Annotated in this window: 63 protein-coding genes, 1 tRNA gene, 24 pseudogenes and 3 riboswitches (2 of these 91 running past the window's edge); of the genes and pseudogenes, 52 read left to right on the top strand and 36 right to left on the bottom strand. The window is 73.6% G+C overall.

Annotated elements, in window-relative coordinates:
- Positions 1-330: the end of an adenosylcobinamide-GDP ribazoletransferase gene (locus G5V59_RS00815; RefSeq protein ID WP_278259548.1), read on the top strand. It extends 369 nt beyond the left edge of the window; the window shows 330 of its 699 coding nt (coding positions 370-699); the start codon falls outside the window, past its left edge; the stop codon is at positions 328-330.
- On the opposite strand, the gene cobU is transcribed toward G5V59_RS00815, so the two are convergent.
- The 4 genes from cobU to G5V59_RS00795 all read right to left on the bottom strand — a co-directional run bounded on the left by cobU (position 327) and on the right by G5V59_RS00795 (position 2,282).
- On the bottom strand, positions 327-848 hold the full coding sequence (gene cobU / locus G5V59_RS00810; protein ID WP_278255275.1) for a bifunctional adenosylcobinamide kinase/adenosylcobinamide-phosphate guanylyltransferase: 522 nt from the start codon (positions 846-848) through the stop codon (positions 327-329). The genes G5V59_RS00815 and cobU overlap by 4 nt on opposite strands.
- Positions 845-976 carry a hypothetical protein gene (locus tag G5V59_RS00805; protein ID WP_278259547.1) on the bottom strand — a complete coding sequence of 44 codons (132 nt, stop codon included), beginning with the start codon at positions 974-976 and terminating at the stop codon, positions 845-847. Before G5V59_RS00805 ends, cobU begins: the two co-directional genes overlap by 4 nt.
- Positions 977-1,150: 174 nt before the next feature.
- Entirely contained in the window at positions 1,151-2,077 is a 927-nt protein-coding gene (locus G5V59_RS00800) for an RNB domain-containing ribonuclease (RefSeq protein ID WP_278255274.1), read from the bottom strand.
- A complete protein-coding gene (locus G5V59_RS00795; protein WP_278255273.1) occupies positions 2,037-2,282 on the bottom strand; it encodes a hypothetical protein in 246 nt (81 codons plus the stop codon). The genes G5V59_RS00800 and G5V59_RS00795 overlap by 41 nt, the downstream gene beginning before the upstream one ends.
- A 23-nt stretch (positions 2,283-2,305) precedes the next feature.
- On the opposite strand from G5V59_RS00795, the gene yaaA reads away from it, so the two are divergent.
- Positions 2,306-3,139, top strand: coding sequence for a peroxide stress protein YaaA (gene yaaA, locus G5V59_RS00790; protein WP_278255272.1), 834 nt, complete (start codon positions 2,306-2,308; stop codon positions 3,137-3,139).
- On the opposite strand, the gene G5V59_RS00785 is transcribed toward yaaA, so the two are convergent.
- The 6 genes from G5V59_RS00785 to G5V59_RS00760 all read right to left on the bottom strand — a co-directional run bounded on the left by G5V59_RS00785 (position 3,087) and on the right by G5V59_RS00760 (position 6,123).
- Complete coding sequence (locus tag G5V59_RS00785) at positions 3,087-3,515, bottom strand: histidine phosphatase family protein (RefSeq protein ID WP_278255271.1); 429 nt, start codon at positions 3,513-3,515, stop codon at positions 3,087-3,089. The two genes, yaaA and G5V59_RS00785, sit on opposite strands and share 53 nt — an antisense overlap.
- Entirely contained in the window at positions 3,512-3,739 is a 228-nt protein-coding gene (locus G5V59_RS00780) for a histidine phosphatase family protein (protein ID WP_278259546.1), read from the bottom strand. The genes G5V59_RS00785 and G5V59_RS00780 overlap by 4 nt, the downstream gene beginning before the upstream one ends.
- Before the next feature lie 79 nt (positions 3,740-3,818).
- Positions 3,819-4,256 (bottom strand): reverse transcriptase-like protein, encoded by a 438-nt coding sequence (locus G5V59_RS00775; protein ID WP_278255270.1) that lies wholly within the window; start codon positions 4,254-4,256, stop codon positions 3,819-3,821.
- On the bottom strand, positions 4,253-4,555 hold the full coding sequence (locus G5V59_RS00770; RefSeq protein WP_278255269.1) for a hypothetical protein: 303 nt from the start codon (positions 4,553-4,555) through the stop codon (positions 4,253-4,255). Before G5V59_RS00770 ends, G5V59_RS00775 begins: the two co-directional genes overlap by 4 nt.
- A gap of 81 nt (positions 4,556-4,636) precedes the next feature.
- Positions 4,637-5,005, bottom strand: a complete 369-nt coding sequence (locus G5V59_RS00765; protein ID WP_278255268.1) for a hypothetical protein — start codon at positions 5,003-5,005, stop codon at positions 4,637-4,639.
- Positions 5,002-6,123, bottom strand: coding sequence for a Nif3-like dinuclear metal center hexameric protein (locus tag G5V59_RS00760; RefSeq protein ID WP_278255267.1), 1,122 nt, complete (start codon positions 6,121-6,123; stop codon positions 5,002-5,004). Before G5V59_RS00760 ends, G5V59_RS00765 begins: the two co-directional genes overlap by 4 nt.
- A 23-nt stretch (positions 6,124-6,146) precedes the next feature.
- Positions 6,147-6,331, top strand: a riboswitch (cobalamin riboswitch).
- Between the two features lie 54 nt (positions 6,332-6,385).
- On the opposite strand from G5V59_RS00760, the gene G5V59_RS00755 reads away from it, so the two are divergent.
- From G5V59_RS00755 to cobC, 17 genes and pseudogenes are all read left to right on the top strand, one after another.
- Entirely contained in the window at positions 6,386-7,234 is an 849-nt protein-coding gene (locus tag G5V59_RS00755; protein ID WP_278255266.1) for a nitrite reductase, read from the top strand.
- Positions 7,231-7,896, top strand: coding sequence for a precorrin-8X methylmutase (locus G5V59_RS00750; protein ID WP_278255265.1), 666 nt, complete (start codon positions 7,231-7,233; stop codon positions 7,894-7,896). The genes G5V59_RS00755 and G5V59_RS00750 overlap by 4 nt, the downstream gene beginning before the upstream one ends.
- Positions 7,893-8,030 (top strand): annotated as a pseudogene (locus tag G5V59_RS00745) (SAM-dependent methyltransferase); the annotation flags it as partial. The gene G5V59_RS00750 and the pseudogene G5V59_RS00745, both read left to right, overlap by 4 nt.
- Before the next feature lie 43 nt (positions 8,031-8,073).
- On the top strand, positions 8,074-9,417 hold the full coding sequence (gene cobJ / locus G5V59_RS00740; protein ID WP_341351110.1) for a precorrin-3B C(17)-methyltransferase: 1,344 nt from the start codon (positions 8,074-8,076) through the stop codon (positions 9,415-9,417).
- Complete coding sequence (cbiE, locus tag G5V59_RS00735) at positions 9,405-10,292, top strand: precorrin-6y C5,15-methyltransferase (decarboxylating) subunit CbiE (protein WP_278255264.1); 888 nt, start codon at positions 9,405-9,407, stop codon at positions 10,290-10,292. The genes cobJ and cbiE overlap by 13 nt, the downstream gene beginning before the upstream one ends.
- Positions 10,289-10,492 carry a hypothetical protein gene (locus tag G5V59_RS00730; RefSeq protein ID WP_278255263.1) on the top strand — a complete coding sequence of 68 codons (204 nt, stop codon included), beginning with the start codon at positions 10,289-10,291 and terminating at the stop codon, positions 10,490-10,492. The genes cbiE and G5V59_RS00730 overlap by 4 nt, the downstream gene beginning before the upstream one ends.
- A gap of 100 nt (positions 10,493-10,592) precedes the next feature.
- Positions 10,593-10,721: pseudogene (locus G5V59_RS00725) on the top strand (SAM-dependent methyltransferase); the annotation flags it as partial.
- Positions 10,669-10,839, top strand: a pseudogene (locus G5V59_RS35410) (hypothetical protein); the annotation flags it as partial. The pseudogenes G5V59_RS00725 and G5V59_RS35410, both read left to right, overlap by 53 nt.
- A gap of 70 nt (positions 10,840-10,909) precedes the next feature.
- Positions 10,910-11,365, top strand: coding sequence for a hypothetical protein (locus G5V59_RS00715; RefSeq protein ID WP_278255262.1), 456 nt, complete (start codon positions 10,910-10,912; stop codon positions 11,363-11,365).
- A 135-nt stretch (positions 11,366-11,500) separates the two neighbouring features.
- Positions 11,501-11,887 (top strand): annotated as a pseudogene (locus G5V59_RS00710) (hypothetical protein); the annotation flags it as partial.
- A 160-nt stretch (positions 11,888-12,047) separates the two neighbouring features.
- Positions 12,048-12,464, top strand: coding sequence for a hypothetical protein (locus G5V59_RS00705; protein ID WP_278255261.1), 417 nt, complete (start codon positions 12,048-12,050; stop codon positions 12,462-12,464).
- A gap of 196 nt (positions 12,465-12,660) precedes the next feature.
- Positions 12,661-13,440, top strand: coding sequence for a VWA domain-containing protein (locus G5V59_RS00700; protein ID WP_278255260.1), 780 nt, complete (start codon positions 12,661-12,663; stop codon positions 13,438-13,440).
- Entirely contained in the window at positions 13,437-14,081 is a 645-nt protein-coding gene (gene bluB / locus G5V59_RS00695; RefSeq protein ID WP_278255259.1) for a 5,6-dimethylbenzimidazole synthase, read from the top strand. The genes G5V59_RS00700 and bluB overlap by 4 nt, the downstream gene beginning before the upstream one ends.
- A pseudogene (cobO, locus tag G5V59_RS00690) lies at positions 14,074-14,671 on the top strand (cob(I)yrinic acid a,c-diamide adenosyltransferase). Before bluB ends, cobO begins: the two are co-directional and overlap by 8 nt.
- Positions 14,617-15,399: pseudogene (locus G5V59_RS00685) on the top strand (cobyrinate a,c-diamide synthase); the annotation flags it as partial. The pseudogenes cobO and G5V59_RS00685, both read left to right, overlap by 55 nt.
- 61 nt (positions 15,400-15,460) lie before the next feature.
- Positions 15,461-15,904: pseudogene (locus tag G5V59_RS00680) on the top strand (cobyrinic acid a,c-diamide synthase); the annotation flags it as partial.
- Positions 15,905-16,002: 98 nt separating this feature from the next.
- A complete protein-coding gene (cobC, locus tag G5V59_RS00675) occupies positions 16,003-17,040 on the top strand; it encodes an Rv2231c family pyridoxal phosphate-dependent protein CobC (RefSeq protein ID WP_278259544.1) in 1,038 nt (345 codons plus the stop codon).
- Here cobC and G5V59_RS00670 read toward each other — a convergent pair.
- Positions 16,988-17,332, bottom strand: a complete 345-nt coding sequence (locus G5V59_RS00670) for a GPP34 family phosphoprotein (RefSeq protein ID WP_278255258.1) — start codon at positions 17,330-17,332, stop codon at positions 16,988-16,990. The genes cobC and G5V59_RS00670 overlap by 53 nt on opposite strands.
- Positions 17,256-17,654 carry a GPP34 family phosphoprotein gene (locus G5V59_RS00665; protein WP_278255257.1) on the bottom strand — a complete coding sequence of 133 codons (399 nt, stop codon included), beginning with the start codon at positions 17,652-17,654 and terminating at the stop codon, positions 17,256-17,258. The genes G5V59_RS00670 and G5V59_RS00665 overlap by 77 nt, the downstream gene beginning before the upstream one ends.
- Before the next feature lie 86 nt (positions 17,655-17,740).
- A riboswitch (cobalamin riboswitch) is annotated at positions 17,741-17,807 on the top strand.
- Between the two features lie 57 nt (positions 17,808-17,864).
- Here G5V59_RS00665 and G5V59_RS35405 point away from each other — a divergent pair.
- From G5V59_RS35405 to G5V59_RS00650, 3 genes and pseudogenes are all read left to right on the top strand, one after another.
- On the top strand, positions 17,865-18,206 hold the full coding sequence (locus G5V59_RS35405) for a hypothetical protein (protein ID WP_341350805.1): 342 nt from the start codon (positions 17,865-17,867) through the stop codon (positions 18,204-18,206).
- Positions 18,091-19,185: pseudogene (locus tag G5V59_RS00655) on the top strand (CbtA family protein); the annotation flags it as partial. The gene G5V59_RS35405 and the pseudogene G5V59_RS00655, both read left to right, overlap by 116 nt.
- Before the next feature lie 109 nt (positions 19,186-19,294).
- On the top strand, positions 19,295-19,810 hold the full coding sequence (locus G5V59_RS00650) for a cobalamin biosynthesis protein (protein ID WP_278259543.1): 516 nt from the start codon (positions 19,295-19,297) through the stop codon (positions 19,808-19,810).
- 8 nt (positions 19,811-19,818) lie between these two features.
- Here the strand turns inward: G5V59_RS00650 and G5V59_RS00645 are convergent, their stop codons facing one another.
- A complete protein-coding gene (locus tag G5V59_RS00645; RefSeq protein ID WP_278255255.1) occupies positions 19,819-19,959 on the bottom strand; it encodes a hypothetical protein in 141 nt (46 codons plus the stop codon).
- Positions 19,960-19,976: 17 nt separating this feature from the next.
- Here G5V59_RS00645 and G5V59_RS00640 point away from each other — a divergent pair, with 17 nt between their 5' ends.
- Positions 19,977-20,720 (top strand): SDR family NAD(P)-dependent oxidoreductase, encoded by a 744-nt coding sequence (locus G5V59_RS00640; protein ID WP_278255254.1) that lies wholly within the window; start codon positions 19,977-19,979, stop codon positions 20,718-20,720.
- A 275-nt stretch (positions 20,721-20,995) separates the two neighbouring features.
- Positions 20,996-21,427 (top strand): annotated as a pseudogene (locus tag G5V59_RS35400) (hypothetical protein); the annotation flags it as partial.
- Positions 21,428-21,548: 121 nt separating this feature from the next.
- On the opposite strand, the gene G5V59_RS35395 reads toward G5V59_RS35400, so the two are convergent.
- On the bottom strand, positions 21,549-22,631 hold the full coding sequence (locus G5V59_RS35395; RefSeq protein WP_341350804.1) for a helix-turn-helix domain-containing protein: 1,083 nt from the start codon (positions 22,629-22,631) through the stop codon (positions 21,549-21,551).
- Between the two features lie 282 nt (positions 22,632-22,913).
- Between G5V59_RS35395 and G5V59_RS00625 the strand changes: the two genes are divergently transcribed.
- Positions 22,914-24,152, top strand: a complete 1,239-nt coding sequence (locus G5V59_RS00625) for an NAD(P)H-binding protein (protein WP_278255253.1) — start codon at positions 22,914-22,916, stop codon at positions 24,150-24,152.
- A gap of 151 nt (positions 24,153-24,303) precedes the next feature.
- On the opposite strand, the gene G5V59_RS00620 is transcribed toward G5V59_RS00625, so the two are convergent.
- From G5V59_RS00620 to G5V59_RS00555, 12 genes and pseudogenes are all read right to left on the bottom strand, one after another.
- Positions 24,304-24,732, bottom strand: a complete 429-nt coding sequence (locus G5V59_RS00620; RefSeq protein ID WP_278259542.1) for a precorrin-6A/cobalt-precorrin-6A reductase — start codon at positions 24,730-24,732, stop codon at positions 24,304-24,306.
- Positions 24,693-25,064, bottom strand: a pseudogene (locus tag G5V59_RS00615) (precorrin-6A/cobalt-precorrin-6A reductase); the annotation flags it as partial. The gene G5V59_RS00620 and the pseudogene G5V59_RS00615, both read right to left, overlap by 40 nt.
- 12 nt (positions 25,065-25,076) lie before the next feature.
- Positions 25,077-26,450 (bottom strand): annotated as a pseudogene (locus tag G5V59_RS00610) (cobyric acid synthase); the annotation flags it as partial.
- A gap of 109 nt (positions 26,451-26,559) precedes the next feature.
- Complete coding sequence (locus tag G5V59_RS00605; RefSeq protein WP_278255252.1) at positions 26,560-26,922, bottom strand: hypothetical protein; 363 nt, start codon at positions 26,920-26,922, stop codon at positions 26,560-26,562.
- Positions 26,909-27,328: an SAM-dependent methyltransferase gene (locus G5V59_RS00600; RefSeq protein ID WP_278259541.1), complete on the bottom strand. Its 420-nt coding sequence runs from the start codon at positions 27,326-27,328 to the stop codon at positions 26,909-26,911. Before G5V59_RS00600 ends, G5V59_RS00605 begins: the two co-directional genes overlap by 14 nt.
- A 318-nt stretch (positions 27,329-27,646) precedes the next feature.
- Positions 27,647-28,891 (bottom strand): cobaltochelatase subunit CobN, encoded by a 1,245-nt coding sequence (locus tag G5V59_RS00595; RefSeq protein ID WP_278255251.1) that lies wholly within the window; start codon positions 28,889-28,891, stop codon positions 27,647-27,649.
- 284 nt (positions 28,892-29,175) lie between these two features.
- A pseudogene (locus tag G5V59_RS00590) lies at positions 29,176-29,304 on the bottom strand (cobaltochelatase subunit CobN); the annotation flags it as partial.
- A gap of 161 nt (positions 29,305-29,465) precedes the next feature.
- A pseudogene (locus G5V59_RS00585) lies at positions 29,466-30,020 on the bottom strand (cobaltochelatase subunit CobN); the annotation flags it as partial.
- Positions 29,996-31,028 (bottom strand): annotated as a pseudogene (locus G5V59_RS35390) (cobaltochelatase subunit CobN). The pseudogenes G5V59_RS35390 and G5V59_RS00585, both read right to left, overlap by 25 nt.
- A gap of 257 nt (positions 31,029-31,285) precedes the next feature.
- Positions 31,286-31,363, bottom strand: a riboswitch (cobalamin riboswitch).
- Positions 31,348-33,141 carry an AMP-binding protein gene (locus G5V59_RS00565; protein WP_278255248.1) on the bottom strand — a complete coding sequence of 598 codons (1,794 nt, stop codon included), beginning with the start codon at positions 33,139-33,141 and terminating at the stop codon, positions 31,348-31,350. (Overlaps the previous riboswitch by 16 nt.)
- A gap of 40 nt (positions 33,142-33,181) precedes the next feature.
- A pseudogene (locus tag G5V59_RS00560) lies at positions 33,182-33,274 on the bottom strand (hypothetical protein); the annotation flags it as partial.
- A 168-nt stretch (positions 33,275-33,442) separates the two neighbouring features.
- Positions 33,443-34,252 (bottom strand): TetR/AcrR family transcriptional regulator, encoded by an 810-nt coding sequence (locus tag G5V59_RS00555; protein ID WP_278255247.1) that lies wholly within the window; start codon positions 34,250-34,252, stop codon positions 33,443-33,445.
- Between the two features lie 609 nt (positions 34,253-34,861).
- Between G5V59_RS00555 and G5V59_RS00550 the strand changes: the two genes are divergently transcribed.
- The 15 genes and pseudogenes from G5V59_RS00550 to G5V59_RS35370 all read left to right on the top strand — a co-directional run.
- Positions 34,862-35,845 (top strand): hypothetical protein, encoded by a 984-nt coding sequence (locus G5V59_RS00550; RefSeq protein ID WP_278255246.1) that lies wholly within the window; start codon positions 34,862-34,864, stop codon positions 35,843-35,845.
- A complete protein-coding gene (locus G5V59_RS00545; protein ID WP_341350803.1) occupies positions 35,755-36,018 on the top strand; it encodes an SRPBCC family protein in 264 nt (87 codons plus the stop codon). The genes G5V59_RS00550 and G5V59_RS00545 overlap by 91 nt, the downstream gene beginning before the upstream one ends.
- Positions 36,018-36,308, top strand: coding sequence for a hypothetical protein (locus G5V59_RS00540; RefSeq protein WP_278255244.1), 291 nt, complete (start codon positions 36,018-36,020; stop codon positions 36,306-36,308). Before G5V59_RS00545 ends, G5V59_RS00540 begins: the two co-directional genes overlap by 1 nt.
- On the top strand, positions 36,199-36,891 hold the full coding sequence (locus G5V59_RS00535; RefSeq protein WP_341351109.1) for a MaoC/PaaZ C-terminal domain-containing protein: 693 nt from the start codon (positions 36,199-36,201) through the stop codon (positions 36,889-36,891). Before G5V59_RS00540 ends, G5V59_RS00535 begins: the two co-directional genes overlap by 110 nt.
- Before the next feature lie 31 nt (positions 36,892-36,922).
- Positions 36,923-37,183: pseudogene (locus G5V59_RS00530) on the top strand (SDR family NAD(P)-dependent oxidoreductase); the annotation flags it as partial.
- 22 nt (positions 37,184-37,205) lie between these two features.
- A pseudogene (locus G5V59_RS00525) lies at positions 37,206-37,433 on the top strand (SDR family NAD(P)-dependent oxidoreductase); the annotation flags it as partial.
- Positions 37,434-37,563: 130 nt separating this feature from the next.
- Positions 37,564-37,971: a hypothetical protein gene (locus G5V59_RS00520; RefSeq protein WP_278255243.1), complete on the top strand. Its 408-nt coding sequence runs from the start codon at positions 37,564-37,566 to the stop codon at positions 37,969-37,971.
- A gap of 170 nt (positions 37,972-38,141) precedes the next feature.
- On the top strand, positions 38,142-38,657 hold the full coding sequence (locus G5V59_RS00515) for an acyl-CoA dehydrogenase family protein (RefSeq protein ID WP_278255242.1): 516 nt from the start codon (positions 38,142-38,144) through the stop codon (positions 38,655-38,657).
- Positions 38,570-39,109, top strand: coding sequence for an acyl-CoA dehydrogenase family protein (locus G5V59_RS00510; RefSeq protein WP_278255241.1), 540 nt, complete (start codon positions 38,570-38,572; stop codon positions 39,107-39,109). The genes G5V59_RS00515 and G5V59_RS00510 overlap by 88 nt, the downstream gene beginning before the upstream one ends.
- 1 nt (position 39,110) lies before the next feature.
- Positions 39,111-39,398 (top strand): annotated as a pseudogene (locus tag G5V59_RS00505) (acyl-CoA dehydrogenase family protein); the annotation flags it as partial.
- A gap of 124 nt (positions 39,399-39,522) precedes the next feature.
- Positions 39,523-39,885: pseudogene (locus G5V59_RS35385) on the top strand (acyl-CoA dehydrogenase); the annotation flags it as partial.
- A 73-nt stretch (positions 39,886-39,958) separates the two neighbouring features.
- Positions 39,959-40,138: pseudogene (locus G5V59_RS00495) on the top strand (acyl-CoA dehydrogenase family protein); the annotation flags it as partial.
- 313 nt (positions 40,139-40,451) lie between these two features.
- Complete coding sequence (locus tag G5V59_RS35380; protein ID WP_341351108.1) at positions 40,452-41,357, top strand: acyl-CoA dehydrogenase family protein; 906 nt, start codon at positions 40,452-40,454, stop codon at positions 41,355-41,357.
- A pseudogene (locus G5V59_RS35375) lies at positions 41,357-42,106 on the top strand (CaiB/BaiF CoA-transferase family protein); the annotation flags it as partial. The gene G5V59_RS35380 and the pseudogene G5V59_RS35375, both read left to right, overlap by 1 nt.
- 118 nt (positions 42,107-42,224) lie before the next feature.
- Positions 42,225-42,344: pseudogene (locus G5V59_RS35370) on the top strand (CoA transferase); the annotation flags it as partial.
- Positions 42,345-42,601: 257 nt separating this feature from the next.
- Here G5V59_RS35370 and G5V59_RS00480 read toward each other — a convergent pair.
- Positions 42,602-42,958 carry a hypothetical protein gene (locus G5V59_RS00480; protein WP_278255240.1) on the bottom strand — a complete coding sequence of 119 codons (357 nt, stop codon included), beginning with the start codon at positions 42,956-42,958 and terminating at the stop codon, positions 42,602-42,604.
- 31 nt (positions 42,959-42,989) lie between these two features.
- Here G5V59_RS00480 and G5V59_RS00475 point away from each other — a divergent pair, with 31 nt between their 5' ends.
- The gene (locus G5V59_RS00475) at positions 42,990-43,244 is read left to right on the top strand and encodes a hypothetical protein (protein WP_278255239.1); all 255 of its coding nucleotides are present in this window, start codon (positions 42,990-42,992) and stop codon (positions 43,242-43,244) included.
- A 58-nt stretch (positions 43,245-43,302) separates the two neighbouring features.
- Here G5V59_RS00475 and G5V59_RS00470 read toward each other — a convergent pair.
- From G5V59_RS00470 to G5V59_RS00440, 8 genes and pseudogenes are all read right to left on the bottom strand, one after another.
- Positions 43,303-43,375 (bottom strand) — tRNA-Val (locus tag G5V59_RS00470).
- A gap of 342 nt (positions 43,376-43,717) precedes the next feature.
- A complete protein-coding gene (locus tag G5V59_RS00465) occupies positions 43,718-44,209 on the bottom strand; it encodes a peroxiredoxin (protein WP_278255238.1) in 492 nt (163 codons plus the stop codon).
- A complete protein-coding gene (locus G5V59_RS35365) occupies positions 44,154-44,597 on the bottom strand; it encodes a hypothetical protein (RefSeq protein WP_341351107.1) in 444 nt (147 codons plus the stop codon). The genes G5V59_RS00465 and G5V59_RS35365 overlap by 56 nt, the downstream gene beginning before the upstream one ends.
- A gap of 96 nt (positions 44,598-44,693) precedes the next feature.
- A pseudogene (locus G5V59_RS35360) lies at positions 44,694-45,071 on the bottom strand (AMP-binding protein); the annotation flags it as partial.
- 82 nt (positions 45,072-45,153) lie between these two features.
- Positions 45,154-45,447 (bottom strand): annotated as a pseudogene (locus G5V59_RS00455) (acyl-CoA synthetase); the annotation flags it as partial.
- Complete coding sequence (locus G5V59_RS00450) at positions 45,444-45,854, bottom strand: AMP-binding protein (RefSeq protein ID WP_278255237.1); 411 nt, start codon at positions 45,852-45,854, stop codon at positions 45,444-45,446. The pseudogene G5V59_RS00455 and the gene G5V59_RS00450, both read right to left, overlap by 4 nt.
- Positions 45,855-45,877: 23 nt before the next feature.
- Positions 45,878-46,255: a DUF3052 domain-containing protein gene (locus G5V59_RS00445; RefSeq protein ID WP_278259537.1), complete on the bottom strand. Its 378-nt coding sequence runs from the start codon at positions 46,253-46,255 to the stop codon at positions 45,878-45,880.
- Positions 46,256-46,595: 340 nt separating this feature from the next.
- Positions 46,596-46,739 (bottom strand): hypothetical protein, encoded by a 144-nt coding sequence (locus tag G5V59_RS00440; protein WP_278255236.1) that lies wholly within the window; start codon positions 46,737-46,739, stop codon positions 46,596-46,598.
- Positions 46,740-46,863: 124 nt separating this feature from the next.
- Here G5V59_RS00440 and G5V59_RS00435 point away from each other — a divergent pair, with 124 nt between their 5' ends.
- Positions 46,864-47,274 carry a hypothetical protein gene (locus G5V59_RS00435; protein WP_278255235.1) on the top strand — a complete coding sequence of 137 codons (411 nt, stop codon included), beginning with the start codon at positions 46,864-46,866 and terminating at the stop codon, positions 47,272-47,274.
- Here the strand turns inward: G5V59_RS00435 and G5V59_RS00430 are convergent.
- On the bottom strand, positions 47,257-47,718 hold the full coding sequence (locus tag G5V59_RS00430) for a hypothetical protein (RefSeq protein WP_278255234.1): 462 nt from the start codon (positions 47,716-47,718) through the stop codon (positions 47,257-47,259). The genes G5V59_RS00435 and G5V59_RS00430 overlap by 18 nt on opposite strands.
- Positions 47,719-47,875: 157 nt before the next feature.
- On the opposite strand from G5V59_RS00430, the gene G5V59_RS00425 reads away from it, so the two are divergent.
- The 10 genes from G5V59_RS00425 to G5V59_RS00380 form a co-directional block, all read left to right on the top strand.
- On the top strand, positions 47,876-48,775 hold the full coding sequence (locus G5V59_RS00425; RefSeq protein WP_278255233.1) for a hypothetical protein: 900 nt from the start codon (positions 47,876-47,878) through the stop codon (positions 48,773-48,775).
- A gap of 63 nt (positions 48,776-48,838) precedes the next feature.
- Positions 48,839-49,591: a ParB N-terminal domain-containing protein gene (locus G5V59_RS00420; protein ID WP_341351106.1), complete on the top strand. Its 753-nt coding sequence runs from the start codon at positions 48,839-48,841 to the stop codon at positions 49,589-49,591.
- Positions 49,592-49,675: 84 nt separating this feature from the next.
- Positions 49,676-50,215, top strand: a complete 540-nt coding sequence (locus tag G5V59_RS00415; RefSeq protein ID WP_278255232.1) for a hypothetical protein — start codon at positions 49,676-49,678, stop codon at positions 50,213-50,215.
- A complete protein-coding gene (locus G5V59_RS00410) occupies positions 50,212-50,379 on the top strand; it encodes a hypothetical protein (protein WP_278255231.1) in 168 nt (55 codons plus the stop codon). Before G5V59_RS00415 ends, G5V59_RS00410 begins: the two co-directional genes overlap by 4 nt.
- 1 nt (position 50,380) lies before the next feature.
- On the top strand, positions 50,381-50,584 hold the full coding sequence (locus G5V59_RS00405) for a hypothetical protein (RefSeq protein WP_278255230.1): 204 nt from the start codon (positions 50,381-50,383) through the stop codon (positions 50,582-50,584).
- Positions 50,585-50,690: 106 nt separating this feature from the next.
- On the top strand, positions 50,691-51,002 hold the full coding sequence (locus tag G5V59_RS00400) for a hypothetical protein (RefSeq protein WP_278255229.1): 312 nt from the start codon (positions 50,691-50,693) through the stop codon (positions 51,000-51,002).
- 178 nt (positions 51,003-51,180) lie between these two features.
- Positions 51,181-51,330 (top strand): hypothetical protein, encoded by a 150-nt coding sequence (locus G5V59_RS00395; protein WP_278255228.1) that lies wholly within the window; start codon positions 51,181-51,183, stop codon positions 51,328-51,330.
- A gap of 8 nt (positions 51,331-51,338) precedes the next feature.
- Positions 51,339-51,602, top strand: a complete 264-nt coding sequence (locus G5V59_RS00390; RefSeq protein WP_278255227.1) for a hypothetical protein — start codon at positions 51,339-51,341, stop codon at positions 51,600-51,602.
- Positions 51,583-52,041 carry a hypothetical protein gene (locus G5V59_RS00385; protein ID WP_278255226.1) on the top strand — a complete coding sequence of 153 codons (459 nt, stop codon included), beginning with the start codon at positions 51,583-51,585 and terminating at the stop codon, positions 52,039-52,041. The genes G5V59_RS00390 and G5V59_RS00385 overlap by 20 nt, the downstream gene beginning before the upstream one ends.
- 10 nt (positions 52,042-52,051) lie before the next feature.
- On the top strand, positions 52,052-52,136 hold the start of the coding sequence (locus tag G5V59_RS00380) for a hypothetical protein (protein WP_278255225.1). Its footprint extends 1,283 nt past the window's final position; only the first 85 of its 1,368 coding nucleotides appear in the window; its start codon is at positions 52,052-52,054; its stop codon lies beyond the right edge, outside the window.

Here is a 52,136-nt window from a genome sequence, read left to right as displayed (position 1 = left end):
GTGGCCGGCGCCGCGGTCTGCGCCTCGCGGGCCGCGCTGTGGATCACCTGCTGCGCGCTCGTGCCGCCTGCTCGCCCGGACGGGCTGGGGCTGACCTTCACCCGGCGCGTCCCGGTCGCCGTCGCCCTGGCCGGCTGGGCCGCTCTCGCCGGCCTCGCCGTGCTGGCCGACCCGGTCCGGGGACCGGTGACGGTGGCCGTCGCGGGGGCGCTCGTGGGGGCGCTGACCTGGCACGCCGTACGGCGCTTCGGTGGCGTCACCGGTGACGTGTTCGGAGCCGCGATCGAGGTCGCCCTCGCGGCGCTGCTCGTGGGTGCCGCGGGCCTCTAGAGCCGCAGCACCCGCCCGGCCACGACGAGGTGCACCTCGTCGCAGGCCTCGGCCACCCGCTGGTTCACCGTGCCGAGCAGGTCACGGAAGAGCCGCCCCGACCGCTCCCCCGGTACGACGCCGAGGCCCACCTCGTTCGTCACCAGCACCACCGGTGCGGTCGCCCCGGCCACGGCCGCGGCGATCGCGTCCACCTGCGCGAGGACGTGCTCCTCGACCTCGCCGACCGGCGACTCCCACAACCCGGCCGCGTCGATCACCGCGGTCAGCCAGGTGCCGAGGCAGTCGACCAGCACCGGCCCGGTCGCGCCCGCCAGCACCCCGGCGACGTCCTGGGTCTCCTCGGTGCGCCAGGTGGCAGCCCGGCGCTCGCGGTGGGCGGCGATCCGGGCGGCCCAGTCGGCGTCGTCGTAGCGGGGGCCGGCGGCGACGTAGGTGACCTCCGGCTCCGACGCCAGCAGGGACTCCGCGTGGCGGGACTTGCCGGAGCGGACACCGCCGGTGACCAGGACCCTCACGCGAGCTCGAAGGCGACCTTGCGGGCGGTGACGTCGGCGGTCACCAGCCGGGCCGTCACGTCCTCGCCCAGCGGCAGTGGCTCGTCCGAGCGGATCGGCGCCTCCACGCCGACCTCGGCGAGCAGCACCACGCCCTCCCCCGGCTTGTCCTCGTGGACGCTGGTGACCACGCCCGCGAAGTCCTGGCCGACCCGGTCGGCGAGGATCGCGGCCTCCAGCAGGTCCAGGACGGCCCGCTCGTAGGAGCCCGCCCGGCGGCCGGACTCCTGCAGGCTCCTTCGGCAGGGAGGGCAGAGCGGCCCTCACCCAGTCCGGGACGGGGGTGCCGGCGCAGATCGCGACGCACACCTCGCCGGCGTACCGGTCCCCGAGGCGGCGCAGCGGCGCCGTGACGTGGGCGTACTCGGCGGCGATCGCGGAGTGCTGCGTCTGCTCGGGGAGGCTCGCCGTCGAAGGCGGCGTACCCGCTGCCGCGCAGCAGCCGGGTGCACGCCACGACCATCGCCTGGTGCGCGGGCTTCGCGGGGTCGAGGGAGCGGATGAACGCCGGGTAGCCGAGGTCGTCCGGCCACGAGATCCGCAGGCCCTTGGCGACCCGGCGCAGCCGGGCGACGTCGCGCGGGTCGGCCGGCGGCAGGGTCCGCAGCAGGCCGACCTTGGCGCCGACCATCAGCGAGGCGGCGCCGATGCCGGTGAGCAGCGAGATCTGGGCGTTCCACTGCTCGACCGGGAGTCTGCTGGCGGAACACCAGGCGGAAGCCGCCGTCGACCTCGTCGACCTCCTGCTCCGGCAGCGGGAGCGAGACGCCGCCGCGGTCGACCTCCTGCTGCTCGCGCAGCCGGCCGACCTCGCGCAGCAGCACGAGCACGTCGCCGGCGGTGCCGTCGTCGAGCGCCTTCTGGGCGTCGACGTAGGACCAGCGGGCGGTGGAGCGGACCGTGGCCCGCTCGACGGAGACCTTGCCGAGCGCGCCGGCGGCATCGACCCCGATCGTCCACAGCAGTGCGGGCCGGACCTGGTCGGGCAGCAGCGACGCGGCGCCCTCGGACAGCGCCGGCGGGTGCAGCGGGATCCGGGTGCCGGCGCCGTAGAGCGTCTCGCCGCGGCGGTGCGCCTCCTGGTCGACGGGGTCGCCGGGGTGCACGAAGGCGGCGACGTCGGCGATGGCGTAGTGGACGACGTATCCGTCACCCGCCTTCTCGATGTGCACCGCCTGGTCGAGGTCCATCGACCCCTCGGGGTCGATGGTGATGAACGGCAGGTCGGTCCGGTCCAGCCCGGGCAGCGTTGCTCCGGCCGCGGCACGCTCGGCGGCGGCCTCGACCTCGGCGGGGAAGCCGTCCGGGAGCTCGGGCTCCCGGGCGATCGCACGCAGCCCCTCCTGGACCTCCGGAGAGCCTCGCCTTGACCCGGACCACGACGTTGCTGGGCATGACCTCGACCCTATCCTTGCCCGGTGCTGATCCTGCTGCCGCCGAGCGAGGGCAAGTCCACCCCGTCGCGGGGCAAGCCGCTCGACCTCGCCGCGCTCTCCTCCCCCGCGCTGACGCCCGCACGCAGCGAGGTGCTCGACGCGCTCGTGACGCTGTGCCGCGAGGACGGCGACAAGGCCGCCTCCGTGCTGGGGCTCTCCGCCGGCCAGCGCGACCTGGTGGAGCGCAACGCCGACCTGCCGCACGCGCCGACCGCACGGGCGGACCGCATCTACACGGGCGTCCTGTACGACGCCCTCGACGTCGAGACCCTGACCGCGGCGGCCAAGCGCCGGGCCACCTCACGGCTGGGCGTGGCGTCCAGCCTGTTCGGCCTGGTCCGGCTCGGGGACCGCATCCCGTCGTACCGGCTCTCGGGGGACGTGAGCCTGCCCGCCCTCGGCCCGGTGGCCGGGGTGTGGCGCGAGGCGCTGCCGCCGGTGATGGACGCCGCGATCGGCAAGGGGTTGTTCGTGGACCTGCGCTCGGGGATGTACGCCGCGTTCTGGCGGCCCGGGCCCGACCTGGCCAGGCGGACCGCCACCGTCCGGGTGCTGCACGAGCACCAGGGCACCCGCAAGGTCGTCAGCCACTTCAACAAGGCCACCAAGGGCCGGATCGTGCGCGCCCTGCTGGAGGACGGCGCGGACCCGCGCACCCCGGCCGCGCTCGCGAGCACCCTGGAGCGACTGGGCTGGACGGTCGAGGTCGGCGCGCCGACGAGGTCCGGCACGCGACTCGACGTGGTCGTCAGCGAGCCTGTAGTCACCAGCGGCCGGTGTCGCGGAGGGTTCGACGCCCCGGCGCGAGCGCGTTGAAGAAGCGCAGCGAGCCACGCCGCTCGCCGGTGCGAGGGTCCGGGTAGAACGCGATCACCGAGACCGCGGCCGGGGCGAGCTCCATCCGGAAGAGCGCGTCCAGCGGCGCCTCGAGCGCGTGCCCGACGAGGGTCTTGATCGGCGTCACGTGGCTGACCACGACGACGGTGCGCCCGGCGTGCTCGTCGAGCAGCCGGTCGAGCCCGGCGAGCACCCGCTCGCGGACCTCCAGGAAGGACTCCCCACCCGGCGGCGCGACGGCCATGTCGGCGAACCACGCCTCCATCCGCTCCTTGTCGCGCTCGGCGACCTCGGTGAAGGTCATCCCGTCCCACTCGCCGAACTCCATCTCGGCGAAGCCCGGCTCCTCGGTCACCGGCAGGCCCAGACTCGGAGGCGATCGCCTCCGCCGTCTCGCAGGTACGACGCACCGGGGAGGTGACGACGGCGTCGATGCTCTCCTTCAGGCTCGCTCAGCCAGCGGGCCACCTCGGCGGCCTGGGCGAGGCCCTCCTCGGACAGTGCGGGGTTGTCGCCGCCGAGGCCACCCGAGAAGCGGCGGCCGGTCGTGTGCGGGGTGACGCCGTGGCGGACCAGCACGACGGTGGTCGGCTCCCCCGGGCCGGTCGCGGGCGAGGACGCCTCCTCCGCCGCGGACTCCGGCTCGTCGGCGACGCCGTCACCCGCCACCGTGACCCCCGAGCGCAGCCCGTCGAGGGCCTCGTTCGCGAGCCGGTCGGCGTGCGCGTTCTCCGCGCGCGGCACCCAGGTGTACGTCGTGCCCTCGGGCGCGATCGCGGCCGCCTCGGCGGCCAGCGCCTTCATGTCGGCGTGCTTGATCTTCCAGTTGCCGGACATCTGCTCCACGACGAGTCTGGGAGTCCATCCGCACCTCGACCGCGGCACCGGGGGCGTGCTCGACGGCGAGCGCGAGACCGGCGACGAGCCCGGAGTACTCCGCCACGTTGTTGGTCGCCACCCCGATCGTCCGGGCGTCCTCGGCGAGCACGGCGCCGGTGGCGGCGTCCCTCAGCACCGCGCCGTACGACGCGGGGCCGGGGTTGCCGCGCGAGCCGCCGTCGGCCTCGACGACGACCCGGTCAGGAGTGGGGATCACAGCCCGCTCTCGGCGGTGCGGACCAGGATCCGCTGGCACTCCTCGTGCCGGACCACCGTCTCCGGGGACAGCGCCCGGATCTCGGCGAGTCTCGCTGGCGTCCAGCGCGAGCCTGGCAGCCGCTGCACTGCCGGGCACGCAGCGCACCCACGGCCACGCCGCCCTTGCTGGCGCGCGGCTTGTCGTAGAGCGCGAGCAGGTCGGCGGGGATGTCGGCGACGATCGGGTCGCGCCGGGTGCTCACGGCGAGGATCTCGGCGTCGAGTCTCACCGGCCTTCTCGTCACGCGCGGACGTCACTCACCGAGCCTGGGCGTCGATCTCCTCGACGGCGCCGGTCGACTCGGCAAGCGCGGCCTGTGCCTCCTCGAGCCTGCTCCATCACCTCCAGGCTCCTCGTCCTCCAGCGTGGAGATCCGTCGCTCCAGCGAGGCGAGACTCGTGCTGCATCCGCTCCAGCGCCTTGGGATCGCCGATGGCGCCGGAGTCCATCCGGTCCCGGTCGCGGGTCCGGCGCGCCTTGACCTGCTCCACGTCGGCATCCGCCTTGGCCTGGGCCGCGGTGAGGTCGTCCACGACGATGCGCTGGTCGCGCAGCCGCCCGTCGATGTCGCCGCGGCGACCGAGCAGGCTCCTTGATCTGCGCGGCCTGCGGCGGGTTGGCCCGCACGTGCCGGAGCCTGGTCGACCTGGGAGTCGAGGGCCTGGAGGTCGAGCAGGCGGAGCCTGCGCGGCGGGATCGGCGTTCACAGGTGCATTGTCCAAGGATCGGTGACGATCTCGCTCACCCGGGTGTCGACGGCGTCGCCGAGGGCCTCGGTGAGGCGGCGTGCGACCACCGGCAGCCAGGTCCACTCCGCCGCCCAGTGCGCCACGTCGACCAGCGCCGGACCGTCCTTCTCGACGAACTCCGCGGCCGGGTGGTGCCGCAGGTCGCTGGTGACGTAGGCGTCCACGTCGAGCGCCGCGACCCGGTCGAGCAGGAAGTCGCCGGCGCCGCCGCAGACCGCCACGCGTCGTACCGGACGGTCCGGGTCGCCCGCCACCCGTACGCCGGCCGCGGTGGTCGGCAGCGCGGCCGAGATGTTGCCCGCGAGCTCGGCGAGGCTCACCTGCGGGAGGCTGCCGATCCGGCCGGTGCCGGTCGCGGCGAGCCCGGGGTCGGCGACCTCGACCACGTCGTAGGCCGGCTCCTCGTAGGGGTGCGCGGCGAGCAGGGCGCGGACGACGTCGGCCCGCACCGCACGGTCGAGGACCACCTCGATCCGCACCTCCTCGACGGTCTCCAGCTCGCCGACGGTGCCGATCAGCGGGTCCGCGCCCTTCAGCGGCCGGAAGCGGCCCTCGCCGGGGGCGCTGGTGAAGGAGGCGAAGTCGTAGTCGCCGATCCGGCCGGCGCCGGCCTCGGCCATGGCGGCCCGCACCGGCGCAGCGGCGTCGGCGGGGACGAAGACGGTGACCTTGTCGCGCGGGCCGCCCGGCGCGGGGACGATCGGCTCCAGGTCGGTCAGGCCCAGCGCCAGGGCGAGGGCCTCGGAGACCCCGCCGGCGGCCTGGTCGGCGTTCGTGTGGGCGGTCAGCAGCGCCGTACCGGCCTTGGTCAGGGTGTGCAGCGTGCGCCCCTTGGGCGTGGTCGCGGCCACGCCGTGCACCGGCTTGAGGAAGAGCGGGTGGTGGACGACGAGCAGGTCGGCCTTCCAGTCCGCGGCCTCCTCGGCGACCGCGGGCGTCGGGTCGACGGCGAAGAGCACCCGCTTGACCGACTGCGCCGGGTCGCCGGCGACGAGGCCGACGGCGTCCCAGGAGTCGGCGGTCGCGGGCGGGTACCAGCCGTGGAGCAGGGTGACGACGTCCTCGAGCGCGGGCATGTCGGCCAGGCTAGCGGGGCCGTTGGTAGTCTGCCGGTGCCAGTCGACCTCCCCGGAGGTCAGGGAACCCGGTGCGAGTCCGGGACTGACGCGCAGCGGTGTGGGTGACGGGCGGAGCACGACGTCACTGGACCCTCCGGGGCCTGGGAAGACGCTCCGCACCGGATGATCCCGAGTCCGAAGACCTGCTGGCCCTTGCGACGTACCGCTCGCGAGGTCGTGAGGGGAGATCGCGAGGATCCCCGGCCTCGAAGGACCACAGATGGCGCGCAGCCGACCGGACCGGTGCCCGGGCATCGTGCACCCGTGGCCCGCCGACGACGGCGGCCTGGTGCGGATCCGCGTGCCCGGTGGCCGGGTCGCGCTGTCCGCGCTGCGCGCGCTGGCGGAGGTCGCGGCGACCTACGGCGACGGGCGGGTGCGGGTCACCGGCCGCGCGAACCTCCAGGTCCGCGCCATGCCGCTGGCCGGTGACCGGCTCGCCGACGAGGCGCTCGACGCCCTGGAGGCGACCGGCCTGCTGCCCTCGCGGGCGCACGACCGGATCCGCAACGTGCTGGCCTCCCCGCAGACCGGGTACGCCGGCGGGCGCGCCGACCTGCGCCCCGTGGTGACCGCGCTCGACGCCGTCCTGCTCGGCGACGAGGCGCTGGCGGGTCTGCCGGGGCGCTTCCTGTTCACCCTCGACGACGGCCGCGGCGACCTCGCCGAGCGGCACAAGGACCTCGGCCTGGTGGCGCTCGACGCGCAGACCGCGCAGGCTCCCGCGTCGGCGAGGGCTGGGGCGAGGTGGTCACGCTGGCCGGGGCCGCGGACGCCCTCGCCGGCCTGGCCCGGGACTTCCTGGTCGCCCGCGGCACCGGCCCCGCGGCGGCCTGGCACGTGGCCGAGCCTGCCCGCTTCCCTGGCCCCGCTCCGAGACCCGCGGCCCGGCGCGGACGTGCGCAGCGAGCCGCTGCCTTTCGGTGCGGTGCCCGGCGGCGAGCACGTCCCTGTCGGCGACGACGGGCTGTCCTCCGCCGACCTCGCCGCGTGGCGAGCCGAGACCGTCGTCGTGACCCCGTGGCACGGCGTGCTGATCCCCGAGCCGCTCCCCGAGGAGACCCCATGACCGACCTGACCGCTCCCCCGCGTCGGTACGACTACATCGCCGACGGCCCGGCGATCTACGTCGACTCCTTCGCGACGATCCGCCGCGAGTCCGACCTGTCCGGGGTGCCGGCGGACGCGGAGAAGGTCGCCGTCCGGATGATCCACGGCAGCGGGCAGACCGACCTGGTCCGCGACCTCGTCGTCCACCCCCGCCTCGCCGAGGCCGGCCGGGCCGCGCTGGCCGCGGGCGCGCCGATCCTGTGCGACGCCCGGATGGTCGCGATGGGCATCACCGCCGGGCGGCTGCCCGCGGACAACCCGGTGCACTGCTTCCTCACCGACGAGCGGGTCCCGGCGCTGGCGAAGGAGTGGTCCACGACCCGCACCGCCGCCGCGGTCTCCCTGTGGACGCCCTACCTGGAGGGGGCGGTGGTCGCGATCGGCAACGCTCCGACCGCGCTCTTCCACCTGCTCGAGATGATCCTCGACGGCGCTCCGCGCCCGGCCGCGATCGTCGGCTGCCCGGTCGGCTTCATCGGTGCCGCCGAGTCGAAGGACGCGCTCGCGGCCTTCGCCGACAAGCACGGCATCGACATCCCGTTCGTCACCGTGCGCGGTCGTCGCGGCGGCTCGGCCATGGCATCGTCGGCTGTCAACGCGCTCGCCCAGGAGGCGGAATGACCGGGCACTTCCACGTCGTCGGCATCGGTCCCGGCGACCCCGAGTCGATCACCCGCAAGGCCGAGCGCCTGGTCGGCGCCGCCGCCGTGGTCGCCTTCCACGCCGGGGTCCGCAAGGAGTCGCACGCCCGCCGGATCGCGGCGCACCTGATCCCGGCGGACGCCGTCGAGGAGGAGCCTGCGCTACCCGGTCACGACCGGCACCACCGACCACCCCGGTGGGTACGTCGGCGCGCTGGCCGACTTCTACGACGACTGCGAGGCCCGGCTGGCCGCCCACCTCGACGCCGGCCGCGACGTGGTCCTGCTCGCCGAGGGCGACCCGCTGTTCTACGGCTCCTCGATGTACCTCCTCGACCGCTTCCGGGACCGCTTCCCGGTCGAGGTCGTCCCGGGCGTGCCCGCCTTCGCGGCCGCGACCGCGACCGTGCCCGCCGCCCTGGTGCGGCAGAACGACGTCCTCACCGTGCTCCCCGGCACCCTGCCCGAGCCCGAGTCTGGCCCGCCGCCTCGCCGACACCGACGGCGCGGTGATCATGAAGGCTCGGCCGCACCTTCCCCGCGGTCCGCTCGGCGCTGGAGCAGGCCGGCCGGCTCGACGGCGCGCTCTACGTCGAGCGCGCCTCACAGCCCGAGGAGCGCTGGCTACCGGTGGCCGAGGTGGACGCGGACTCGGTCCCCTACTTCTCCCTGGTCGTGGTGCCCGGCGACTCCGCGCGGCCCTCGTCGGCGGCACGGCTGCGCACCGGTGCCGAGGTGGCGTCCGAGGTCACCGCCGCGGAGCCGGCCGTCGCCGAGCCTGCTCGTCGTCGGCCTCGGCCCGGGGCCCGAGGGCTGGCTGACCCCGGAGGCCTCCGCCGCGCTGGCCGAGGTGTCGCACGTGGTCGGCTATGCGCCGTACGTCAACCGGGTGCCGCAGCGCCCCGGGCTCCAGCGGCACGCCTCGGGCAACACCGTCGAGGTGGACCGTGCCCGCTTCGCGCTCGACCTCGCCCTGCAGGGCGAGCGGGTCGCGGTGGTCTCCGGCGGCGATGCCGGGGTGTTCGGGATGGCGGCGGCGGTCTTCGAGGCGGCGGCCGACCCGGCGTACGCCGACGTACCGGTGCGGGTGCTGCCCGGAGTCAGCGCGATCCAGGCGGTGGCCGCGCGGGCGGGCGCCCCGATCGGCGCGGACTTCGCGGTGATGAGCCTGTCCGACCGGCTCAAGCCGTGGGCGGTCGTCGAGCGGCGGTTGCGGCTGATCGCGGAGGCCGACCTGGTGCTCGGCGTCTACAACCCCGCCTCGCGCTCGCGCCGCGAGCAGGTCGTGGAGATGCAGAAGATCCTGCTCGAGCACCGCTCCCCCGACACCGTCGTGGTGGTGGGCCGCGACGTCGGCCGGGCCGAGGAGTCCCTGAGCGTCACCACCCTCGGCGCGCTCGACACCGACAGCATCGACATGAAGTGCCTGCTCATCGTCGGCGCCTCGGCGACCCGCGTGGAGCCCGGCGGCACCGTCTGGACGCCCCGATGGGTGGACTGAGGATCACCGTCGTCGGCATCGGCGCCGACGGCCACCTCCCGCCCGCGGCGCGCGGCCTGGTCGAGGACGCCGAGGTGCTGCTCGGCGGCGAGCGGCACCTCGCCCTCGTCCCGGCCGTCGCCGGACAGGTCCGGGCCGCCTGGCCCCGTCCGCTGTCCTCGCTCGCCACCTTCCTCGGTGAGTACGACGGCCGACGGATCGTCGCCCTCGCCTCCGGCGACCCGCTGGTGTCCGGGATCGGCAGCACCCTGGTCCGGCTGCTCGGCCCGGACGCGGTGACGGTCGTCCCGGCGGTGTCGTCGGTCGCCCTGGCCCGGGCCCGGATGGGCTGGTCCGCCGAGGAGTCGACGCTCGTGTCCCTGGTCGGTCGAGACGTGGCGGCGCTGCGGCGCGAGTTGGTCGCCGGCGCCCGGCTGCTCGTGCTCTCCTCGGACGAGCACACACCGGCGACCGTGGCCGCGCTGCTGTCCGGCGCCGGCTTCGGGGCGAGCACGATCGAGGTGCTCGGGGACCTGGGTGGGCCCGAGGAGTCCCGGGGCACCTACCCGTGCCCGGTCCCCCGCCTGCACGTGCTCGCGATCGAGGTCGCGGGCGACGGCTTCGCGTCCTGGGCGCCGGGCCTGCCCGACGAGGCCTTCGAGCACGACGGCCAGGCTCACCAAGCGCGACGTCCGCGCCAGCGCCCTCTCCCGGCTCGCGCCCCGCCCCGGCCAGCCTGCTCTGGGACGTCGGCGCGGGTGCCGGCTCGATCGGCATCGAGTGGCTGCGCGCCCACCCGCGCACCGCCGCCGTGGCGGTGGAGGCGGACCCCGAGCGGGCGGAGCGCATCGCGCGCAACGCCGGGACGTTCGGCGTACCGCGGCTGCGGGTGGTGACCGGCCACGCACCCGACGCCCTCGCCGACCTGCCCCGGCCGGACGCGGTCTTCGTCGGCGGCGGTGCCACCGCGCCCGGCCTGCTCGAGCCTGTGCCGCGATCGACTCGCGCCGCACGGGCGACTGGTGGTCCACGGGGTGACCCTGGAGACCGAGGCGCTGCTGGTCGAGGCCTTCCACGCCCACGGCGGCGAGCCTGACCCGGCTCGCGATCGAGCACGTGACCCCGCTCGGCGGGCGGTTCACCGGGTGGACCCCGGCTCGTGCCGTCGTGCAGTGGGCCTGGACCAAGGAGTCCCGATGACCGTGCACTTCGTGGGGGCCGGTCCCGGCGCCGCCGACCTGATCACCCTGCGCGCGGCGACCCTGTTGAGCAGTGCGGACGTCGTGCTCTACCCGGGCACCTACCTCGACGCCGCCGTGCTCTCGCACTGCCGGCCCGAGGCACGGCTCGTCGACACCCAGGAGACTCGACCTCGACCGGATCACCGCAGTCCTCCTCGAGGCACACGCCGCCGGGCAGGACGTCGTCCGGCTGACCTCCGGCGACCCGTCGCTCTACTCCGCGCTGCACGAGCAGACCCGCCGCCTCGACGCGGCCGGGGTGAGCCTGGGACGTGACGCCCGGCGTACCCGCCTACGCCGCCGCCGCGGCCGCCGTCGGTCGCGAGTCGACCGTGCCGCTGGTCACGCAGTCGGTCGTGCTCACCCGCACCCAGGCGCGCTCGACGGCGATGCCGGAGCGGGAGTCCCTGGCGGCGTACGCCGCGACGGGGGCCACGCTCGTCCTGCACCTCGCCATCACCCGCACCCGGGAGCCTGATGGCCGAGTCTCGCCGGGCACTACGGCGAGGACTGCCCGGTCGCGGTGGTCTCCCGTGCGAGCCAGCCGGAGGAGCCTGGTCCTGCGCGGCACCGTCGCCACCATCGCCGGCCTGGTCGAGGACGCGGGGCTGCGGCAGGCCGCGGTGATCCTCGTCGGCCCGGCGCTGGCCGCCGACGACCAGCGCTCCGACTCCGAGTCCTACCTCTACTCCACCGAACGAGTGCAACGGAAGGCACGTCTGCGATGAGCCAGCCCCCCGAGAACCGGCACTTCCCGTTCAGCGCGGTCGTCGGCGCCGACGGTCCCGAGGGCCCCGACCCGATGGCCCTCGCGCTGATCCTGACCACCATCGCCCCCGAGGTCGGCGGCGTCCTGGTCCGCGGTGAGAAGGGCACCGCCAAGTCCACCATCGTGCGCGCGCTCGCCGCGGTGCTGCCGCCGATCGAGGTCGTCGCCGGCGACCGGTTCTCCTCCGACCCCGCCGACCCCGGGACCTCGCCGGACGGCCCGTTCGGCCCCGACGCGCCGACCGAGACCCGGCCGGTGCGCCTGGTCGAGCCTGCCCGTCGGCGCGACCGAGGACCGCGTCCTCGGCTCGCTGCACCTGGAGCGCGCGCTGTCCGAGGGCAAGGCGGAGTACGAGCCCGGGCTGCTGGCCCGCGCCCACCGCGGGATCCTGTACGTCGACGAGGTCAACCTCCTGCACGACCACCTCGTCGACCTGCTGCTCGACGCCGCCGCCATGGGCCGCTCGACCGTCGAGCGCGACGGGGTCTCCGTCGAGCACGCCGCCCGCTTCGTCCTCGTCGGCACGATGAACCCCGAGGAGGGCGAGCTGCGCCCGCAGCCTGCTCGACCGGTTCGGGCTCACCGTCGAGGTCACCGCCCCGCGCGACCCGGCGCTGCGGGCCGAGGTGGTCCGCCGCCGGATGGCGTACGACGCCGATCCCACCACCTTCGCCGCCACCTACGCCGACGCCGAGGCGGCGCTGCGGCAGCGGATCGCCGACGCCCAGGCCCTCGTCGGCAGCGTCCGGCTGACCGACGCTGCGCTGCTCAAGATCGCCGAGGTGTGCGCGGCCTTCGACGTCGACGGCCTGCGCGCCGACATCGTCACCGCCCGGACCGCCGTCGCGCACGCCGCCTGGGCGGGCCGCTCGCAGGTGATCCTCGACGACATCCGGGTCGCTGCCACGCTGGCCCTGCCGCACCGCCGGCGGCGCAAGCCGTTCGACGCGCCGGGCCTCGACGAGGACCTGCTCGACCAGGCGCTCGGCGACGACGAGCCTGCCTCCCGAGGACCCGACGGACCCCGAGCCCGACGGCCCCGGTCCGGACGGCCCTGACTCGGACGGCCCCGGCCCGGACGGCCCGGACGGCCCTCAGCCCGACGGCTCCGACTCGATGTCGGAAGCCCCCAAGTCGACGGAGGAAACCCCCAACTCGACCGGGGAAACCCCCAACTCGACGGAGGAAACCACCAACTCGACGGGGGAAAGTCCCCACTCGACGGTGGGGGCGGGCCAGACGTACCGGACCCGCTTGCTGGCGGTCCGGGGCGTCGGCTCGGGCACGGCCGGACGGCGCAGCCGCGCCCGCACCAGCAACGGCCGGCGGATCGGCGCGAGCCTGCCGACCGGGGACCGCGCGGGGGCGATCCACCTGACCGAGACCATTCGCGCCGCCGCGCCGCACCAGGGCGTCCGGGGGCGCACCGGCGGCCGGCTGCTGCTCCGGCCGGCGGACCTGCGGGTCGCCGTACGGGAGGGCCGGGAGTCGAACCTGGTGCTCTTCTGCGTCGACGCGTCCGGCTCGATGGCCGCGCGCAAGCGGATGGAGCAGGTCAAGACAGCCGTGCTGAGCCTGCTGCTCGACGCCTACCAGCGTCGCGACAAGGTCGGCCTGGTGACCTTCCGCGGCAGCGGCGCCGAGGTGGCCCTGCCGCCGACGCACTCCGTGGACGCGGCCGCCCAGCGCCTCGAGGAGGTGCCGGCCGGTGGCCGCACGCCGCTCGCCGAGGGTCTGCTGGAGGCCGCGCACCTGCTCGCCGTCGAGCGCACCCGCGACCCGCAGCGCCGCGCCCTGCTCGTCGTCGTCACCGACGGCCGCGCCACCTCGGGTGCCGACGCGGTCGCCCGATCGCGCGCCGCCGCGGGCCTGCTCGCCGAGTCCGGCACCACGGTCGTCGTCGTGGACTGCGAGTCCGGCCCGATGCGGATGGGCCTGGCCTCCGTCCTCGCCGAGCACCTGGGCGCCGAGCACGTCCCGATCGGCGAGGTCAGCGCCGAGGCTCTCGTCGACGCCGCCCGGCGGGCCGCATGAGCACCCTCGCCGCCGACCTGTACGACGTCATCGAGCGCCGCCGCGACGTGCGCGCCGAGTTCACCGGGGCCCCGGTGGACGAGGAGGTGCTGCTGCGGGTCCTCGGTGCCGCCCACCGGGCCCCGAGCGTGGGGATGAGCCAGCCGTGGGACTTCGTCGTCGTCCGCGACGCCGGCCTGCGCGAGGGCTTCCGGGACCACGTCGCGACCGAGCGGGACACCTTCGCCGCGAGCCTGCCGCCCGAGCGGCGCGCCACCTTCGACCGGATCAAGGTCGAGGGGATCTGCGAGTCCTCGCTGGGCGTCGTCGTCACGCACAGCCAGGCCCGCGGCGGGCAGCACGTGCTCGGCCGGCACGCGATCGCCGACGCCGGGCTCTACTCCACGGTGCTCGCGATCCAGAACCTCTGGCTCGCCGCGACCGCGGAGGGGCTCGGGGTCGGCTGGGTGTCGTTCTACCGCGAGGAGTTCCTGCGCGACCTGCTCGCCATCCCCGCCGACGTGCGCCCGGTCGCCTGGCTGTGCCTGGGCACCGTCAGCCACCTGGAGACCGTGCCCGACCTGGAGCGGCACGGCTGGCGCGCCCGCCGGCCGCTCGCCGACGCGATCCACCACGACCGCTGGGAGGACCACCATGCCTGAGGGCAAGCCGCTCGTCGTACCGCAGGACGGGCTGACCACCCGCCAGCGCCGCAACCGGCCATTGGTGATGGTGCACACCGGCGACGGCAAGGGGAAGTCCACCGCGGCCTTCGGCCTCGCGCTGCGCGGGTGGAACCAGGGCTGGAGCATCGGCATCTTCCAGTTCGTGAAGTCCGCGAAGTGGCGCCTGGGCGAGCAGACCGCCTTCGAGCACCTGCCCACCGACCGGGGCAGCATCGAGTGGCACAAGATGGGCTCGGGCTGGTCCTGGTCGCGCAAGGCGGGGTCCGAGGAGGACCACGCCGCCGACGCCGCGGAGGGCTGGGCCGAGATCAAGCGCCGGATCGCCGCCGAGGAGCACGACCTCTACCTGCTCGACGAGTTCACCTACCCGATCAACTGGGGCTGGGTGGACGTCGACGACGTGATCGAGACCCTGGCCAACCGCCCCGGCCACCAGCACGTCGTGATCACCGGCCGCCGCGCGGACCCGAAGGCTGGTCGAGGCCGCCGACCTGGTCACCGAGATGACCAAGGTCAAGCACCCGATGGACCTGGGCCAGAAGGGCCAGAAGGGCATCGAGTGGTAGCCCTTCCCCGGCTCGTCGTCGCCGCTCCGGCCACCGGCCAGGGCAAGACGACGGTGGCCACCGGCCTGATGGCCGCGCTGCGCCGGGCCGGGCACGAGGTGAGCGGGCACAAGGTCGGCCCCGACTACATCGACCCCGGCTACCACGCGCTCGCCTGCGGGCGCCCCGGCCGCAACCTCGACCCGCACCTGGTCGGGGAGCCGCTCGTCGCCCCCCTGCTGCGACACGGCGCCCGGGGCGTCGACGTCGCGGTGATCGAGGGCGTGATGGGCCTCTTCGACGGACGGATCGGCGGCGACGGCTTCTCCTCGACCGCCCACGTCGCCGCGCTGACCCGCTCCCCGGTGGTGCTCGTCGTCGACATCTCCCGCTCCTCGCGCACCATCGGCGCACTCGTCCACGGGATGTCCACCTGGGACCCGGGCGTCCAGGTGGCGGGCGTGATCCTGAACCAGGCCGGCTCGGTGAGGCACGCTGAGGAGGTGCGCTCCTCCCTCTCGGTACCTGTGCTGGGCGTCATCCCCCGCGACGCGTCCATCGCGACGCCCTCGCGCCACCTCGGCCTGGTCACCGCCGCCGAGCGCGGCGAGTCCGAGTCCGTGGTCGCCCGGCTGGCCGAGGTGGTCGCCGAGCACGTGGACCTCGACGCGGTGCTCGGCATCGCCCGCTCGGCGTCGGCGCTCGACGTCGAGCCGTGGTCGCCGCCACCGGCCCGGGCCGGCGCGCGTCGTACGGTCGCCGTGGCCGCGGGCCGCGCCTTCACCTTCCAGTACGCCGAGACGGCCGAGTCTGCTGGCGGCCCACGGCTGCGACGTCGCCCCCTTCGACCCCGCGCACGACAGCGCGCTGCCCGACGGCACGGCCGGGCTCTACCTCGGCGGCGGCTTCCCGGAGGTGCACGCCGCCGACCTGTCCGCGAACACCGCGCTGCTCGCCGAGATCCGCACGGCCGTGCTCGACGGGCTGCCGACGGTGGCCGAGTGCGCGGGCCTGCTCTACCTGTGCCGGACCCTCGACGGCGTGCCCATGGCCGGCGTGCTCGACGCCGACGCCGCGATGACCGCCCGGCTCACCCTGCGCTACCCCGAGGCCACCGGCCCGGGCGACAGCCTGCTCACCCGCGCCGGGGAGAGGGTGACCGGGCACGAGTTCCACCGCACCACGGTCACCCCGGCGAGTGCCGGGGGCGCCGGGGGTGCCGGGGGTGCCGCCTGGCGCATCGACGGCGTCGACGTCGGCTTCGCGACGCCGACCCTGCACGCGTCGTACCTGCACACGCACTGGGCCGGCCATCCGCAGGCTCGCCGCCCGCTTCGCCGAGGCGGTGCACCGTGGATGACCCGCTGCGCCACCACGGCGACGTCGAGGCCCGCAGCGCGGACCTCGACCTCGCCGTCAACGTGTACGACGGACCGCGACCGCGCTGGCTCGACGAGGCCCTGCGTGCCTCGCTCGACGAGGTCGGCGCCTACCCGGACGCGAGCCGCGCGCAGGCGGCCGTCGCCGCCCACCACGGTCGGCCCGTCGACGGGGTCCTGGTCACCGCCGGCGCGGCCGAGGTGTTCACCCTGGTGGCCCGGCTGCGACCGTGGCGGCACCCGGTCGTCGTGCACCCGCAGTTCACCGAGCCGCACGCCGCGCTGGAGCAGGCCGGTTGCCGGGTCCGCTCGCTGGTCCTGCCCCCGCCGTTCGTGCTCGACCCGGCCCTGGTGCCCGACGAGGCGGACCTCGTCGTGCTCGGGAACCCCACGAACCCGACCGGCGTGCTGCACCCCGCCGAGGCGATCCGCCCGCTGCTGCGGCGCGGCCGGGTGGTGGTGGTCGACGAGGCGTTCATGGACTGCGTGCCGGGCGAGCGGGAGTCGCTGGCCGGCGTACGGCTGCCGGGGCTGGTGGTCGTCCGCTCGCTGACCAAGCACTGGGGCATCCCCGGCATCCGCGCCGGGTACGTCGTCGGGGACGCCCTCGTCGTCGCCGGGCTCGCCCTCAACCAGACCCCCTGGTCGGTCGGCAGCACGGCCGCGGCCGCCGTCGTGGCCTGCACCTCCCCCGCGGCGGTGACCGAGGCGCGGCGCCGCGCGGAGGAGATCCGCGACGGCCGCGAGCACCTGGAGAAGGGACTCGCCGACCTCGGCATCGAGCACCTGCCCTCGACCGCGTCCTTCGTGCTCGCCCGGGTCGGTGCGGGCGTCCACGACGCACTGCGCGACGAGGGCATCGCCGTCCGCCGCGCCGACACCTTTCCCGGACTCGACGGCGGCTGGGTCCGGATCGCGGTCCGCCGCCCGGAGGTGACCGACCGGCTGATCGACGCGCTCAGGAGGACGCGGCCCCGCCCCCCGTCGCCGCCACCATCGCCGCAGCGCTGATCGCCGCGGTCGCCGCCGTCACCGCGGCCTTCGCCGCCGTACCTGCCCAGTCGCCCGCCGCGACGTCCTTCGCCCGGCGCTGCGCGTCGCGGCGCTGGCCCTTCGGCACGAGGTGCTTCACCACGTCGCCCGCGTGGAGCAGGCCCACCAGGGGGCCGGTGCGCTCGTCGGGCGTCGCCCCCGCCAGCACGGCGCGGACCTCGGCGAGGAGCCCGTCACGCCGCGCGCTGTCGCGGACGTCGTACCGGGTGACGGGGAGGATGCCGAGCAGCCGCTCCTTGCGTGCGGTCACCGCCTGCTCGGCGGCGAGCCTGGTCGAGCACGTCCTCGCGCACCCGCTTGCCGATCCTCGGCACGAGGTTGCGCACCCGGACCTCGCTGCCGGGCTTGAGCCGGGTCAGTGCCCGGTCGTGCGGTGCGCTGCCGAGCGGCGCGCCGCTGAGCAGGCGCGCCTTGGCCCACTTGGGGTCTCCCTCGACAGCGCACCGCTCGGCGAGCACGAGGTCCACGAGGACCGCGCCGCCCAGCACGGGAACCGTGGCGGTGGATCCGAGCAGGCTGCGCCCGGTGGTGGGATCGAGCGTCAGCAGGACCAGGTCCGAGGCGATGGTCATGGCCCGAGCCTAGGCATCCTGTCCACGCCCGCGCTCCCTCTGTCCCTCGACCCACACCATGCCCTAGGCTCGGCCTGCACGCCCGAGGAAGCCGGTGAGAGTCCGGCACAGTCGCGCTACTGTGACACCGCCCGTGCGGCGGTGGAGTCAGACCCGACGGTGTGCAACCCATCCGTACGACAGGGACGCAGAATCCCTGAGGAGGCACACATGTCGCAGACCACCGCCACCCCCACCGCGGTCGTCACCGTCCCGGTCGTCCCGCTGCTGAAGTCTGGGCACCTGGGTCGTCTTCTTCGGACTGCTCGCGATGCTGGCGATCTTCTTCGTCAGCGCCGACCAGGGCGCGCTCTCGCTGCCCGCCGGCAACGCCGTCCACGAGTGGGTGCACGACGCGCGCCACCTGCTCGGCTACCCCTGCCACTGAGCCGCGGCCGTGACCGCGTCGAGGGACGAGTCTGTCCTCAGCCCGGCCGCCTTCCTGCTGCGCGGCCTCGCCGTCGGCCCGGCGGCCGGCCTGATCGCCTTCGTGGTGGCCTTCGCCTTCGGTGAGCCCTACGTCGACGACGCCATCGGCATCGAGGAGGCCAACGCCGCCCAGGCGCAGGCCGACGAGCCGGCCCACGCCGAGCACGAGAAGGCCGACGAGCAGGACCAGTCCGGGATGGTCGAGGTCTCCCGTGAGAACCAGAAGTCGTGGGGCCTGCTCACCGGCACGCTCGCGATCGGCGCCGCGCTCGGCGGGCTGACCGCGCTCGCGGCGGCGGCCGTGCTCGGCCGCCTCGGGAGCCTGTCCGCCCGCGGGTCGACCGCGCTGGTGGCGCTGCTGGGCTTCGTCGCGGTGGCCCTGGTGCCGTTCGCGAAGTACCCCGCCACGCCTCCCGCCGTCGGCAGCGGCGACACGATCGGCGGCCGGACGGCGTCGTACTTCGGGCTGCTGCTGGTCTCCGTGCTCACGATCATCGCGGTGGTCGTGCTCGCCAACCGCCTGCTCGGCCGCTTCGACGGCTGGACGACGGCGTTGATCGGCGCGGCGATCTACGTCCTCGTGGTGAGCGTCGCGGCACTGCTGCTGCCGACCGTCAACGAGACCCGGCGACTTCCCCGCCGACACGCTCTGGTACTTCCGCCGCTCCTCGCTGATCACCCTCGTCGCGCTCTGGGCGACGATCGGGGTCGGGCTGACGGCACTGATCGGCCGGCTCTACGACCGCGTCGCCGCGGACACCGCGCGCCGCGCGCTCGCCGCGAGCCTCTGAAGGCGCGCGCGGCCGGGCTGCTGCTCGGGTACGCCGCGGACCGGCTCCTCGCCGATCCGCGGCGCCTGCACCCCGTCGCCGGCTTCGGCCAGGTGGCCACCGCCCTGGAGCGCCGGGCCTGGAGCGACGACCGCCCCGCCGGCGTCCGGTACGTCGCCACGCTGGTCGGCGGCGCCGTCGTCCTGGGCCTCGTGGCGGAGCGGGCGCTCCCCCGCACCCTCGCCACGGCCGTCGCGACCTGGGTGGTCCTCGGCGGCACCTCGCTGGACCGCGAGGCGGCAGAGGTCTCCCGGCTGCTCGCGGCCGGCGACCTCCCTGCTGCGCGTCAGCAGGCTGACCCACCTGGTCGGCCGGGACACCTCCCGGCTGGACGAGGCAGAGGTGGTCCGCGCGACCTTGGAGTCGCTGGCGGAGAACACCTCGGACGCGGTCGTCGCGCCACTGGTCTGGGGCGCGGTCGCGGGGGTCCCCGGCCTGCTGGGCTACCGAGCGGCCAACACGCTGGACGCGATGGTCGGGCACCGCAGCCCCCGCTACGAGCGGTTCGGCTGGGCTGCGGCCCGCTTCGACGACCTGGTGAACCTGCCGGGCTCCCGGCTCAGCGCCGCCCTCGCCACCCTGCTCGGCCCCGACCCACGCGCCGCTGCCCGAACCTGGCGGCGCGACGCCGCCGGGCACCCGAGCCCCAACGCCGGGCCGGTGGAGGCGGCGTTCGCGGGCGCGCTCGGCGTACGGCTGGGCGGGAGGAACGACTACGCCGGGCGGGTCGAGCACCGCGCCGTGCTCGGCGACGGTCCGCCGCCCGACCGCGCGGCCCTGGACCAGGCCCGGGCGCTGGCCAGCCGGGTCGGGTACGGCGCCGCGCTCCTCGCCGCGGTCGCCGCCGCCCGTCCCTGAACGATCCGTTACCTTGACGCCATGAGCGCCCTCGGTCTCCTCGCCCGCAGCCCGCGCGCCGCCGTGGCCCGGGCGGTCCGCACCGTCACCGGCGGCGCGAGCCCGCTCGCCGGGCGCACGGTGCTGATCACCGGCGCTTCCTCGGGCATCGGCGAGGCCACGGCCCGTGCCGCGGCCCGGCGCGACGCGGTCGTGCTGCTCGTCGCCCGCCGTGCCGCCGAGCCTGGACCGGGTGCGGGAGGCGATCGAGGCCGAGGGCGGCACCGCCCACACCTACGTCGCGGACCTGGCCGACCACGACTCCGTCGACGCGCTCGTGTCGCGGGTGCTCGCCGACCACCGGGTGGTCGACTACCTCGTCAACAACGCGGGCCACTCGATCCGCCGCTCGCTGGTGCTGACCCACGACCGCTTCCACGACTTCGAGCGGATGATGGCGGTCAACTACTTCGGCCCGGTCCGGCTGACGATGGGCCTGGTGCCGGCGATGCGCGCGCAGCGCTTCGGCCACGTGGTCAACATCGTGACCTGGGGCAACCAGATCCGCGCGCCCAAGTTCGCGGCGTACATCGCGGCGAAGTCCGCCCTCGACGTCTTCGGCCGGATCCTCGGCCGGGAGCTGTTCTTCGACAACGTCACCTGCACCAACATGCGGGTGCAGATCGTGCGCACGCCGATGATCGGCCCCACCACGGCGTACGACGGCCGGGGCGAGTCGCCCGAGCACTGCGCCGAGCGCGTCGTGCGCGCCCTGGAGGACCGCCCGATCACGGTCGACGGCGCCTTCGGGACCTTCTACGCAGCGTTCAACGTGGTCACCCCGCGCCTCGCGGACCTGGTGATGGCGCTCGCGCACCGGCACGAGCCGGACTCGGCGGCGGCGCGGGCCTCGGTCACCGCGACGCGCTGAACCGGAGGTATCAGGCGGTCCGGTCCCGGACTCCGAGAGGTGTCGGTCACACCCCTCGGAAAGGAAACCAGACATGCACCTCCCTCCGCCCAGCACCCTCGCCCGGGCCGTCCCGGCCGGGTTGCTCGCCCTCGCCCTCGGAGCCGTCTCGACGGTCGCCGCCGGCGCCGACCCGGGCGTCAGCCCGCGGCACTACACCGGCGCCCTGGCACCCGGCGGCTCGGTGACGATCACCAAGACGGTCCAGACCCCGCCCATCCCCCCCGAACCCGGACATCGTCTTCCTGGCGGACACCACCACCAGCATGGGCGCCAGCATCGGCAACGTGCAGGCCAACGCGACCGGCATCGTCAGCCAGATCCGTGCGGCCCAGCCCTCGGCCCGGTTCGCCGTCGCCGACTACAAGGACACCGACGACCCCGGCGGCTACTTCGTGCTGCGCCAGCGAGCCACGGCCGACCCCACCGCGGTGACCAACGGGATCGCCGCCTGGACCCCGCTCTCCGGCGGCGGCAGCGACGCCCCCGAGGACTGGCTGGGCGCGCTCGCCCAGGTCCCCGGCGCGGTGGACTTCCGCGCCGACGGCAGCCCGATCGTGGTGATGTTCGGCGACTCGACCAGCCACGACCCCTCCGCCGGGGTGTCGCTCGCCTCGGCCACCGCGGCTCTGCAGGCGGCCGGGATCCGGGTCATCGCGATCTCCGTCCCCGGTGCCGACGGCTACCTGTGGGACGGGCTGAACTCGACCGGGCAGGCGTCGTACGTGACCTCGCAGACGGGCGGCACGCTCACCAGCGCCGACCCCGGGGAGGTCTCGGACGTGATCCTCAGCCAGCCTGCAGAACCTGCCGGCCGCGGTCACGCACAGCGTCTCCTGCGACCCGGGCGTGAGCGCCACCCTGACGCCCACCTCGCCGACGAGCGTCACCAGCGGGGGGTCGGTCACCTACGACGAGACCATCACCCTGGCCGCGGACGCACCCCAGGGCGAGACGGTCTCCTGCACGGTCTCCTTCGCGGTCAACGGCACCGTGCCGGGTCCGGAGTTCGTGCAGACCGTCGACATCGCGGTCCAGGACGTGACCCCGCCGGTCGTCACGGTGGAGAGCAGGACGGTCGAGGCGACCAGCCCGGCCGGCGCCGTCGTGTCGTACGACGCGAGCGCGGTCGACAACGTCGACGGTCCGCTCACGCCGACCTGCGTCCCGCCGTCCGGATCGCAGTTCCCGCTCGGCACCACGCCGACGACCTGCACCGCCACCGACGCCGCCGGCAACACCGGCACCGGCGCCGGCACCATCCGGGTCGTCGACACCACCCCGCCGAGCGTCGCCTGCCCCGAGTCCACCAACCCGGGCGGCACCGTGCCCAAGGCGGGCGGCACCCGGCCGAACCCGCAGGGGCAGAACCAGGACGGCTTCTACCGGCTCGACGCCACCGACGCCGTGGACACCGACCCCGACGTCTACCTGCGCGACACCGGCAGCGGCCACGTCTGGGGACCGTTCGCCAGCGGCCAGAAGATCAAGTACACCCAGGCCAGGTCGGGGCCGGCGCAGAAGTCGATGCCCGGCGACATCCTGCACCTGACCGGCACGGGTGACGCGGAGCCTGTACGCCGTGGACTTCTCCGGCAACAGCGCGGCCCCGGTCGCGTGCCGGGTCCCGGCGCCGCCGAAGTAGGCCGCCGAGGCGGTCAGGCCACCGTCCTCGGGCCGGTCACCTCGGTGGCCGGCCCGATGATGGCGTCGGCGTTGCGGCCGACCCAGCGCAGCAGCGGGACGAGCACCTCGGCGAGGCTCCTCGCCGAGCGGGGTCAGGCTGTAGTCCACGCGCGGCGGCATCACCGGCTGCTGCTCGCGGTGCACGAGGCCGTCGGCCTCCAGGGTGCGCAGGGTCTGGGCGAGCATCTTCTCGCTGATGCCCTCGGCGCGCCGGCGCAGTCTCGCTCCAGCGTTGGGTGCCGTCGGTGAGCGAGACCAGCACGAGCACGCCCCACTTGCTCATCACGTGGTCCAGCAGCACCCGGCTGGAGCAGGCCGCCGGGAAGACGCCGCCGGGGTAGGTCTCGAAGATGCTTTCCGCCACGGAAGTACCTTACTTCAAAGTGCGTACTAACTCTCGGGAAGCAACTCCCCCACGCCCCCGTTGACGACGGACGTACCCCACACCGTTCCTCGGAAGGAAGTCCCATGACCCTCGTCGTCACCGGCGCCACCGGTCACCTCGGCCGCCTCGTCGTCCCCGCCCTGCTCGCCAAGGGCGTCCCCGCCACCGACATCGTCGCGCTCGGCCGCGACGAGGCCCGCCTCGCCGAGCTCGCCGGGCTCGGCGTCACCACCCGCAAGGTCGACTACACCGACGCCGCCGCCGTCACCGAGGCGCTCGCCGGGGCCGACCGCGTGCTGCTCATCTCCGGCAGCGAGGTCGGCCAGCGCCTCGCCCAGCACCAGAACGTCATCGACGCGGCCAAGGCCGCCGGCGTGAGCCTGCTCGCCTACACGAGCATCCCGCACGCCGACACCAACGGCATGCAGGCTCGCGGCCGAGCACCGCGCCACCGAGGAGGCGATCGCCGCCTCCGGGCTGCCGTCGTCCTTCCTGCGCAACAGGCTGGTACGTCGAGAACTACAGCGGCCAGGCTCCCGACCTACCTCGAGCACGGCACCGTCCTCGGCGCCGCGGGCGACGGCAAGGTCAGCGCCGCGACGCGCGCCGACTTCGCCGAGGCCGCCGCGGCCGTGCTGGTCGCCGAGCAGCCGAAGCCCGTCTACGGGCTCGGTGGCGCCGCGTTCACCCTGGCCGAGCCTGGCGGCCACCGTCAGCGAGGTGAGCGGGCAGCAGGTGACCTACACCGACGTGCCGGCCGAGGAGCCTGCAGAAGGTGCTCGAGGGCGCCGGCCTGCCCGCGCCGTACGCCGCCGTGCTCGCCGACGCCGACCTCGGCCTCGGCCGCGGCGAGCTCGAGGTCGACACCGCCGACCTGGAGTCGCTGCTCGGCCGCCCGGCCACCTCCCTGGCGGAGGGGCTGCGCGCCGCGCTCTGACCTCGGCGAGGACCCGTGTGCTCCTCGCCGGTCGCGGGCATCATCGAGCCATGACGACGATCGACGAGGAGCACACCCGGCCCGAGGGCACCGACGACCTGACCGTCGAGGCTCTCGGCAAGATCTCCGAGGCGCTGGAGGCGGTCGAGATCGCGCGCGGGCACCTCTACACCTTCCACCGGCTCAGCGGCACCGCCGACCTCACCCTCGGGGAGGGTGTGGACCAGCCTGCGCGAAGCCGGGCACACCGAGATCGCCGACCGGATCGAGCGCGAGTCCGGTCGGGCGCAACGTGCTCCAGGGCCGGTGGACCTTCCAGGTGGTCGAGGAGTACGACGACGGCTACTACGCCGCGTTCAAGGAGACTCGACCGCTTCGCTCGTGACCAGGCTCGTCGAGGGCAAGCGGCACCTCTACGAGGCGGAGATGAAGGAGGACCGGCGCACCGACGGCCGGCCCGGCCACGAGGCGACGCCCTGATCGGGGGCTCCGGGGCGCGCGTCGCAACTACCGAATTTGCTGTCCAGCGGGTCGATTCACCGCAGATTCGGTAGTTGAAGCGAGGACCGGAGCCAGGCGAGCACGTCCTCCACCGCGTCGACGGTCCGTACGCCGGGCGGGGGCGCCGGGCGGCGGACCAGGACGACCGGCATCCGCCGCTCCTCGGCGGCCGCCATCTTCGGCCAGGTGTGCTCGCCGCCGGAGTCCTTGGTGACCAGCACGTCACGGTCGGCGAGCAGTGCCCGCTCCCCCTCCAGCGTGTAGGGGCCTCGCGAGGTGAGCAGGCTCCCACGCCGGGGGAACCTCCATCTCCGGCGGGTCCACCACCCGGGCGAGCACCTCGTGCTCGCCGAGAGCGGGCACGAACCGGGCCAGGCTCCTGGCGGCCGACCGTCAGGAACGGCCGGCTGCCGAGCTCGCCCGCGACGGTCGCGGCCTGCTCGTGGGTGTCCACCCAGATCCACGACGGGGTCGCGCGCTCGGCCCAGCCGGGGCGCTGTAGGCGCAGCAGCGGCACGTCCTCGGCCGCGCAGGCCGCTGCGGCGTTGCGGCTGATCCCCTGCGCGAAGGGGTGCGTCGCGTCCACCACGACATCGAAGTCCGCGAGCGCGGCGCGGAGGCCCTCGACCCCGCCGAACCCGCCGATCCGCACCTCGCCGACCGGGAGCCGGGGCCGGGCGACGCGGCCGGCCAGCGAGGAGACCACGGCGACGCCGTCCTCCACGAGTCGCGCCGCCAGCGCCCGGGCCTCACCGGTCCCGCCCAGCAGCAGCACCCTCGCCGGGCCGGCACTCATCGGGTCAGGCTCCAGCAGCGCATCCAGGTCCAGGTGCTCCTCGACCAGGTCGCCGAGCAGGTCCAGCCGGGCCGCGCGGGCCGCCGGGAAGGACGCGGCCGACTCCACACCGAGCGCGTCTCGAAGAAAGGCGGCTCGGGTCGCGTCGTCCTCCAGGCTGCCGTGCACCATCGTGCCGCTGACCGGACCGTTGCTCGTGGAGCCGGTGACGCGGCCGTGGTGGATCTCGTAGCCCGCGGGCTCCACCAGGGTGAGCCGCTTCTCCGCGCCGAAGCGGGTGGTCAGGTCGAGCAGGCCGAGCCCCGCGACCGGCGCCCCCGGTGCGCCCTCGACGCCGTCGGGGTCCTCGATCCGTGCACCGAGCATCTGGCAGCCCCCGCAGATCCCGAGCACCGGCCGTCCGGCCGCCGCGTGCCGCTGGATCGCGAGGTCCAGGCCGCGCTCGCGCAGCCACGCCAGGTCGGCGAGCGTGGCCCGGGTGCCGGGCAGCACCACCAGGTCCGCGTCCGCGAGCCGCGCCGGATCGGAGACGAAGCGCACGTCCAGACCCGGCTCCAGCCCGAGCGCGTCGACATCGGTGAAGTTGCTGATCCGCGGCAGCCGGACCACCGCCACCGTGCGCGCGTCCGCGCCGGTGGGCGCCCGGCGACCCTCCAGGTCGAGGGCGTCCTCAGAGTCCAGCCAGAGCCCGGGATGCCAGGGCAGCACGCCGAAGGTGGGCCGTCCGGTGCGCGCCTGCAGGTCGGCGAGCCCCGGGCGGAGGAGGTCGACGTCGCCGCGGAACTTGTTGACGACGTACCCCTTGACGAGGGCCTGGTCCGCCTCGTCCAGCAGCATCAGCGTCCCGTACGCCGCCGCGAACCACCCGCCGCGGTCGATGTCGCCCACGACCACCGTCGGCACGTCACCGTGCCGCGCGAGGCCCATGTTGACGTAGTCGCTGGCGCGCAGGTTGATCTCCGCGGGGCTGCCCGCGCCCTCCGCGACCACCAGGTCGAAACGGCCGCGCAGGTCGTCGAAGGCCGCGAACGCGGTCTCGGCCAGCCGGGCCCGGCCGTCGTGCCAGTCGCGCGCGGAGACCTCGCCGTCCGGCCTTCCCATCCGCACCACGTGGCTGCGGCGGTCGCTGCCGGGCTTGAGCAGCACTGGGTTCATCGCGACCTCGGGCTCCACGCCCGCCGCCAGCGCCTGCACCCACTGCGCCCGGCCGATCTCCCCCGGCTCGCCGTCGGGCCCGCGCACGACCATCGAGTTGTTGGACATGTTCTGCGCCTTGTACGGCGCCACCCGCATCCCGCGCCGCGCGAACGCCCGGCACAGCCCGGTCGTCACCACGCTCTTGCCCGCGTCCGAGGTCATCCCCGCCACGAGGAGCGCGCCGCTCATCGGGGGGCTCCGTGCGGTTGCAGGAATACCCGCTTAAGCGGGGATTCCCGCGGTTCCTGGCCGTTGCAACGGTCAAGAACCGCGAGGAAACGGCAAGAACCCCGCGCCCTCATCCGCGCTTCCCGCGGAACACGTGGCGCTGCAGCGACGCCGGGACCGGGCCGCCGTCGCGAACCCAGTCGACGACCGCCGCGGTGCTCGCCGAGGACAGCACGCCGCCGAGCCAGAAGTCCTTCGGCCGTCGGCCGCCGGGGTTCCAGGTGAAGTCGCGCACCAGGACGACGTTCGACCGGTCGCACTCGTCGAGGCAGTCGACCACCCGGACCCGCACCCGCGGCCCGCGCCGCCCGGCGGGGTCGTCGAGCGCCTCGATCTCGTCACGCTGGGTGCGGTGGTCGGCGTCGGGGTGCTTCTTGACGGTGCCGCAGCAGCAGTCGCGGCACAGCAGCACGTCGCGCTCAGGCAGCGCCATCGGCGGGCCTCCTCAGCAGGAACAGGTCCATCACCCAGCCCGCCTCGGCCTTCGCCTCCGCGCGCGCCGCCTCGATGGCGCCGAGCACGTCGCCGACCCGGCCGCTCAGCAGCCGCTGCCCTGCCCCGCCGAGGTTCGCACCCCACCAGATGTCCCAGTCGGCGAAGCCGTCGAGGTCCACGCCCGCGGTCAGCATCACCACGAGGTTGTCCTGCCCGGCGGCGACGTCCGCGCGCAGCCGGCGCGCGGTGGTGACGTGGACCGGCCGGCCGACCTCGTGCAGCACGATCGCGTGCTGGGCGGCCAGCGCCTGCGGGGCGCTGATCCCGGGGAGCACGTCGAAGGGGGCGCCGAGCTCCCGGACGATGCGGATCGTGCCGTCGTAGAGCGACGGGTCGCCCCACACCAGGAACGCACAGGTCCCACCGCGCGCGTCCAGCACGGCGCGGTAGGCGGCCAGCCGGGCGGCGTACCAGTCGGCGACGGCGCCCTCGTAGCCCGCCCGGTCCAGCCCCGGCGAGCGGTCCCGCTCCGGATCGCGTACGACGACCAGGCTCCACCCCGTGCGCGTCGGCCACCGCCTGCCGCACGGCCAGCAGCGGGTCGTCGTCGCCCTTCTGCACCGCGAGCGCGTAGTCGCACCCGCGCAGCGCCTCGGCCACCTCCGGCGTGACGTGCTGCGGCCCCATCCCGAAGCCGAGGACGCGGATCTCGACGGGCTCGGTCACCGAGCGTCGTCCTCCAGGTCGCCCTCGACCTCGAGGTAGGCCGCCTGCAGCGCGGCCAGCACCTCGGGGTCGGGCTCGGCCCACAGCCCGCGGTCCTTGGCCTCGTGCAGCCGCTCGACGATGCTGCGCAGCGCCCAGGGGTTCGACCTCCGCAGGAACTCCTGGTTGGTCTCGTCGAGGACGTACTCCTTGGCCAGCGACTCGTACATCCAGTCGTGCACCACGCCCGCGGTCGCGTCGAAGCCGAACAGGTAGTCGACGGTCGCGGCCAGCTCGAAGGCGCCCTTGTAGCCGTGCCGCTGCATCGCGCCGATCCAGCGCGGGTTGACCACGCGGGCCCGGAAGACCCGGTTGGTCTCCTCCTGCAGGGTGCGCGTGCGTACGGCGTCGGGCGTGGTCGAGTCGCCGACGTAGGCCTTGGGGTCGGAGCCGGTGAGCGCACGGACGGTGGCGACCATCCCGCCGTGGTACTGGAAGTAGTCGTCGCTGTCGGCGATGTCGTGCTCGCGGGTGTCGATGTTCTTGGCGGCGACCTTGATCCGCCGGTAGTTCGCGCGCATGTCGTCGGAGGCCGGTACGCCGTCGAGGTCGCGCCCGTAGGCGAAGCCGCCCCAGGCGGTGTAGACCTCGGCGAGGTCGGCGTCGTCGCGCCAGGTGCCGGACTCGACGGCCTGCAGGATGCCGGCGCCGTAGGAGCCGGGCTTGGAGCCGAAGATCCGGGTCGTGGCCCGCCGCTCGTCGCCGTGCTCGGCGACGTCGGCCTGCGCGTGCGCCCGGACGTAGTTCCGGTCCGCGGGCTCGTCGAGCTCGGCCACCATCCGCACCGCGTCGTCGAGCATCGCGACCACGTGCGGGAAGGCGTCGCGGAAGAACCCGGAGATCCGCACGGTGACGTCGATGCGGGGCCGGCCGAGCTCCTCCAGCGGGATGATCGTCAGCCGGTGCACCCGCTTGGACGCCTCGTCCCACTCCGGGCGCACCCCGAGCAGGGCCAGCACCTCGGCGATGTCGTCGCCGGAGGTGCGCATCGCGGACGTGCCCCACACCGAGAGGCCGACGGAGGTGGGGTAGGCGCCCTCCTCCTCGACGTAGCGCTGCACGAGCGAGTCCGCCATCGCCTGGCCGGTCTCCCAGGCCAGTCGGGAGGGCACCGCACGCGGGTCGACGGTGTAGAAGTTGCGCCCGGTCGGCAGCACGTTGACCAGGCCGCGCAGCGGCGACCCGGACGGGCCGGACGGCACGAACCCACCGGCGAGGGCGTGCAGGGTGTGGTCGAGACTCGTCGGTGGTGCGGGCCAGCCGCGGGACCACCTCGGTCGCGGCGAAGGTGAGCACCTGGCGCACGGCCGGGTCGGCGTGCAGGTCGGCGACCCGGGCCGGGTCCCACGACGCCTTCTCCATCGCCTCGACCAGGCTCGCGGGCCTCCGCCTCGACCCGGTCCACCTCGGTCGTCGGGGCGTCCGGAGCGAGCCCGAGCGCCGACCGCAGCCCCGGCACGGCGTGCGACTGGCCGCCCCAGACCTGGGCCGCGCGCAGGATGGCGAGCACCAGGTTGACCCGGCCCTCGCCCTCGGGCGCCTGGCCCAGCACGTGCAGGCCGTCGCGGATCTGGACGTCCTTGATCTCGCACAGCCAGCCGTCGACGTGCAGCAGGAAGTCGTCGAAGTCGTCGTCCTCGGGCTTCTCGTCGAGGCCGAGGTCGCGGTGCAGACTCGGCGGCGTGCATGAGTCGCCAGATCTCCCCGCGGATGGCCGCGAGCCTTGCTCGGGTCCATCGCGGAGATCTTGTCGTACTCCTCCAGCAGTCCCTCCAGGCGCGCGATGTCGCCGTAGGACTCCGCGCGGGCCATCGGCGGGACCAGGTGATCGACGATCGTGGCGTGCGCACGGCGCTTGGCCTGCGCGCCCTCGCCCGGGTCGTTGACGAGGAAGGGGTAGATCAGCGGCATGCTGCCGATCGCGGCGTCGGTGCCGCAGGAGGCCGACAGGGCGGCGTTCTTGCCGGGCAGCCACTCCATCGAGCCGTGCTTGCCGAGGTGCACGACGGCGTGCGCGCCGAAGCCGTGCTCCACCCAGCGGTACGCCGCCAGGTAGTGGTGCGAGGGCGCGAGGTCCGGGTCGTGGTAGATCGCGACTGGGTTCTCCCCGAAGCCGCGGGGCGGCTGGATCATCAGCACCACGTTGCCCGCGCGCAGGGTCGCCAGCACGATCTCGCCGCTGTCGTTGACGAACAGCGTGCCGGGCGAGGCGCCCCACGCCTCGACCATCCCGTCGCGCAGGTCGTCGGGCAGGTCGGCGGTCCACGCGTCGTACTCCGCCTTGGTGACGCGGACGTGCGCGTCGGTCAGGCCTGGACCGAGGTCAGCCACTCCTCGTCCTGCCCGCCCGCCGCGATCAGGGCGTGGATGAGGGTGTCGCCGGCGACCGTGTCGTCCTCGATGTCCAGCACGCCGAAGCCGTCGCCCACGTCGTAGCCCGCGTCCCGCAGCCGGCGCAGCAGCCGGACCGCCGAGACGGGGGTGTCGAGGCCGACGGCGTTGCCGATCCGCGAGTGCTTGGTCGGGTAGGCGCTGAGCATCAGCGCGATCCGCTTGTCGGCGTTCGCGACGCGGCGCAGCCGGGCGTAGCCCACCGCGAGGCCGGCCACCCGCTCGCAGCGCTCCGGGTCGGCGACGTACGACGGCAGGCCGGCCGGGTCCAGGCTCCTTGAACGAGAAGGGCGCGGTGCTGATCCGCCCGTCGAACTCCGGGATCGCGACCTGGTTGGCGTAGTCCAGCGGGGTGACACCGTCGTCGGAGGCCAGCCACTCCTCGCGGCTGCTGGTCAGGCACAGGCCCTGCAGGACGGGGATGTCGAGCGCGGCGATGCGCTCCACGTCCCAGGTCTCGTCCTCCCCACCGGCGCTCACCGCTGCAGGCGTGCTGCCACCCGCGGCGAGCACGGTGACGACCAGCGCGTCCAGGGTGCCGAGGGCGTCGAAGAGGTCGTCGGGCGCCGAGCGCAGCGAGCCCGCGAAGATCGGTACGCCGACGGCCTCCCCCGTCGCGTCGATCGCGTCGCACAGGGCGTGGGCGAAGCCGGTGTTCCCGCTCGCGTGGTGGGCTCGGTAGAACAGCACGCCGACCCGGGCCAGGTCCGTGCCGGCCGGCGCGGAGGGGCGCTCCACCAGGCCCCAGGCCGGGATCACCTCGGGCGCCTCGAAGCCCTCTCCGGTGAGCAGCACGGTGTCGGAGAGGAAGGCGTGCAGGCTGGGCGAGGTTCCGCGGGCCACCCTCGGCGAGGTAGCGGTGCGCCTCGGCCGCGATGCCCACCGGCACCGTGGACAGGCTCCATCAGGCTCCGCGTTCGGCGTCTGCTCGCCGCCGAGCACGACCATCGGCTTGCCGGTCGCCCGGATCCGCTCGAAGCCGCCGCACAGGTCCTGCGGGCCGCCGAGGATGCGCGCCACGACCAGGTCGGCCGCCTCGATCGCGGCCGCCATGTCGGTGTGCCCGGGCCGGCCCGGGTTCGCCCAGGTGTAGTCCGCGCCACTGGCCCGTGCGGAGAGCAGGTCGGTGTCGGACGTGGACAGGAGTGCGATGCGCACGGTTCCTCCTCGGGGTTCGCGCCCCTCATCGGTGGTGCGTCCGTGCGCAGTGTCTGGCTCCCCCTGCCGTGGTGCACGCAGGGGTCACAGTGGCGGAACCGCCCCGGTCTCACACCGGGTTCCTGCCGCACGGACCTGAGGGCACAGAGCCTACGGTGGTGCCATGCAGGCGCAGGCGAGTGGTCTCCAGGTCTCGGTGCACGGACACCCCAACGCCGACACGCTGCTGCTCTGGCACCCGCTGGTCCGCACCGACCCGGACGGCGTGGCCGCGCTCGCCAGCCGGGTCGCCACCCGCAGTGGGGTGCGGGTCGTCGTACCGGTCTGGGAGGACGGGCGCGACCTGCTCCGCTCGGTCCGCTACGCCCGCGAGTCGTCGGTGCACCCACCGGACGCCCTCTCCGTGGTGGGGTACGCCGACGCGGGGATCGCCGCGCTCAGCCTCGCCCTCCACCAGCGCCGCCTCGGGATCGGGCTGACCCGGGTGACCTGCGTCGACGGTGGCCCGGACCTCACCGACCCGATCAGCGGCCAGCCGCTGGGCGACGCGGTCCCGGTGCCGGTGGAGACCGCGGTCGACGTGGTCGACGGGGACGGCGACTGGGCCACGAGGACCGTGGCGGCCTGGACGGCCGCCGGGTGGGCGGCCGGCCTGGTGCCCGCGGATCAGTTCACCTGGCGGGTGAACCCCTCCCAGTAGGGCGCGCGCAGCCTTGAACTTCTGCAGGCTTGCCGGTCGCCGTGCGGGCCAGGCTCGTCGCGGAACTCCACCGACGTCGGCGCCTTGTAGCCCGCCAGCCGGTCCTTGCACCAGCGGATCAGGCTCGGTCTCCATCTCCGGCCCGGCCTGGGCGTCGCCGGTCAGCACGACGAGGGCCTTGATGGTCTCGCCCCACTTCTCGCTCGGCACGCCGATCACGGCCACCTCCGCGACCGCCGGGTGCGAGAAGAGCGTGTCCTCGACCTCGATCGACGTGACGTTCTCGCCGCCGGTGATGATCACGTCCTTCTTGCGGTCGGCGATCGTCAGGTAGCCGTCCTCGCCGAGGTAGCCGCCGTCCCCGGTGTGGAACCAGTCGTCCGCCAGCGCGGCGGCCGACTCCTCCGGCTGCTCCCAGTAGCCCTCGAGCACCACGTTGGAGCGGGCCAGCACCTCCCCGGCACCCTCCTCGGACTCGTCGATCTTGAGCCTGCACGCCGAGCGCGGGCGCGCCCGCCCGGGTCGGGCTTGTGCGCGCGCTCCTCGGCGGGCAGGTCGTCCCACTCGGCGCGGGTGCGGTTGAAGGTGAGCAGCGGCGAGGTCTCGGTGAGGCCGTAGATCTGGATGAACTCCCAGCCCAGGCTCCTCCTGCACGCGGATCACGGTCTTCGTCGGCGGCGGCGCGCCGGCCATGATGATCCGCACCTTGTCGCGCCCGGGGATCTCGCCCTCCCAGGTCTGTGCGGCCTCCAGCACCGCCGCCGCGACCGCGGGGGCGGCGCACATCACGGTGACGCCGTGGTCGCGCACCCGGCGCAGGATCTCCGCGCCGTCGACCTTGCGCAGGATGACGTGCCGCGCGCCGATCCCGGTCATCGCGAAGGGCATCCCCCAGCCGTTGGCGTGGAACTGCGGCAGCGTGTGCAGGTAGACGTCGCGGTCGCTGATCTGGGCGTGCAGGCCGAAGGTGAGGGCGTTGACCCAGATGTTGCGGTGCGTGATCTGCACGCCCTTGGGCCGCGCGGTGGTGCCGGAGGTGTAGTTGATCGTGGCGGTGGCGCCCTCGTCGTGGGCCCACGGGGCGGGCTCGGCCCCCTCCGCGGCGTACAGGTCCTCGTCGTCGCCGATCAGGAACTTGTGCTCGCAGGTGACCCCCGCCAGCGACTCCTCGAGTCTCGGGGTCGAGGTAGAGCACCCGCGCACCGGAGTGGTCGACGATGTACTGCACCTCGTCGGGGCTGAGCCGGAAGTTCACCGGCACGAGCACGCGACCCCAGCCGCTGACCCCGAAGAAGGAGGTCAGCAGGCGGCTGCTGTTGTGGCTGACGACGGCCACCCGCTCGCCGACGGCGATGCCGAGGCTCGTCCAGCCTCGCGGCCTGGCACCGCGCCAGCGCGCCGATCTGCGCGTAGGTGAGACTCGCCCTGGCTCGCGGCCGGCTGGGTGGGCTCGTCCACGACACCGACGCGCTCGCCGTACACCTGGACGGCGCGGTCGAGGAAGTCATTGACGCTGAAGGGGACGAACACGGGCGGCCTCCGGGCACTCGGGGGTTGTGACGCACACCACCCTAGAGCCGCGGCGGTCGCGGCGACCCCCTCGAAAGGAGGGATCAGCCGGGCAGCGGCCGGTCCAGGTCGATGTCGAGCCTTGGCGAGGGCGGCCGCGCCGAGGATCTGCCCACAGGCGCCCTCGGTCAGGAAGCGGCTCAGCCCGGCGGCGCTGCTGCGGGTGGCGGGGTTGGCGCTCAGCCAGCCGTTGACGACGCTGTCGGTCATCCCGACCAGACCGGTGGCGAGGTCGGCGACCAGCCCGCGCGGCACCTTGCGCGGCGCGCTCATGGGCACCAGCAGGCCCTCGATGATCTCGGTCGCCATCTGCACGAACCCGGCCTTGCCGCCGAACATCGCGGGCGAGCCGTGCTCGGGGTGGCTGGCGGAGCCGGAGCCGAGGAAGCGGTGCAGGCTCGGCATGCTCCTGCACCCACTCGACGTACGTCGTGACGGCGCGGCGCACGGCGGCGCGGATCGTGCCGCGCACCACCAGCGCCGGCGCGAGGTCGGCGACCATGCTCTCGACGATGCGCTGGCGGATCTGCTCGTCGAGGTCCTCGCGGTCCTTGAACAGGCGGTAGACGACCGAGCGCGGCACGCCGGCCTCGGCGGCGATCGTGGCCACCCCGGCGTCGCCGTTGCCGGCGTCGATCATCGCGATCGCGGTCGTCAGGATCCGCTCGTGGCGGTTCTGGCGGTGCTCGTCCCAACGCGCGTCGCGGCCGTCTGCCTTCTCTTCGCGGGTCGCTGCCGGGGTCATGGCGGTGAACTCTAGTGGAAGTCCTTGACTGGACACACTGTCCAATCTACTTTTGCCCGGACACGCTGTCCAAGGAAGGGGCTCACTCGATGAGCAACAAGGTGTACGTCGTCGGCGTCGGCATGACGAAGTTCGAGAAGCCCGGCTCGCGGGACTGGGACTACCCCGACATGGCCAAGGAGGCCGGGACCAAGGCCCTCACCGACGCGGGGATCGACTACCGCGAGGTGGAGCAGGCCTACGTCGGCTACGTCTACGGCGAGTCGACCTCGGGTCAGCGCGCCGTCTACGAGACTCGGCATGAGCGGCATCCCGGTCGTCAACGTCAACAACAACTGCTCCACCGGCTCCACCGCGCTCTACCTGGCCACCCAGGCGATCCGCGGCGGCCTCGCCGAGTGCACGCTGGCGCTCGGCTTCGAGAAGATGCAGCCCGGCTCCCTCGGCTCGACGTACGACGACCGCGAGCAGCCGATGATGAAGCACCTGCTCGCCCTCGCCGAGCTCCAGGAGTTCGCGATGCCGCCCGCGCCGTACATGTTCGGGGCGGCGGGCAAGGAGCACCAGGAGCGCTACGGCACGACGAACGAGCAGTTCGCGAAGGTCGGCGTGAAGAACCACCGGCACTCCGCCAACAACCCCTACGCGCAGTTCCAGGACGTCTACACGCTCGAGGAGATCCTCGCCTCGCGCCAGGTCTACGGCCCGCTGACGAAGCCTGCAGTGCTCGCCGACCTCCGACGGCTCCGGCGCGGTGATCCTCGCCGGCGAGGCGTTCGTCGACAAGCACGGCCTCGGCGACCAGGCCGTGGAGATCATCGGCCAGTCGATGGTCACCGACATGGACAACACCTTCACCGACAAGTCGGCGCAGTCGCTGGTCGGCAAGGAGATGACACGCACGGCCGCGCAGAAGGTCTACGAGCAGGCCGGCATCGGCGCGGACGACATCGACGTCATCGAGCCTGCACGACTGCTTCTCCGCCAACGAGCCTGCTGACCTACGAGGCACTCGGCCTGTGCGGCGAGGGCGAGGCCGGCAAGGCTCATCGACAACGACGACACGACGTACGGCGGCCGCTGGGTCGTCAACCCCTCCGGCGGCCTGATCTCCAAGGGCCACCCCCTGGGCGCCACCGGCCTCGCGCAGTGCAGCGAGACTCACCTGGCAGCCTGCGCGGCACCGCGGAGGCCCGCCAGGTGGAGTCCGCCGCCGGCAAGGACGGCGTCGCCCTCCAGCACAACATCGGCCTCGGCGGGGCGGTCGTCGTGACCGCCTACCGCAAGGCGAGACTGACAACAACTCAACCAGAAGGAAGATCAAAGAACATGGCAAGCGTCTCCGTCACCCAGGCCCTCCCCGTCGACCCGCAGACCGCGTGGGACCGGCTCACCGACCTCGCGAGCCTGGGAGAACTGGCTCACCATCCACCAGGGCTGGAAGTCCGAGCCTCCCGACCGAGGTCACCCAGGGCACCCAGATCACCGAGGTCGTCTCGGTCATGGGCATGGCCAACAAGATCGAGTGGACCGTCAGCGAGGTCGACGCCCCGAACAGCGTCGCCATCGAGGGCACCGGCATGGCCGGCGTGAAGGTGAAGTTCGCGCTCTCCGTCGCGCCCGCCGAGACCGGCTCGAGCATCACCATGGACGCCGACTTCAACGGCACCATGATCGTCGGCCCGATCGGCAAGGCCGTCGCGAAGAACGCGCAGGCCGACCTCGAGGCCTCGCTGGAGAAGTTCGCCGCGCAGGTGGCTGCCTGATGACGACGGCGGTGACCTTCGAGGGCTCCGGCCTCGGCCAGTGGACCGAAGACCAGGTCTTCGAGGTCACCGCCGAGCGCATCGCGGAGTACGCCGCGGCGACCAACGACCCGATCGAGGCGCACCTGAAGGGCGAGTCTCGCCTCGCCGGTGTTCGCGGTCGTGCCCACCTTCTTCTCGATGGCGCCCGCCGCGCTGGAGGTGGCCCCCGTCGACCTGCTGATGAAGTCTGGTCCACGGCGAGCAGGACTTCCACTTCCACCGGCCGATCAGGCCGGGCGACGTACTGACCTGCAGGGCGCGGGCCACCGGCTACGCCTCGCTCAGCACCGGCTCGACCGTCGTGGTCTACGCCGAGACGCGCGACGCCGACGGCGAAGCCTGGTCAACGAGCAGTGGATCACCGCGTTCTTCCGCGGGGTGGACGCCGGCGGCACCGTCGGCGACCTGGCGCCGGGCCACGCGCTCGACGCCGCCGTGACGGCCGACGAGCCGGTCGCCACCGTCACCCAGCACGTCGACGACGACCAGACCTTCCGCTACTCCCCCGCCTCCGGCGACCCGATGCCGATCCACCTCGACGACGAGATCGCGAAGATGTCCGGCCTGCCGGGGATCATCAACCACGGCCTGTGCACGATGGCGTTCACCTCGTGGGCCGCGCTGGAGCAGTTCGCCGGCGGAGACGTCACCCGCCTGCGCCGCCTGGCGGTCCGCTTCGCCAGGCCGGTCCTGCCCGGCCAGGACATCACCACCCGCTTCTGGGACCTGCCGGCCGACGGCGCCACCGACGACGGCCGGCGCGCGGTGGGCTTCGAGACCTCGGTCGGCGACGACCTGGTCATCCGTGACGGCCTCGCCGTCTTCTCCTGACCTCCACGAACACCTCACGAAGGACATTCCCATGGGAACTCTCGACGGACGCATCGCCATCGTCACCGGAGCGGGCCGCGGCATCGGCCGTGAGCACGCGCTGCTCCTGGCCCGCGAGGGCGCGAAGGTGCTCGTCAACGACCTCGGCGGCGCCAACGACGGCTCCGGCTCGGACGCCGGCCCCGCCCAGGACGTGGTGAACGAGATCGCCGACGCCGGTGGCACCGCGGTCGCCAACACCGACAACGTCGCCACCTGGGACGGCGCGGAGCGGATGATCCAGCAGGCCGTCGAGCGAACTCGGCGGCCTCGACATCCTCGTCAACAACGCGGGCATCCTGCGCGACGCGTTCATCCCGAACCTCACCGAGGAGCAGTGGGACGCCGTCATCACCGTGCACCTCAAGGGGCACGCCGCGCCGCTGCACCACGCGGCGGCGTACTGGAAGACGCAGACCAAGGCGGGCGAGGAGGTCAACGCCTCGGTGATCAACACCGCCTCCGCGTCGGGGACCTTCATGCCCAACGCCGGGCAGGCCAACTACGGCGCCGCCAAGGCCGGCATCGCCGCGCTGACGCTGGTCGCGGCCGACGAGCCTGGAGCGCTACGGCGTCCGGGTCAACGCGATCGCGCCGATCGCGCGCACCCGGCTGACGCTGGCCACGCCCGGGATGGGCGCGATCTTCGCCGCGGAGGTGCCCGAGGGCGAGTTCGACGCCTTCGCCCCCGCCAACATCTCCCCGGTGGTGGCCCGGCTCGCCGCGGCCGACTGCAAAGCTCACCGGCAAGGTGTACGCCGTCCAGGGCGGCGCCATCCAGGAGCTCGCCGGCTGGCACGACGTGTCCGCCATCGAGTCCGACGGTCCGTGGGACGTCGCCGACCTCGCCAACCGGCTCGGCTGAGGCGCCGCCGTGCACGCATGGTCGGAGATGGACGAGGCCATCCGCGAGGGTGTCCGCGACTGGATCGCGAAGAACCTCGAGCCCGTCCGGGACGAGATCGAGTCGGGCGAGCGCGCCCCGTACGACCTGGCCCGGCAGTTCTTCGCGGACTTCGGTGCCACCGACATGGCCCGTGACGCCGTACGCCGGCTGCTCGCCGCCGAGCGCCGCAAGGCGGAGGCGCGGGCCGCGGGCGAGCCGCGTCCGGAGCGCAAGGAGCGCTCGGACGAGCCGAACCCGATGCTCGACATGCTCAGCATGGGCGCGGTCGTCGGGGCGGAGTCTCGCCGGCGTCTCGCTCGGCACGATGGTCTCGCTCGGCGTCTCCATCGGCCTGGGCGCGGCGACCATCCTGCAGAAGGGCACGCTGGAGCAGAAGGAGCGCTACGTCGAGAGGATCGCCACGCTCGAGCACATCGCCGCGTGGTCGATCACCGAGCCCGACTCGGGCTCCGACGCCTTCGGCGGGATGAAGACGACCGTGCGCCGCGACGGCGACGAGTTCGTCCTGACCGGGTCGAAGACCTTCGCGACCAACGGCCCCGACGCGGACGTCGCCGTCGTCTACGCCAAGGCTCGACGAGGGCGACGGCACGCCGATCCGCGACCGGCAGGTGCTCGCCTTCATCCTCGAGAAGGGCGATGCGGGCTTCACCCAGGGCAAGCCGTTCAAGAAGATGGGCCTGATGTCCTCGCGGACCGGCGAGTCTGTTCTTCGACGACGTCCGGCTCGGCATGGACCGGCTGCTCGGGGGCGAGCGCGCCCTCGACCGGAGCGACCGCGCCAACGACGGCCGCGAGAGCGCCCGCGGTGGCTTCGTGATGGAGCGGGTCGCCTGCGCCATCGGCTCGCTCGGCATCATCGAGGAGTGCCACCGCCGCTGCGTCGCCTACGCGAAGCAGCGTGAGCCTGTGGGGCAAGCCGATCAGCGAGTTCCAGCTGATCCAGCTGGAAGTTCGGCGAAGATGGAGGTCGCGCGGCTGAACGTGCAGAACATGGTCTTCGTCGCGCTCGACGCGATCAAGGCCGGGCGGCTGCCCACCCTCGCCCAGGCCTCCGCGATGAAGGCTCTACTCGACCGAGGCGGCCACGGACGTCGCGATGGAGGCGGTCCAGGCTCTTCGGCGGCAACGGCTACATGGCCGAGTACCGCGTCGAGCAGGCTCGCCCGCGACGCCAAGTCGCTGATGATCTACGCCGGCAGCAACGAGATCCAGGTGACCCACGTCGCCAAGGGTCTGCTCGCCGCCCGACCCTCGACCCAGGGAGCCTGAGATGGCACGCCAGTCCTACGAGCTCGGCCTCGGCCTGACCGAGGAGCACGGCGACCTCGCCGACGCGGTCGCCGACCTCGCCGAGAGCCTGATCACCACCGACGTCGTACGCCGCGACATCGACGGCGCCGGCGACGAGCGGCAGCCGACCTTCTGGAAGGCGCTGGTCGACTACGACCTGCTCGGCCTCCACGTCGAGGAGCGGCACGGCGGCGCCGGCGGCGGCCTGCTCGACCTGGCCGTCGCGCTGGAGGCCCTGGGCCGGCACGTGGTCCCCGGACCGTACGTGCCCACCGTCCTGGCCTCCGCGCTGCTGCGCGCCGACGGCGGCTCGCAGGCCGACGAGCCTGCTCCCCCGCCTCGTCGCCGGGACCACCACCGCGGCCGTCGCACTGACGGCCTCCGGCGTCCCGGTGCTCGCGGACGGCACGGGCGGCCTGAGCGTCAGCGGCTCCTGGGAGGGCGTGCTCGGCGGCCACCACGCCGACGTCCTGCTGCTCCCGGTGGAGCGGTCCGGGGAGGCGCGCTGGGTCGTCGTGACGCCGGACAGCGTGCGGATCGACGCCCAGGACGGCGTGGACGTCGTCCGCCGATCGGCGCGGGTCACGGCGGAGGGGCTGGTCCTCGAGGAGGGCCAGGTCCTCGCAGGGCTGGACGCCGAGCGCATCCGCTCGATCGCCGCGGTCGTCCTCGGCGCCGAGGCGACCGGCATCATCTCGTGGGCCGTCGCCGCGGCCGCGGAGTACGCCAAGATCCGGGTCCAGTTCGGCCGACCGATCGGCCAGTTCCAGGGCATCAAGCACAAGTGCGCCCGGATGGGCGTCGATCTGGAGTCCGGCACGCGCGGCCGTGTGGGACGCGGCAGCCGCTCTCGACAAGGACGACGACAGCGCCGACTTCGCCGGCAGCGTGGCCGCCGCACTGGTGCCCGACCTGGCGGTCGAGGTCACCCAGCAGTGCATCCAGGCCCACGGGGGCATCGGCTTCACCTGGGAGCACGACGCCCACCTCTACTACCGCCGCGCGCTCGCGATCCGCGGCGTCCTCGGGTCGCGCGAGGAGCGGGTCCTGCGCGTCGCGGACGCGGCCCTCGCCGGCGCCGGACGCGCCCTGGGTCTGGAGTCCCGGCCGAGGCCGCGACGATCCGGGCGACGGTGCGGGCCGAGCCTGGAGACGATCGCGGCGATCGAGGACGAGGACGAGCAGGCTGGCGGCCCTCGGCGACGGCGGCTGGGTCCTGCCGTACTTCCCGAAGCCCTACGGCCGGGCGGCCGGTCCGCTCGAGCAGATCGTCATCGCCCAGGAGCTCAAGACGGCGGGGATCCAGGTTCCCAGCCTGCTGATGGGCATCTGGGCGCTGGCCTCGATCGTGGGCCACGGCTCCGAGGAGGCTCCAGGAGGAGCCTCGCCCTGCCGACCCTGCGCGGCGACATCATGTGGTGCCAGGCTGTTCTCGGAGCCGGGCGCCGGCTCCGACCTGGCCTCCCTGCAGACCAGGGCGACGAGGGTCGACGGCGGCTGGCGGATCAACGGGCAGAAGATCTGGACCTCGATGGCCCAGTTCTCCGACTGGGGCATCCTGATCGCCCGCACGAACCCCACCGCTCCCAAGCACGAGGGCATCACCTACTTCCTGCTCGACATGAGCACCGAGGGCGTCGACGTCCGGCCGCTGCGCGAGATGACCGGATCGGCGCTGTTCAACGAGGTCTTCTTCGACGACGTCTTCATCCCCGACGAGTACGTCGTCGGCGAGGTCGACCACGGCTGGCAGGTCACCCGCACGGCGCTGGCCAGCGAGCGGGTCGCGCTGAGCCAGAAGATGGAGGCCTACGCCAACGACCGCGACCTGCTCCGCTTCGCCGGGAGCCACGACCTGTCACCGCTCGCGCGCTTCCGTCTCGGCGAGTTTGCTCGCCGAGAGCCAGGCGATCGACGTCCTGGGCGCGCGCGTCGTGCTCAAGCAGCCTGCGCGGCACCGACACCTCGACCACGTCGAGTGCGGGCAAAGCTGCTCGCGATGGGCATCAGCCAGAAGATCGCGGAGTTCATCGTCGCCGGACCGGCATCGCCGGCTCCGTCGCGGTGCCCGGCGAGCGCAGCGACCACGCGATCGAGCAGACTCCTCGCCGGCCGCGCCACCACGATCTACGGCGGCACCACCGAGGTGCAGACCAACGTGATCGGCGAGCGGATGCTGGGACTGCCGCGCGACGCCGAGCCCCGGCTGACCGAGCAGGGCGCCTGATGCCGGGCCCGCTCGAAGGTCTCAAGGTCGTCCAGGTCGCGAGCCTGGCCCCGGCCCCGTTCGGCTGCATGGTGCTGGCCGACCTCGGCGCGGAGGTGATCCGGGTGGAGCGCTCGGGCGGCGGTGACGCGCTTGCCGTGCCGTCCGGCTACCTGGACCGAGGCCAGCGCTCCATCGCCGTCGACCTCAAGTCCCCCGAGGGCGCCGAGGTGCTGCTCGCGCTGGTCGAGGACGCCGACGTCCTCGTCGAGGGCTTCCGGCCCGGCGTCATGGAGCGCCTCGGCGTCGGGCCCGACGAGTGCCTGCGCCGCAACCCGGGGCTGGTCTACGCCCGGCTGACCGGCTACGGACAGGACGGTCCGATGGCCGCGGCCGCGGGCCACGACATCAACTACATCGCGATGTCCGGTGCGCTGGAGCCGGTCGGCCGCGCCGGCGAGCGGCCCTATGCCCCGCTCAACACGGTCGCGGACTTCGCCGGCGGCGGCTTCCTGCTCGTCATCGGCGTGCTGGCGGCACTGCAGGAGCGGCAACGGTCGCAGGAGGGCCAGGTCGTGGACGTGTCGATGGTCGACGGCTCCGCCCTGCTCACCACCTTCCTGCACGGCATGGAGAGCGCCGGGCTGTGGACCCACGAGCGCGGCACCAACTTCTTCGACGGCGGCGCCGCGTTCTACGACACCTACGCCTGCGCCGACGCCCGGTACGTCGCCGTCGGGGCCGTCGAGCCGCAGTTCTACGCGCTGCTGCTGGACCGGCTCGGCCTCGCCGACGCCGACCTGCCGCACCCCTTCGACACCGACCGGGCCGAGGAGCCTGCGTGCCGTGCTCGCGGAGCGCTTCCGGGCGCGGACCCGGGCGGAGTGGATGGAGGTCTTCGCCGACGTCGACGCCTGCGTGACGCCGGTGCTCTCGCCGTGGGAGGCGCACGAGCACCCGCACCACCTCGCGCGTCGTACCTTCGTGGAGGTCGCGGGCCGGGTCCAGCCCGCCCCGGCCCCTCGGTTCAGCCGGACTCCCGCCGACGTGCCCTCGCCCGCTCCGGACAAGGCTCGGCGCCGACACCGACGACCTGCTCGCCGGGATCGGCCGCGACGCCGCCGCCGTCGCCGACCTGCGGGCCCGCGGCATCGTCGGGTGAGCCGCACGACGACGTCCTGGTCCTCGGCCCGGGCTCCGGTGGGCGCTGAGTCTGCCCACGTCGGCTCAGCACGTCGGCTCAGCACGTTGCCTCGGCACGTTGCTCAGTACGTCGTCACCAGGCCCAGCCCGGCAAGGAAGGACTCCATCTCGGTGGCGTGCTCGGCGTACTCGCCACCGCCGCAGACGGCAACCGCCGCGAGCGCGAAGTCGCCGCCGCGGTAGCCGTAGCCCTGGCCCTCGATGTCGCCGGTCGCCGTGAAGTGCACCGTGGCGACCTTCGACCGCACCTGCAGGCCGCTGTCGTTGACGTCGTTGTCGAGCATCCGGCTCCCGACCGGGTCCACCGCGGGCGTGCCCCCGCCCACGCTCGCGGCCCGCTTCGCGTAGTCCGTCGCCACCTGGTCGGAGTCCGGCGTCGGCCCTGTCCCCAGCCCGGACGGCTGGTCGAGGGTGACCACGCACCGGGAGTCGCCGACACGCCACTGACGGGTGCCGTTCTCGGTGCTGGTCTGCTTCCACTCCTCGGGCACGTCCGGCGCCGACCAGGCTCAGGTCGGTCGGCGGGACGCCGGCGACGACCTTGGCCTCGAGGTCCGCGTCACCCGCGCTGCCGGACGTCGTGACCTCGGTCGACGCGGTGGGCTCGGAGGACGAGGACGAGGACGGGTCGGCCTGCGGATCGTCGTCCGCGTCGCAGGCACTCATCGTGATCAGGACACCGATCACGACCACCCCCAGAAGTGATCTGACCATGGGAGGGTCCTGCCCCGCGTCGGCGTGGCCAAACGACCGGGGGCAACGGTGGGCGCAGAGGGGATCGAACCCCCGACCACTTCGTTGTAAGCGAAGGGCTCTACCGCTGAGTCTATACGCCCCAGAATCGGCCTCACCCTACCGAAACCCCGCCGGGCGACCGCAATCTCGCCACCCTCGCAAGCACCCGGGTGCTCCCAGGTCGTGCCGCCCGGCCGGTGGCAGGACCGACGAAGGACGACCGCGAGCGCGGACCGCGGCGAGAGCCGCCCGCCGGCGGCTTGCTGCCCGCTCATGCAGGCGAAGCCGTGCTCGCGCCGGGCAAAAAGGCTGAACCGCCGGCGTCTCGGGTCACCAGCGGTTCAACAAGAAGAACTCTAGCGGCCACCTCCGCGCCATCCAACACTCCGGCGGAAATTGGTTGAAAAATGATCCAAATGGACTAGGGGGATAGCCGGAGAGGACTACGCGTCCCCGGCGCGCCGCAGCGCGGCGAGCAGGTCGTCGAGGCTGCGGGCGGCCGGCTTGGGGTGGTGGACGGACCAGACGAGGCGCCCGTCCTTCCCCACGACGTACGACGAGCGCTCGGGACAGCCGGAGCGCTCGTCGAACACGCCGTAGTCCCGGGCGACCTGGCCGTGCGGCCAGAAGTCGCTGAGCAGGGCGAAGTTGAGGCCGTCGGAGTCGCTGAACGCGCGCAGTGCGTAGACCGGGTCGCAGGACAGCGCGAGCACCTCGGTGTCGAAGGTGAGGAACTCGTCGAGGCGGGCCCGGATGCCGCCCATCTCGCCGGTGCACACCCCGCTGAACGCATAGGGGTAGAAGACCAGGGCCACCGCCTTGAGCCCCCGGTACGACGACAGCGTGACGTCCTGGCCGAACTGGTCGCGCAGGGTGAAGTCAGGGGCAAGGTCGCCGAGCTCGATGCCGGTCGCCGTGGAGGCGGAACCGGCCACGTCGGGCCTCACGCGTCCGGCTCGAAGGTGGCGAGTCTCGCGCTTGAGCACCTTGCCGGTGGCGTTGCGGGGCAGGCTCGTCGAGGAAGACGATCTCGCGGGGCACCTTGTAACGGGCCAGGTTGGCCTTGACGAGGTCCTTGAGCCCGGCGTCGGTGACCTGCTCACCGTCGGGCACGCGGACCACGAAGGCGCGCAGGCGCTTGCCGAAGTCGTCGTCCTCGACCCCGATCGCGGCGACCTCGGCGACACCCGGGTGGGTGGCGAGGCAGTCCTCGACCTCCTTGGGGAAGACGTTCTCACCGCCGGAGACGATCATCTCGTCGTCGCGGCCCTCGACGTAGAGCCGGCCCTCGGCGTCGAAGCGGCCGACGTCGCCGGACGACATCAGCCCGTCGATCATCTCCTTGCCGCCCCCGCCGGTGTAGCCCTCGATCTGCAGGGAGTTGCCGACGAAGATCCGCCCCGACTTCCCCGTCGGCGGCTCGCGGCCGTCGGCGTCGAGGATCTTCACGACCGTCTGGTGCGGCAGACGGCCGGCGCAGCCCGGGGCCTCGCGCAGGTCGGCCGGGTCGGCGATCGAGGCCCAGGCGACCTCGGTCGAGCCGTAGATGGAGTAGAGGTTGTCGCCGAAGCGGTCCATCCACCGCACCGGTACGTCGCCGGGCAGCGCCGAGCCGGAGGAGGCGACCGCCTTGAGGTGCGGCAGCGGGTACTTGTCGAGCGTCTCCGCGGGCAGCGCGAGGATCCGCTGGAGCATGACCGGGATCACCGCGAACGAGTCGCACTCGTGCTCGTGCAGCAGGCGCAGCGCGTCCTCGGGGTCGAACCTGCGGGTCAGCACGAGCGTGGTGCCGAGCATCATCGAGAGCCTGGTAGTGCGCGAAGCCCCAGGTGTGGAACAGCGGGGCCGCGACGTGGCAGGTCCAGCCGCTCTTCAGCGGCATCCGGGACAGCAGCGAGATCGCGGCGGGCAGGCCGCCCTGCGGACGGGGCGCGCCCTTCGGCGTACCGGTGGTGCCGGAGGTCAGGATGATCGTGCGGCCCTTGCTCCCCGAGGGCGCCAGGTCGCCGGTGCGCCCGGCCTTCGTCGAGGCGGCGATGATCCCCTCGATGCTGTCGGCACCGGGCTCGCCGTCGGTCCAGCCGAGCACCCGGTCCTCGATCTCGGCAGCGGCGAGCAGGCCGGTGAACTCCTCGTCGTGGACGACGACGCGCGGCTCCTCGCGCGCGATCACCTCGGCCAGCCTGCGGGCCGGCGAAGGCGGTGTTGAGGTAGAGGACGTCGGCACCGAGCCTTGCTGATCGCGACGGAGGCCTCGATGAATCCGCGGTGGTTGCGGCACATGACGGCAACGCCGTCACCGGGCTTCACACCGCGTGCGGCCAGGCCGTGGGCGAGGGCGTTGGTGCGCTCCTGCGACTCGGCGAAGGTGAGCGAGCCGCGCTCGTCGATGATCGCGGTCTGGTCCGGCATCCGCAGCGCGATGGTCTTGAAGCCACCCGCCGGGGTCGTGCTCCACTGCCGCAGGGCGTTCGCCATCCCACCCAGCACCAGCGGTGAGTAGGGCCGGACGATGCCCGACTCGGTCAGGATCTTCAGACTCGTCCCGGCGTCCTTGACCCGGCTCGCGATCTTGCCCATGGCCCCTATCCAACCCGATCCGGTCAGGCGATCGTCTTGGGTGCCACCAGGCGAGTCGCCGCCCAGTCCTTGCTCACCGTCGCGGCGGTGGTCTGGGCCAGGCCAGCGATCGGCGCCGCCTCGGCGATGTCGGCCGCGTCCACCGCGCCCGGGCGGCCGATCTTGGGGGTGAGCAGCCAGATCACGCCGCCGCCGACGAGGTCGGTCAGCGCGTCGACGAGCCCGTCGACCAGGTCGCCGTCGTCGGCGCGCCACCACAGCAGGACGGCGTCCACCACGTTGCCGTAGTCACCGTCGACGAGGTCGCCGTCGACGGCGTCCTCGATGGCGACGCGCAGGTCGTCGTCGGTGTCGTTGTCCCAGCCGAGTTCCTGGACCACCAGCCCTGCTTTGAGACCCATCCGCTCGGCGGGTCCGGTGGGGGTGGTGCCGCCAGGGGCGGTCGAAGTCACGGTGCTTCCTCCAGGGTTCTCGGGTACGACGAAGCCCCCGCATCGCGCGGGCTGGCCCCTAGTCCAGCGGAGTCGGGGTGCGGGGCGCAACCCTCGGCACCGACTCGAGCGGCGCCGGAGCCCGCGGTGGACCACTCTGCGGGCTACTGCTGGGTAGATCCGCCGCCCGCCGCCGACACTGCGGCGCGCTCCTCACTGAGGCCGAGCAGGTACGCGATCGACACGTCGAGCGCCGCCGACAGCGCCGGCGAACTCGTCGACGTTGACCGGCTTGACGCCGGACTCGCGGTCAGAGAGCCCCGACCGGGAGATGCCGCAGCGGAGGGCGAGACTCGGTCTGGCTCATGCGGAGCTCGGCGCGGCGCCCGCGGATGCGCTGCGCGGCCACCGTGCTCAGGCGAGGCAGCGCGGCCTCGTCGGTGAAAGTAGTCATGGCGACACGCTACCGGATTATCCGGCACCCGGGGAGCCATGACGACACCCGGCCGAATCGCGCGACACGCCGGGCGGTCGCCTAATTCCGAGGAGTGCGGGATTTTTCCGCAATGCTCCGGGCCATGGAACAGACGACGCGGCGCGAGGAGATCGCCGCCAACGTGCGAGCCGCGAAGGCGCGCCGGCGTGTCACCGACGCGCAGATCGGCGAGGTGGTCGGCGTACCTCGGTCCGGGATCAACGACCGGATGAACGGCAACGCGCGCTGGCACATCGAGGGAGCTCGAGGCGGTCGCGCCCTTCCTGGGAACGACGCTCGAGGAGCTCCTGGCCCGCCCCGAGCAGGAGGCGTCGGCGTGAGGTGGCCAGCGCGCCGAGCGCTGCTACAGCAGGAGCAGCAGCACCGCCACGAACACCACGATGCCGATCACCACCGGGAAGATCACCCCGAAGAGGGCGAGCCTTGTACCCACAGCCGAGCCGACGTTCGAACCGAGCCTGGTCGTCGATGTTGGTCATGGCGCGCAGCCTAGGACGCGGGGACCGGTCTTCGACGTCTTCCCGCCGGCGTACGCACCTCGCGCCTGCACCGGCTGCGGCTGCACCGACCGCGCGGCGTGCGTCACCGACGCGGGCCCCTGCAGCCTGGATCTCCGAGGACCGCTGCTCAGCCTGCGGCCCGGTCCTGCTGACCACGGCCGACCTCGACCAGCGCGACTCCCCGATCGCGAAGGCTCTGGCGCTACCTCGCCCCGGTCGCGGAGCGCCACGCGCGCGCCCTCGACGAGCAGGCGCGCCAGGCGATCGCCAACGCGGGCGGCTCGGCGGCACCTTCCCCGGTCGCCGAGCCACCCCGCCGCTCCACGCTCGGCGAGCACCTCGCCGAGGTCCTCGACCAGCAGACCGTCCCCTGCGGCGCGACCAGCCCCACGGTCCGCGGCCGCTGCGGACGCGACCGAGGGCACCGCGGCGACCACCGCTCCACCGGCGACACCTTCGCCGCCTACTGGCCCCGCTGCTCAAGCGACGCGCAGCCGACCCCGGTCGCCGTGTCCAGGTGCTCGATCACACACAGCGGCCCGCCCTGCGTCGGGCGCTGCAAGCACGCCGGCGACCCGCCCCACTGACCCCGCCATGTCGGGGACCGGGTGCGGCGCCTCCGACTTCCCCGCGGTCCGCAACAGCCGCGGAACGGCGCCGCACCCACAACCACACACCCACGAGAAGGAGCACAGCCCCGTGCCCAACCACGTCATCAGCAGCACCGAGTCCCAGCACCACACGAGCACCGCGCACGTCGGCCAGGTCGCCGTCGCCGGCCGCGACGACAGCGGCGCGATCACCCTCCGCCTCACGCCGGACGCCGCGGAGGCGCTCGCCGGCGTCCTAGCCCGGTACGACGCCGTCCACAGCATGTTCTCCCCCGACTACCAGGCAGCGCAGTACGACGGGGACCTCTGGATCCACGTCGGGGTGGACCTGCTCGCACAGAAGGCGCTGCAGCCTGCACTCCGCGGGCCTGTCCGCCGGGCCGACCGAGTCGGCCGTCGAGACGGTCCTGGTGCCGCACATCGACCTCCCGCGCCCCGCGAGCGGCTACCTCCCGCCCCGGCACCGCTCCCGGGTCGTCGAGACCGGCCCGGTCGTGGCCCGGGCATGATGATGGCCACCGACACCCGGCCGCCGGCGACGCAGCGGGTCGACGAGGGCCGCGCCGCCGCGGCCGCGGGCCAGGCGCAGGTCGAGCAGCACGCCGACCCGCGCGTGATGCTCACGATCGACGCCGCGATCGAGCGCGCGATCGCCTCCGGCCGGCGGTTCTCCGCGAACTCGATCCGGGACCAGTTCCCGGTCTCCGACGAGCACCTCATCGGCGCCCGCGTCGCGTCCTTCGCGAAGCGCCGGGTCGACGGCCACCCGCTCATGGTCCGGGTCGCCTACGAGCCCTCGACCCTCAAGTCCACGAAGGGCCACGACATCAAGGTCTGGCTCGGCTGGGACGCCTACCAGGCGCTCAGCAACCCCAACTCCTAGCCCCAGGAACGGACAGCAGCATGCCCACGAAGAGCACCGCCCCGAGCAGCAACATCACCCAGGCTGGCCAAGGCCCGCGCCGCCAAGAAGGCCCCGACCAAGAAGGCCCCGGCCAAGCCGCCGGCGAAGGCGCCGACCACCGCCAAGAGACAGCCGACGCCGGCGGAGATCCCGGCCGAGACTGCGGCCGCGCAGCAGTCGCAGTACGACCCCGCCTTCCCGCTCGACGACATCATCCCGCACCCGCGGAACCCTCGGCACAACGCGATCGCCGACGACGAGTCGATGGGCTCCATCAAGGAGCAGGGCCTCCTCCACGACCTGCTCGTCGCCCCACACCCCGACCAGCCCGGCAAGGCGTACCTCGTCGACGGGCACCGCCGGTACGACGCCCTGACCCGCCTCGGCTTCTCGCTCGCGCCGGTGAAGTGGCGCCTCGACCTCGTCGACGAGGGCGACCAGGTCGCCGCGATGCTCGGCACCACCCGCCGCGAGGACCTCACCCCGCTCGAGGAGGCCGAGGGCTTCGACCTGCTGACCGAGCTCGGCTGGACGGCCGAGCAGATCAGCGACAAGACGGGCCGGTCGACCAGCACGGTCAACGCCCGCCGCAAAGCCACCAGGCTCAAGGACCGCGCGAAGGCTCGCCGTCGACGCCGGCGGCCTCACGATCGACGACGCCCTGCGGGTCGCCAGCCCGCCCGCCGCCGAGCAGTCCCGCCTCGACGGCTTCGTCGGCGGCCACGACTTCCGCCTCGAGCTCGGCCGCACCGAGGAGCGGCTGCGGCTGACCAAGGAGGTCGACGCCGAGGCTAAGACGCTCCGCGACCGTGGCGTCCCCGAGCCGAGCAGCCCCGCGACGCCAACTACGAGCACTCCCTGACCTACACCCAGCACAGCATGGTCCGGCTCTCGACCACCGGAAAGCCGAACGCGAGCGACCACGACGGGTGCCTCGCCTTCGTCCGCGCTCGACCGCTCCCCCGCCCCGCCATCTGGTACGTCTGCACCGACCCCGCCAAGCACGACGCCGGTCTGAGCGCCGAGCAGGCCGCCCGCGCCAAGGCCAAGGCCGAGGAGGAGGCCGCACAGGCTCAGGCACGCCAGGCCGAGCGCCAGGAGGCCGAGAAGCGCGCCGAGTCGGCCCGTGTCGCCAGCCTGCTGCGCTCCGACACCGCGCTCTCCGCGGTCAAGCCCAAGCCCGCGCTCGACCCGACCCTTGAGCGCCTGTTCCGCGCCACCCTGCCCGCCCTGATCTACAGCATCAGCGAGTACGTCGACCCGGCACACTTCTTCGAGTCTCGCCGGCATCAGCGAGGAGAAACAGCGCGGCCCGGCCGGGACCGAGGCATGGGTCCAGGACCTCCACAACCTCTCGAGCGCCGCAGTGACCAAGGCTGCTCGCCTCGCTCCTCGTCGCCCAGGCCGAGGATTGCGTGAGCCGCGCGCACGACGACGCCCGGATCGGCGCCGAGCCCGACACGCTCGACCGCCGCGTCCTCGACGAGTACTTCGCGCTGCTCGCCGACGCCGGCCACGAGCTCAACAGCGCCGACAACGACCTCCTCGCGACGGTGCGCACCGCGGGCGACGAGGAGGCCTGAGATGGCGCTCACGATCGAACAGGCGAACGCGGTCAACACGCTGGTCCGCGAGGTCCTCGGTGAGCGCCGAGCCGAGGTCTCCTCGGCCGACGTCGCGAAGGCGGCCGCGCTCCTCGCCGACCACGCCCACAAGCGGCTCGGCGCCGGCGTCCACTCCTCGACCGTCTACGCCTCACCGTGGGCCGCCCGGGAGGGAGTCCGATGACCCCATACGCCTACTTCATGATCTACGTCGCCCTGGTGTGCGTCGCCGGCTTCGGCCAGGTCGCCATCGACGCGATCGCAGCCCGCCGCGGAAAGCGAGGCCAGCGATGAACGGCAGCAACCTGCACGCCGCCTGGATCGGCGAGACCGTCCGCCCAGCATCAATTCCTGCCGACGACATCGTGCTCGCGACCACCATCCTGCTCACCGAGAGCCAGGTCATCGACTTCCTCCTCGCTGACCCCGAGGACGGCCGCGCCGACGACATGCGCGTTGGCGCCTGGCGCCGCGCGTACGAGATCAAGTACGCCAAGGGCCCGGCCGTCGAGGCCGTCACCCCGCCCGCCTTCCTGCGCTACGCGCCCGACTCCGGCGGCAGTGTCGTCAAGGGCCAGGTCGAAGGCGGTGGGGACCAGTGATCACCCCTGAGGACCTCAAGGACCCGAAGGTCGCCGAGTCTGCTGCTCACGATCTACTGCAACGGCTGGTCGTCCGGCTTCGCCACCGCGCACCTGCAGGCAGCCGAACGGCACGGCGACCCGAGCGACCTGGCCGCCCAGGTCGCCCACGCAGCCTGAGCACCGGGCCCACGCGCAGATGCTCCGCCTCGTCCAGGACCCGGTCGCGACCGAGATCACGATGGACGTCATCCGCCACCTGGTGGCCGGGCCTGACTCGGAGGTGCCCACGACGCGGGGCGTCTTCGAGATCCACACCAGCACCTCGCCGATCCGGGACGAGCCGTGACGGCGCCCGTGAGCTCTGGCCTCTTCGGCAGCACGGTCTACGCCGAGGTGGCCGCCGAGCGGGAGCGCGCGCACGCTCTCCACGGGCGCAACAGCATGGAGTCGGCGCCCGTCACGTCGTACCACCGCTACACGATCCTGGCCGAGGAGGTCGGGGAGATCGCGAAGGAGTTCAACGAGGCGCAGGCCCGGGGCGGGCAGCACACCCTCGACCTCGAGCAGACTGCGGACCGAGTGCGTCCAGGTCGCCGCGATGGCCAGCGCGTGGGCTGACCGGCTCGCCTACGAGCCTGCAGCGCCGCAAGGGAGCGGGCCGATGACCGAGACGATGAACACCGACCTCTGCAGGGCGCTGCAGACCCTAGTTTCCGACTGGCAGGCCAACGGCAACAGCCGCCCGCTCGGAGACCCCGCAGCGGACGTCTGGCAGGCCGCGGCCGCCCAGGCTCCTCGACGTGATCGGTCAACACGCCCCACCGCCCACCGACCCGGGCGCCGTCGAGGCTCGAGCGGGCCGCGGAGCCTGGTCATCCTCACGCAGTTCGGATCCGCCGGCCTGGTGGCCCGCAAAGCTCGGCATCCTGCCCAACCGCGCGGCCGAGCCTGCTCGACGACCTCGAGGGCGCCGGCATCGTCGGCCCGAGCCAGGGCTCCCGGGCCCGCACCGTCCTGGTGCTGCCCGACAACCTCGACGACGCGATCGCCACCCTGAGGAGCCGGCCATGAGCGACGACGGCCCCAAGGTCCTCGACTGGCGTGCGCTCGTCGACGAGCCCGAGATCCACGACTGCGGGTGCGAGCGCTGCC

This window comes from Nocardioides convexus (genome assembly GCF_011090295.1).
Note: the sequence above shows the minus strand (reverse complement) of the source record. Positions and strands in the feature narration are given on the sequence as shown.

Bases quoted from the DNA above. Each gene is read 5' to 3' on its own strand.
- G5V59_RS00450 (WP_278255237.1), bottom strand. From the start codon at position 45,854: ATGGGCAAGATCGCGAGCCGGGTCAAGGACGCCGGGACGAGTCTGAAG.
- G5V59_RS00795 (WP_278255273.1), bottom strand. From the start codon at position 2,282: ATGCCCAGCAACGTCGTGGTCCGGGTCAAGGCGAGGCTCTCCGGAGGT.
- G5V59_RS00750 (WP_278255265.1), top strand. From the start codon at position 7,231: ATGACCGACCTGACCGCTCCCCCGCGTCGGTACGACTACATCGCCGAC.
- G5V59_RS00510 (WP_278255241.1), top strand. From the start codon at position 38,570: ATGGACCGGCTGCTCGGGGGCGAGCGCGCCCTCGACCGGAGCGACCGC.
- G5V59_RS00415 (WP_278255232.1), top strand. From the start codon at position 49,676: ATGGTCCGGCTCTCGACCACCGGAAAGCCGAACGCGAGCGACCACGAC.
- G5V59_RS00425 (WP_278255233.1), top strand. From the start codon at position 47,876: ATGTCGGGGACCGGGTGCGGCGCCTCCGACTTCCCCGCGGTCCGCAAC.
- G5V59_RS35395 (WP_341350804.1), bottom strand. From the start codon at position 22,631: ATGCTCGCCCAGACCCTGCGCACCCTGGAGGCCGACGGCCTCGTGCAC.
- G5V59_RS00665 (WP_278255257.1), bottom strand. From the start codon at position 17,654: ATGACCATCGCCTCGGACCTGGTCCTGCTGACGCTCGATCCCACCACC.
- G5V59_RS00555 (WP_278255247.1), bottom strand. From the start codon at position 34,252: ATGACCCCGGCAGCGACCCGCGAAGAGAAGGCAGACGGCCGCGACGCG.
- G5V59_RS00440 (WP_278255236.1), bottom strand. From the start codon at position 46,739: ATGACTACTTTCACCGACGAGGCCGCGCTGCCTCGCCTGAGCACGGTG.
- G5V59_RS00705 (WP_278255261.1), top strand. From the start codon at position 12,048: ATGGCGTACGACGCCGATCCCACCACCTTCGCCGCCACCTACGCCGAC.
- G5V59_RS00405 (WP_278255230.1), top strand. From the start codon at position 50,381: ATGGCGCTCACGATCGAACAGGCGAACGCGGTCAACACGCTGGTCCGC.
- G5V59_RS00520 (WP_278255243.1), top strand. From the start codon at position 37,564: ATGGGCGCGATCTTCGCCGCGGAGGTGCCCGAGGGCGAGTTCGACGCC.
- cbiE (WP_278255264.1), top strand. From the start codon at position 9,405: ATGGGTGGACTGAGGATCACCGTCGTCGGCATCGGCGCCGACGGCCAC.
- G5V59_RS00535 (WP_341351109.1), top strand. From the start codon at position 36,199: ATGGCGCCCGCCGCGCTGGAGGTGGCCCCCGTCGACCTGCTGATGAAG.
- G5V59_RS00605 (WP_278255252.1), bottom strand. From the start codon at position 26,922: ATGGCGCTGCCTGAGCGCGACGTGCTGCTGTGCCGCGACTGCTGCTGC.
- G5V59_RS00760 (WP_278255267.1), bottom strand. From the start codon at position 6,123: ATGCCCGCGCTCGAGGACGTCGTCACCCTGCTCCACGGCTGGTACCCG.
- G5V59_RS00755 (WP_278255266.1), top strand. From the start codon at position 6,386: ATGGCGCGCAGCCGACCGGACCGGTGCCCGGGCATCGTGCACCCGTGG.
- G5V59_RS00545 (WP_341350803.1), top strand. From the start codon at position 35,755: ATGGGCATGGCCAACAAGATCGAGTGGACCGTCAGCGAGGTCGACGCC.
- G5V59_RS00800 (WP_278255274.1), bottom strand. From the start codon at position 2,077: ATGGACCTCGACCAGGCGGTGCACATCGAGAAGGCGGGTGACGGATAC.
- G5V59_RS00400 (WP_278255229.1), top strand. From the start codon at position 50,691: ATGAACGGCAGCAACCTGCACGCCGCCTGGATCGGCGAGACCGTCCGC.
- bluB (WP_278255259.1), top strand. From the start codon at position 13,437: ATGAGCACCCTCGCCGCCGACCTGTACGACGTCATCGAGCGCCGCCGC.
- G5V59_RS00395 (WP_278255228.1), top strand. From the start codon at position 51,181: ATGCTCCGCCTCGTCCAGGACCCGGTCGCGACCGAGATCACGATGGAC.
- G5V59_RS35380 (WP_341351108.1), top strand. From the start codon at position 40,452: ATGGGCATCTGGGCGCTGGCCTCGATCGTGGGCCACGGCTCCGAGGAG.
- G5V59_RS00645 (WP_278255255.1), bottom strand. From the start codon at position 19,959: ATGCCCGAGGAAGCGCCGGTGATCAGCACCGTGCGCCCGGCGAGCGGG.
- G5V59_RS35405 (WP_341350805.1), top strand. From the start codon at position 17,865: ATGTCGCAGACCACCGCCACCCCCACCGCGGTCGTCACCGTCCCGGTC.
- G5V59_RS00445 (WP_278259537.1), bottom strand. From the start codon at position 46,255: ATGGGTCTCAAAGCAGGGCTGGTGGTCCAGGAACTCGGCTGGGACAAC.
- G5V59_RS00625 (WP_278255253.1), top strand. From the start codon at position 22,914: ATGACCCTCGTCGTCACCGGCGCCACCGGTCACCTCGGCCGCCTCGTC.
- G5V59_RS00540 (WP_278255244.1), top strand. From the start codon at position 36,018: ATGACGACGGCGGTGACCTTCGAGGGCTCCGGCCTCGGCCAGTGGACC.
- G5V59_RS00515 (WP_278255242.1), top strand. From the start codon at position 38,142: ATGGTCTCGCTCGGCGTCTCCATCGGCCTGGGCGCGGCGACCATCCTG.
- G5V59_RS00385 (WP_278255226.1), top strand. From the start codon at position 51,583: ATGGCCAGCGCGTGGGCTGACCGGCTCGCCTACGAGCCTGCAGCGCCG.
- G5V59_RS35365 (WP_341351107.1), bottom strand. From the start codon at position 44,597: ATGTCGTCCGGCGACGTCGGCCGCTTCGACGCCGAGGGCCGGCTCTAC.
- G5V59_RS00435 (WP_278255235.1), top strand. From the start codon at position 46,864: ATGGAACAGACGACGCGGCGCGAGGAGATCGCCGCCAACGTGCGAGCC.